Source organism: Aliihoeflea sp. (assembly GCF_052435475.1).
GTDB lineage: Bacteria > Pseudomonadota > Alphaproteobacteria > Rhizobiales > Rhizobiaceae > Aliihoeflea.
The window spans coordinates 55,159-110,591 of record NZ_JBQVMV010000009.1 but is presented as its reverse complement, the minus strand read 5'-3'; the positions used below and the strand labels follow the sequence as shown (position 1 = coordinate 110,591).

General features: G+C 64.7%; 56 protein-coding genes and 1 riboswitch (2 of these 57 only partly in view). Of the genes, 14 read left to right on the top strand and 42 right to left on the bottom strand.

The genetic code is table 11. The features are described 5' to 3' along the window. From paaD to paaA, 4 genes are all read right to left on the bottom strand, one after another. Positions 1 to 62, bottom strand: the 5' end (the start) of a protein-coding gene (gene paaD, locus ACT6QU_RS12175; RefSeq protein WP_444564713.1) for a 1,2-phenylacetyl-CoA epoxidase subunit PaaD. 463 nt of this gene lie to the left of the window's left edge; the window shows 62 of its 525 coding nt (coding positions 1-62); its start codon is at positions 60 to 62; the stop codon falls past the left edge of the window. A 119-nt stretch (positions 63 to 181) separates the two neighbouring features. Then, the gene (gene paaC / locus ACT6QU_RS12170) at positions 182 to 937 is read right to left on the bottom strand and encodes a 1,2-phenylacetyl-CoA epoxidase subunit PaaC (protein WP_444564712.1); all 756 of its coding nucleotides are present in this window, start codon (positions 935 to 937) and stop codon (positions 182 to 184) included. After that, complete coding sequence (paaB, locus tag ACT6QU_RS12165; RefSeq protein WP_024588744.1) at positions 937 to 1,224, bottom strand: 1,2-phenylacetyl-CoA epoxidase subunit PaaB; 288 nt, start codon at positions 1,222 to 1,224, stop codon at positions 937 to 939. The genes paaC and paaB overlap by 1 nt, the downstream gene beginning before the upstream one ends. 5 nt (positions 1,225 to 1,229) lie before the next feature. Continuing rightward, a complete protein-coding gene (paaA, locus tag ACT6QU_RS12160; protein WP_444564711.1) occupies positions 1,230 to 2,225 on the bottom strand; it encodes a 1,2-phenylacetyl-CoA epoxidase subunit PaaA in 996 nt (331 codons plus the stop codon). A 97-nt stretch (positions 2,226 to 2,322) separates the two neighbouring features. Between paaA and ACT6QU_RS12155 the strand changes: the two genes are divergently transcribed. Then, complete coding sequence (locus ACT6QU_RS12155) at positions 2,323 to 2,742, top strand: PaaI family thioesterase (protein WP_444564710.1); 420 nt, start codon at positions 2,323 to 2,325, stop codon at positions 2,740 to 2,742. On the opposite strand, the gene ACT6QU_RS12150 is transcribed toward ACT6QU_RS12155, so the two are convergent. The 7 genes from ACT6QU_RS12150 to paaI all read right to left on the bottom strand — a co-directional run bounded on the left by ACT6QU_RS12150 (position 2,739) and on the right by paaI (position 8,881). Then, on the bottom strand, positions 2,739 to 3,917 hold the full coding sequence (locus ACT6QU_RS12150; protein ID WP_444836879.1) for a PqqD family peptide modification chaperone: 1,179 nt from the start codon (positions 3,915 to 3,917) through the stop codon (positions 2,739 to 2,741). The two genes, ACT6QU_RS12155 and ACT6QU_RS12150, sit on opposite strands and share 4 nt — an antisense overlap. A 43-nt stretch (positions 3,918 to 3,960) precedes the next feature. Beyond that, positions 3,961 to 4,173 (bottom strand): hypothetical protein, encoded by a 213-nt coding sequence (locus ACT6QU_RS12145; protein WP_444564708.1) that lies wholly within the window; start codon positions 4,171 to 4,173, stop codon positions 3,961 to 3,963. Between the two features lie 85 nt (positions 4,174 to 4,258). Next, positions 4,259 to 5,539, bottom strand: coding sequence for a S8 family serine peptidase (locus ACT6QU_RS12140; protein ID WP_444564707.1), 1,281 nt, complete (start codon positions 5,537 to 5,539; stop codon positions 4,259 to 4,261). Between the two features lie 58 nt (positions 5,540 to 5,597). Next, positions 5,598 to 6,500, bottom strand: coding sequence for a PaaX family transcriptional regulator (locus ACT6QU_RS12135; RefSeq protein ID WP_444564706.1), 903 nt, complete (start codon positions 6,498 to 6,500; stop codon positions 5,598 to 5,600). Between the two features lie 40 nt (positions 6,501 to 6,540). Next, entirely contained in the window at positions 6,541 to 7,134 is a 594-nt protein-coding gene (locus ACT6QU_RS12130) for a TetR/AcrR family transcriptional regulator (RefSeq protein WP_444564705.1), read from the bottom strand. After that, complete coding sequence (gene paaK, locus ACT6QU_RS12125; protein ID WP_444564704.1) at positions 7,134 to 8,444, bottom strand: phenylacetate--CoA ligase PaaK; 1,311 nt, start codon at positions 8,442 to 8,444, stop codon at positions 7,134 to 7,136. The genes ACT6QU_RS12130 and paaK overlap by 1 nt, the downstream gene beginning before the upstream one ends. Continuing rightward, a complete protein-coding gene (gene paaI, locus ACT6QU_RS12120; protein ID WP_444564703.1) occupies positions 8,441 to 8,881 on the bottom strand; it encodes a hydroxyphenylacetyl-CoA thioesterase PaaI in 441 nt (146 codons plus the stop codon). Before paaI ends, paaK begins: the two co-directional genes overlap by 4 nt. A 104-nt stretch (positions 8,882 to 8,985) precedes the next feature. Here paaI and ACT6QU_RS12115 point away from each other — a divergent pair, with 104 nt between their 5' ends. After that, the gene (locus ACT6QU_RS12115; protein ID WP_444564702.1) at positions 8,986 to 10,254 is read left to right on the top strand and encodes a cytochrome P450; all 1,269 of its coding nucleotides are present in this window, start codon (positions 8,986 to 8,988) and stop codon (positions 10,252 to 10,254) included. 188 nt (positions 10,255 to 10,442) lie between these two features. Next, positions 10,443 to 12,470, top strand: coding sequence for a phenylacetic acid degradation bifunctional protein PaaZ (gene paaZ / locus ACT6QU_RS12110; RefSeq protein WP_444564614.1), 2,028 nt, complete (start codon positions 10,443 to 10,445; stop codon positions 12,468 to 12,470). A 4-nt stretch (positions 12,471 to 12,474) separates the two neighbouring features. Here paaZ and ACT6QU_RS12105 read toward each other — a convergent pair whose 3' ends face one another. The 8 genes from ACT6QU_RS12105 to pobA are packed head-to-tail and all read right to left on the bottom strand — an operon-like array spanning position 12,475 to position 18,209. After that, positions 12,475 to 13,650 carry a Bcr/CflA family efflux MFS transporter gene (locus ACT6QU_RS12105; RefSeq protein ID WP_444564615.1) on the bottom strand — a complete coding sequence of 392 codons (1,176 nt, stop codon included), beginning with the start codon at positions 13,648 to 13,650 and terminating at the stop codon, positions 12,475 to 12,477. Next, on the bottom strand, positions 13,647 to 14,714 hold the full coding sequence (locus ACT6QU_RS12100; RefSeq protein ID WP_444564616.1) for a 3-carboxy-cis,cis-muconate cycloisomerase: 1,068 nt from the start codon (positions 14,712 to 14,714) through the stop codon (positions 13,647 to 13,649). The genes ACT6QU_RS12105 and ACT6QU_RS12100 overlap by 4 nt, the downstream gene beginning before the upstream one ends. An 8-nt stretch (positions 14,715 to 14,722) precedes the next feature. Next, positions 14,723 to 15,337: a protocatechuate 3,4-dioxygenase subunit alpha gene (gene pcaG / locus ACT6QU_RS12095; protein ID WP_444564617.1), complete on the bottom strand. Its 615-nt coding sequence runs from the start codon at positions 15,335 to 15,337 to the stop codon at positions 14,723 to 14,725. Between the two features lie 10 nt (positions 15,338 to 15,347). Beyond that, positions 15,348 to 15,614, bottom strand: coding sequence for a type II toxin-antitoxin system RelE family toxin (locus ACT6QU_RS12090; RefSeq protein ID WP_444564618.1), 267 nt, complete (start codon positions 15,612 to 15,614; stop codon positions 15,348 to 15,350). Next, positions 15,598 to 15,825, bottom strand: a complete 228-nt coding sequence (gene relB, locus ACT6QU_RS12085; RefSeq protein ID WP_024588760.1) for a type II toxin-antitoxin system RelB family antitoxin — start codon at positions 15,823 to 15,825, stop codon at positions 15,598 to 15,600. The genes ACT6QU_RS12090 and relB overlap by 17 nt, the downstream gene beginning before the upstream one ends. Before the next feature lie 57 nt (positions 15,826 to 15,882). After that, the gene (gene pcaH / locus ACT6QU_RS12080; RefSeq protein WP_444564619.1) at positions 15,883 to 16,638 is read right to left on the bottom strand and encodes a protocatechuate 3,4-dioxygenase subunit beta; all 756 of its coding nucleotides are present in this window, start codon (positions 16,636 to 16,638) and stop codon (positions 15,883 to 15,885) included. Next, on the bottom strand, positions 16,635 to 17,030 hold the full coding sequence (gene pcaC / locus ACT6QU_RS12075; protein WP_444564620.1) for a 4-carboxymuconolactone decarboxylase: 396 nt from the start codon (positions 17,028 to 17,030) through the stop codon (positions 16,635 to 16,637). The genes pcaH and pcaC overlap by 4 nt, the downstream gene beginning before the upstream one ends. Positions 17,031 to 17,039: 9 nt before the next feature. Beyond that, on the bottom strand, positions 17,040 to 18,209 hold the full coding sequence (pobA, locus tag ACT6QU_RS12070) for a 4-hydroxybenzoate 3-monooxygenase (protein WP_444564621.1): 1,170 nt from the start codon (positions 18,207 to 18,209) through the stop codon (positions 17,040 to 17,042). A gap of 38 nt (positions 18,210 to 18,247) precedes the next feature. On the opposite strand from pobA, the gene ACT6QU_RS12065 reads away from it, so the two are divergent. Continuing rightward, positions 18,248 to 19,189 (top strand): helix-turn-helix domain-containing protein, encoded by a 942-nt coding sequence (locus tag ACT6QU_RS12065; RefSeq protein ID WP_444564622.1) that lies wholly within the window; start codon positions 18,248 to 18,250, stop codon positions 19,187 to 19,189. Here ACT6QU_RS12065 and ACT6QU_RS12060 read toward each other — a convergent pair whose 3' ends face one another. From ACT6QU_RS12060 to ACT6QU_RS12035, 6 genes are all read right to left on the bottom strand, one after another. After that, a complete protein-coding gene (locus ACT6QU_RS12060) occupies positions 19,190 to 19,579 on the bottom strand; it encodes a type II toxin-antitoxin system VapC family toxin (RefSeq protein WP_444836704.1) in 390 nt (129 codons plus the stop codon). A gap of 11 nt (positions 19,580 to 19,590) precedes the next feature. Further along, positions 19,591 to 19,845, bottom strand: a complete 255-nt coding sequence (locus ACT6QU_RS12055; RefSeq protein WP_444564624.1) for an antitoxin — start codon at positions 19,843 to 19,845, stop codon at positions 19,591 to 19,593. Positions 19,846 to 19,954: 109 nt separating this feature from the next. Further along, positions 19,955 to 20,950, bottom strand: a complete 996-nt coding sequence (locus ACT6QU_RS12050) for an ABC transporter substrate-binding protein (protein ID WP_444564625.1) — start codon at positions 20,948 to 20,950, stop codon at positions 19,955 to 19,957. Between the two features lie 22 nt (positions 20,951 to 20,972). Further along, positions 20,973 to 21,836 carry an ABC transporter permease gene (locus ACT6QU_RS12045; protein ID WP_444564626.1) on the bottom strand — a complete coding sequence of 288 codons (864 nt, stop codon included), beginning with the start codon at positions 21,834 to 21,836 and terminating at the stop codon, positions 20,973 to 20,975. Next, on the bottom strand, positions 21,833 to 22,759 hold the full coding sequence (locus ACT6QU_RS12040; protein WP_444564627.1) for an ABC transporter permease: 927 nt from the start codon (positions 22,757 to 22,759) through the stop codon (positions 21,833 to 21,835). The genes ACT6QU_RS12045 and ACT6QU_RS12040 overlap by 4 nt, the downstream gene beginning before the upstream one ends. A 174-nt stretch (positions 22,760 to 22,933) precedes the next feature. Then, on the bottom strand, positions 22,934 to 23,722 hold the full coding sequence (locus ACT6QU_RS12035; RefSeq protein ID WP_024588768.1) for an ABC transporter ATP-binding protein: 789 nt from the start codon (positions 23,720 to 23,722) through the stop codon (positions 22,934 to 22,936). A 118-nt stretch (positions 23,723 to 23,840) separates the two neighbouring features. Here ACT6QU_RS12035 and ACT6QU_RS12030 point away from each other — a divergent pair, with 118 nt between their 5' ends. Further along, a complete protein-coding gene (locus tag ACT6QU_RS12030) occupies positions 23,841 to 24,251 on the top strand; it encodes a cupin domain-containing protein (protein ID WP_444564628.1) in 411 nt (136 codons plus the stop codon). Between the two features lie 54 nt (positions 24,252 to 24,305). Here the strand turns inward: ACT6QU_RS12030 and hydA are convergent, their stop codons facing one another. From hydA to ACT6QU_RS12010, 4 genes are all read right to left on the bottom strand, one after another. Continuing rightward, positions 24,306 to 25,757: a dihydropyrimidinase gene (gene hydA / locus ACT6QU_RS12025; RefSeq protein ID WP_444564629.1), complete on the bottom strand. Its 1,452-nt coding sequence runs from the start codon at positions 25,755 to 25,757 to the stop codon at positions 24,306 to 24,308. Between the two features lie 70 nt (positions 25,758 to 25,827). Then, on the bottom strand, positions 25,828 to 27,078 hold the full coding sequence (locus tag ACT6QU_RS12020; protein ID WP_444564630.1) for a Zn-dependent hydrolase: 1,251 nt from the start codon (positions 27,076 to 27,078) through the stop codon (positions 25,828 to 25,830). A gap of 9 nt (positions 27,079 to 27,087) precedes the next feature. Continuing rightward, positions 27,088 to 27,378 carry a cupin domain-containing protein gene (locus ACT6QU_RS12015; protein ID WP_444564631.1) on the bottom strand — a complete coding sequence of 97 codons (291 nt, stop codon included), beginning with the start codon at positions 27,376 to 27,378 and terminating at the stop codon, positions 27,088 to 27,090. 2 nt (positions 27,379 to 27,380) lie between these two features. Continuing rightward, positions 27,381 to 28,709, bottom strand: coding sequence for an aspartate aminotransferase family protein (locus tag ACT6QU_RS12010; protein ID WP_444564632.1), 1,329 nt, complete (start codon positions 28,707 to 28,709; stop codon positions 27,381 to 27,383). Between the two features lie 208 nt (positions 28,710 to 28,917). Between ACT6QU_RS12010 and rutR the strand changes: the two genes are divergently transcribed. The 3 genes from rutR (at position 28,918) to ACT6QU_RS11995 (ending at position 30,211) form a co-directional block, all read left to right on the top strand. Beyond that, positions 28,918 to 29,556 carry an HTH-type transcriptional regulator RutR gene (gene rutR, locus ACT6QU_RS12005; protein ID WP_444564633.1) on the top strand — a complete coding sequence of 213 codons (639 nt, stop codon included), beginning with the start codon at positions 28,918 to 28,920 and terminating at the stop codon, positions 29,554 to 29,556. 65 nt (positions 29,557 to 29,621) lie between these two features. After that, the gene (locus ACT6QU_RS12000; protein WP_444564634.1) at positions 29,622 to 29,834 is read left to right on the top strand and encodes an AbrB/MazE/SpoVT family DNA-binding domain-containing protein; all 213 of its coding nucleotides are present in this window, start codon (positions 29,622 to 29,624) and stop codon (positions 29,832 to 29,834) included. After that, positions 29,834 to 30,211 carry a type II toxin-antitoxin system VapC family toxin gene (locus tag ACT6QU_RS11995; protein ID WP_444564635.1) on the top strand — a complete coding sequence of 126 codons (378 nt, stop codon included), beginning with the start codon at positions 29,834 to 29,836 and terminating at the stop codon, positions 30,209 to 30,211. The genes ACT6QU_RS12000 and ACT6QU_RS11995 overlap by 1 nt, the downstream gene beginning before the upstream one ends. Here the strand turns inward: ACT6QU_RS11995 and ACT6QU_RS11990 are convergent. From ACT6QU_RS11990 to ACT6QU_RS11980, 3 genes are all read right to left on the bottom strand, one after another. After that, on the bottom strand, positions 30,208 to 31,128 hold the full coding sequence (locus tag ACT6QU_RS11990; RefSeq protein ID WP_444564636.1) for a DMT family transporter: 921 nt from the start codon (positions 31,126 to 31,128) through the stop codon (positions 30,208 to 30,210). The genes ACT6QU_RS11995 and ACT6QU_RS11990 overlap by 4 nt on opposite strands. Positions 31,129 to 31,213: 85 nt before the next feature. Continuing rightward, a complete protein-coding gene (gene preA / locus ACT6QU_RS11985) occupies positions 31,214 to 32,527 on the bottom strand; it encodes an NAD-dependent dihydropyrimidine dehydrogenase subunit PreA (RefSeq protein ID WP_444564637.1) in 1,314 nt (437 codons plus the stop codon). Between the two features lie 2 nt (positions 32,528 to 32,529). Beyond that, complete coding sequence (locus tag ACT6QU_RS11980) at positions 32,530 to 33,894, bottom strand: NAD(P)-dependent oxidoreductase (RefSeq protein ID WP_444564638.1); 1,365 nt, start codon at positions 33,892 to 33,894, stop codon at positions 32,530 to 32,532. A gap of 161 nt (positions 33,895 to 34,055) precedes the next feature. Between ACT6QU_RS11980 and ACT6QU_RS11975 the strand changes: the two genes are divergently transcribed. Further along, complete coding sequence (locus ACT6QU_RS11975) at positions 34,056 to 34,751, top strand: fumarylacetoacetate hydrolase family protein (RefSeq protein ID WP_444564700.1); 696 nt, start codon at positions 34,056 to 34,058, stop codon at positions 34,749 to 34,751. Between the two features lie 47 nt (positions 34,752 to 34,798). Here ACT6QU_RS11975 and ACT6QU_RS11970 read toward each other — a convergent pair whose 3' ends face one another. Then, complete coding sequence (locus tag ACT6QU_RS11970) at positions 34,799 to 35,338, bottom strand: hypothetical protein (protein ID WP_444564639.1); 540 nt, start codon at positions 35,336 to 35,338, stop codon at positions 34,799 to 34,801. A gap of 270 nt (positions 35,339 to 35,608) precedes the next feature. On the opposite strand from ACT6QU_RS11970, the gene ACT6QU_RS11965 reads away from it, so the two are divergent. Then, positions 35,609 to 35,803 carry a hypothetical protein gene (locus ACT6QU_RS11965; protein ID WP_444564640.1) on the top strand — a complete coding sequence of 65 codons (195 nt, stop codon included), beginning with the start codon at positions 35,609 to 35,611 and terminating at the stop codon, positions 35,801 to 35,803. A 7-nt stretch (positions 35,804 to 35,810) separates the two neighbouring features. Here ACT6QU_RS11965 and ACT6QU_RS11960 read toward each other — a convergent pair whose 3' ends face one another. The 6 genes from ACT6QU_RS11960 to ACT6QU_RS11935 form a co-directional block, all read right to left on the bottom strand. Further along, a complete protein-coding gene (locus ACT6QU_RS11960) occupies positions 35,811 to 38,417 on the bottom strand; it encodes a GcvT family protein (RefSeq protein ID WP_444564641.1) in 2,607 nt (868 codons plus the stop codon). Positions 38,418 to 38,653: 236 nt separating this feature from the next. Next, on the bottom strand, positions 38,654 to 40,192 hold the full coding sequence (locus ACT6QU_RS11955; RefSeq protein ID WP_444564642.1) for a trimethylamine methyltransferase family protein: 1,539 nt from the start codon (positions 40,190 to 40,192) through the stop codon (positions 38,654 to 38,656). Positions 40,193 to 40,344: 152 nt separating this feature from the next. Beyond that, positions 40,345 to 42,810: a dipeptide ABC transporter ATP-binding protein gene (locus tag ACT6QU_RS11950; RefSeq protein ID WP_444564643.1), complete on the bottom strand. Its 2,466-nt coding sequence runs from the start codon at positions 42,808 to 42,810 to the stop codon at positions 40,345 to 40,347. Between the two features lie 4 nt (positions 42,811 to 42,814). Further along, entirely contained in the window at positions 42,815 to 43,972 is a 1,158-nt protein-coding gene (locus ACT6QU_RS11945; protein WP_024588785.1) for an ABC transporter permease, read from the bottom strand. 9 nt (positions 43,973 to 43,981) lie between these two features. Continuing rightward, a complete protein-coding gene (locus ACT6QU_RS11940; RefSeq protein ID WP_444564644.1) occupies positions 43,982 to 45,016 on the bottom strand; it encodes an ABC transporter permease in 1,035 nt (344 codons plus the stop codon). A gap of 101 nt (positions 45,017 to 45,117) precedes the next feature. After that, positions 45,118 to 46,782, bottom strand: coding sequence for an ABC transporter substrate-binding protein (locus ACT6QU_RS11935; protein WP_444564645.1), 1,665 nt, complete (start codon positions 46,780 to 46,782; stop codon positions 45,118 to 45,120). 278 nt (positions 46,783 to 47,060) lie between these two features. Beyond that, a riboswitch (cobalamin riboswitch) is annotated at positions 47,061 to 47,260 on the top strand. A 148-nt stretch (positions 47,261 to 47,408) separates the two neighbouring features. Between ACT6QU_RS11935 and ACT6QU_RS11930 the strand changes: the two genes are divergently transcribed. From ACT6QU_RS11930 to ACT6QU_RS11915, 4 genes are all read left to right on the top strand, one after another. After that, positions 47,409 to 49,295, top strand: a complete 1,887-nt coding sequence (locus ACT6QU_RS11930; RefSeq protein WP_444564646.1) for a TonB-dependent receptor plug domain-containing protein — start codon at positions 47,409 to 47,411, stop codon at positions 49,293 to 49,295. A gap of 185 nt (positions 49,296 to 49,480) precedes the next feature. Further along, complete coding sequence (locus tag ACT6QU_RS11925; protein ID WP_444564647.1) at positions 49,481 to 50,284, top strand: ABC transporter substrate-binding protein; 804 nt, start codon at positions 49,481 to 49,483, stop codon at positions 50,282 to 50,284. A gap of 8 nt (positions 50,285 to 50,292) precedes the next feature. Further along, positions 50,293 to 51,270: a FecCD family ABC transporter permease gene (locus ACT6QU_RS11920; protein WP_444564648.1), complete on the top strand. Its 978-nt coding sequence runs from the start codon at positions 50,293 to 50,295 to the stop codon at positions 51,268 to 51,270. Further along, complete coding sequence (locus tag ACT6QU_RS11915) at positions 51,270 to 52,052, top strand: ABC transporter ATP-binding protein (protein WP_444564649.1); 783 nt, start codon at positions 51,270 to 51,272, stop codon at positions 52,050 to 52,052. Before ACT6QU_RS11920 ends, ACT6QU_RS11915 begins: the two co-directional genes overlap by 1 nt. Positions 52,053 to 52,254: 202 nt before the next feature. Here ACT6QU_RS11915 and glpK read toward each other — a convergent pair whose 3' ends face one another. From glpK to ACT6QU_RS11900, 3 genes are all read right to left on the bottom strand, one after another. After that, entirely contained in the window at positions 52,255 to 53,742 is a 1,488-nt protein-coding gene (gene glpK, locus ACT6QU_RS11910) for a glycerol kinase GlpK (RefSeq protein WP_444564650.1), read from the bottom strand. Between the two features lie 24 nt (positions 53,743 to 53,766). Next, positions 53,767 to 55,272, bottom strand: a complete 1,506-nt coding sequence (gene glpD, locus ACT6QU_RS11905; RefSeq protein ID WP_444564651.1) for a glycerol-3-phosphate dehydrogenase — start codon at positions 55,270 to 55,272, stop codon at positions 53,767 to 53,769. Positions 55,273 to 55,360: 88 nt separating this feature from the next. Then, positions 55,361 to 55,433, bottom strand: the 3' portion of a protein-coding gene (locus ACT6QU_RS11900; RefSeq protein ID WP_444564652.1) for a DeoR/GlpR family DNA-binding transcription regulator. The gene runs 692 nt beyond the window's last position; only the last 73 of its 765 coding nucleotides appear in the window; its start codon lies off the right edge, out of view; it ends in the stop codon at positions 55,361 to 55,363.

Sequence of the window (55,433 nt, the reverse complement as noted above, 5' to 3'; positions counted from 1 at the left end):
CGGCGCTGGTCATCCGGCGAAGGGTGGCTCTCTATGTTGCCCCCCTCTGGGCTGCCGCCCACCTCCCCCGCGAGGGGGGAGATTAGTCTCGTCGCCGACGCCGGGTGATCTCCCCCCTCGCGGGGGAGGTGGGCGGCAGCCCAGAGGGGGGCGCTGTCCCGCAGTTCTGGCCGGCTATAGTTCACCACACCGCCCCTGGAAACGTCCGCTGCATGTACTGCAGATCCGCCAGCAAGAACCCCATCGCCTCCCCATGCCGCCCGTCACGCCCGCCGCGCTGAGCAAACGGCGCGCTCGGCATGTCGAGAAACGCTTCGGAAAAAATCGTCGCCATCGTCCGGTCGAAGGATTGGCGCAAAACTGCCGGGTCTGGCGCGATGCCCGCTTCCACCATCGCCCGCGTCACCTCGTCGGCATCGAACAGCTCGTCGACATAGGGCGCGAGATCCTCGACGGCCTGCTTCATCCGGGCCGAGCTTTCCTCGGTGCCGTCGCCAAGCCGGATCACCCATTCCCCCGTATGGCGGATATGGTAGGCGACTTCCTTGACGGCCTTGGCGGCGATGCCGGCCAGCGTCTCGTCCTTCGACGCGGCCATGGCGCGCCACATCGGCTCCATGAAGGCGGCGAAATAGAGCTGGCGTAGCATGGTGTGCGCGAAGTCGCCGTTCGGCCGCTCGACCATCAGGCAGTTGGTGTATTCGCGCTCGCGCCGCAGATAGGCGAAATCGTCTTCCGTGCGACCCTTGCCCTCGAGCTCGGCGGCGTATTGGTAGAGAGCCCGCGCCTGGCCGATGAGGTCCAGCGCCATGTTGGGCATGGCGAGGTCTTCCTCCAGCATCGGCGCGTGGCCGCACCATTCCGAGAGGCGGTGGCCGAGGATCAGATGGTCGTCGGCGAGCCGCAAGACGAAGGCGAGAAGCGCGTCCGTTGCCATCACATATGCCCCACTTCGTCGGGGATCTTGTAGAAGGTCGGGTGGCGATAGACCTTGGAGGCCGCCGGCTCGAAATTTTCGTCCTTGTGCTCGGGGTCGGACGCGGTGATCGCCGCCGACGGCACGACCCAGATCGAGACGCCCTCGCCGCGCCGGGTATAGACGTCGCGCGCCGCGTTCAGCGCCATCACCTCGTCGGCCGCATGGACCGAGCCGCAATGCTTGTGCGACAGGCCGTTGCGCGGCCGGATGAAGACTTCCCAAAGCGGAATCTCGTTCTTCGCCATCTCTCTCACTCCGCTGCAATCTTCGCCGCCGCGCGGCGGGCCTTGCGTTTTTCGGCATGGGCGAGCGCGGCTTCGCGAACCCAAACCCCGTCTTCCCAGGCCTTCTTCCGCGCCGCGATGCGCTCCTTGTTCATCGGCCCGCCGCCCTTGACCACGCGCCAGAACTCGTCCCAGTCGATCGCGCCGAAATCGTAGTGCCCGCGCTCTTCGTTCCATTTCAGGTCCGGATCGGGCAGCGTCAGGCCGATGAATTCGGCCTGGGGCACGGTCGAATCGACGAATTGCTGGCGCAACTCGTCATTGGTGAAGCGCTTGATCTTCCAGGCCATCGACTGGTCGCCATGCTGGCTGTCGCCATCATGCGGGCCGAACATCATCAGCGACGGCCACCACCAGCGGTTCAGCGCGTCCTGCGCCAGTTCCTTCTGCTCGGGCGTGCCCTGCGCGAGCGTCATCATGATCTCGTAGCCCTGGCGCTGGTGGAAGCTTTCTTCCTTGCAAACGCGGATCATCGCGCGCGCATAGGGGCCGTAGGAGCAGCGACAAAGCGGGATCTGGTTCATGATCGCCGCGCCGTCGACCAGCCAGCCGATCGCGCCGATATCGGCCCAGGTCAGCGTCGGATAGTTGAAGATGGAAGAATATTTCGCCTTGCCCGAGATCAGTTCCTCGGTCATCTGCTCGCGCGAAACGCCTAGCGTCTCGGCAGCGGAATAGAGATAGAGGCCATGGCCGCCCTCGTCCTGCACCTTGGCGAGCAGCGCCGCCTTGCGCTTCAGCGACGGCGCGCGGGTGATCCAGTTGCCTTCCGGCAGCATGCCGACGATCTCCGAATGCGCGTGCTGGCCGATTTGGCGGATCAGCGTGCGGCGATAGCCTTCCGGCATCGGATCGTTGGGTTCGATCTTTTCCTCGGCATCGATGCGCGCCTGGAAGGCGGCGAGGAACGCTTCGTCCTCGGTCGTCTCGGTTTTCGCGCCGATCAGGCCCTGGCTGTACATGGCAAATCCTCCGTGATCGGATACGATCCGATTTCCGATATGTAACAAAAAATCGGCGTGACGACAAGTTTTCGTAACGCATTTCTCAGGAGAGGCCATGAAAGCGTTCGGCATCGAAGAAGCGGAGCATCTGATGCGCACGATGTTCGCGCCATGGGTCGGCGAGTTGAACCTGAAGGCCGTCGCCTTCGATGCGACGGGTGGCGACTTCGTGCTGCCGGCCAATCCTCGCCTCGTTCATGGCGGCGGCGTCGTATGCGGCCAGGCGACCGCTTCGGCTGCCGATACGGTTGCGGTGATGACCCTGTCCGCGCTGAACGGCAGGTTCCGCCTATGCACCACCGTCGACCTGACGACACACTTCATTCGGCCCCTACAGCCCGGCGACGTCGATATCCGCGTGGATGTGCTCTCGAACGGAAAACGCATGGCCTATGTCCGCATCGAGATGCGGGCGAGCGGCGACAGCCGCGTCGCGGTCAGCGCCACCGGCGCCTTCGCCTATATGGCGGACTAAGCGGCAGCTTCGATGAAGCCGGCCTGGTTCATCTCGGCGAACAGCGCGCGCGTGTCGCACGATATGCGCGCGGCCGGCTCGTCGGGAAATGCCTGGCACAAGATCGCTTCGGCTTCGCGCGCCGAGATCGGCTCTGCCAGCAGGTTCCAGATGCAGGTGCCGATCGCGTTGAGATGGTAGATGCCGGTGCCGTTCGCATCGGCCAGGAAAAGATCGCCCTCGACCTGACGAAGTTCGATGCCGGGTGCCTGCCGGAACGGACGGTCGGCATCAAAGCCATCCAGAACCGGGGCTTGTGGAGCCACCATGGAGACGTCCGTGCCCGCGGGAAGATCGTCCGTCGTAATCGGCCAGCGCCGGAACCGGTTCTCCAGAAGCGATACGGCATCCTCGAGATCGCTGTAGGTGAGCTTGAGGCAGGGCAGGCGCGCGACGAGCGCGTGCAGCCGCTCGAGTTGTCGCGCCGCCTTATCGTCGCCGGTAAAGTTCTGGCGGATCAGCGTCTGAAGGGTTTCGCTGCTGCCGGCGCGCGAAAAGCGCGCAGGCGTCTCTTCCCTGCGGTCGAGAAGTACGACGGCGCCGATTTCGCGCGACGTGCCGCGCGGAGCCAGAGCGCCGCAATCGGCATCGAGATAGAGATACCGACCGTCGGAAGCGGCGGTATTCTCAGTGACGAAGCGGTTGAACGCGGCGCTTGCAGCCGAGGGTAGCGGAAGACGCAGGCGCGGCGCTATGCCGAGCGCGACGCCCTGCCGATCGTCTTCGCTCAAGGGCAGAATGTCGTCGCCGAGCACGGTATGGCCCCCGGCGGCCAGCCGCGCGGTCAACGTACTCTTGCCGGCATGCGACTGGCTTGGAAAGACGACCAGCCTTCCGCCGAACTCGACAGCGCCGCAGTGCAGCCAAAGTCGCGCCGGCGCCTCCGCGATGACGGCGTCCGCGACATCGACGATCAGGCCGCAGACGGCCTCGACGGCGCTTGCCGCGACGGGTTCGCGACCCGGCGATTCCAGAACGTAGCGTCCATCGGCCGGAACGACGCGGCTGACCGGCACGCCGGACGCCACCTCGCTCACCGGCCAGTCGAAGGCAGCGGACCGCAGCGCATTTTGGAACTCTGCGGCCGCCGGAACTTCGACGATGACCCCGGTTTCTTCGAAGCGGATAAGCATCATGTCCCCGAAAGACGGGCCGGCATCGCACCGGCCCAGCTATGCGTCATCGGCTGAAGGACCGACGCGAGAAGCTGCGCCGCGAAAAACTGCGGCGGTCGCCGCGGATCGGACGTCGCGGACGCCCGCGGCCGCTGAAGCTCGAAGCTTTCGCCTCGCTGATCTGGAGCAGTGCCGGCGCCGCGTAGATCGCGCCGGCGGCAAGACCGAGCTTTGCCAGCATGGCCCGCCGTGAAACCTTGGTTTTCGTATCGGTCATGACGATTTCCTCTCGTATTTTCGTCCCTTTGACGAGAGGGTAACGGCACGCCTATCGATCTATTCCATAAAATATTCGTCAGAAACTAGCCGCCGGCGGGGATGAGCCGCGCCGCGCCTTCGGCATTGCAGATGGCGGGCGCCTGGACGAGGCCCCAGCCGAAGGTCGCGTCACGACCCGGCTCACCAAGATCCACCACGCCTTGGGCGAGCGCATCGATGAGGTCGGCCGAATTCGCGTCCGGCGACGATGCGCGTGCGGCTGCCAATGCGGCCGAAACGAAGGGCGCGGCATAGGAGGTGCCGGAGCGATAACGCCCGCCGCTGACGGAAGCGGCCGTCCAGAGCTGGACGCCGGGCGCTGCGAAATCGACATGGTCGCCGACATTGGCGCGGCGATAGACGCGGCTCTGGCTGTCGACCGCCGTCACCGCGACGACGCCCTCATAGGCGGCGGGGAAGAGCGGATCGGCGTTCGGCCCGGCATTGCCGGCCGCTGCTACGAGGATCATGTCCTTGGCGAGCGCCGCATCGACGATGGTCTTCAGAACCGCATTGTCCGGCCCGGTGAAGCTCAGATTGACGACGCTTATGTCGCGCGTGACCATCTCGTCGAGCGCGCGCACGACGTCGAACGTGTCGGCCGCGTCATTGCCGCTCGCATCCTTGTGGAACGCTTCCGCCGCGATGATCCGCGCGCCCGAAAGCAGTCCCGGCGTGCGCGTATCGGCCCGGCCCGCCATCAGGATGGCGACCGCCGTGCCGTGAACCGCACCGCCCGGCAGCCGGCCTTCCGCGATGACCGGAAAAGTCTCGACCGGCACGTCGGCCAGCGCCGCGTGGTCACCATTGACGGTGGTGTCGATCATGCCGATCACCGTGTCGGCCGGACAGCCATGGGCCGCGCTCTTCCAGCCGATCAGGTCGAAGGCGGCGCAGCTATCGTCTCCGCACGGCATCTCTTCGGGGCGGTAGATCGCGTTGATGTCGAAGATCGCGGCGGGCACGAGGCCGTTGATCTGCACCCGCGCCTCGTCGATCGTCAGGTTCGCCGGAACGACGAAGCGCGCGAGTTCGGAGACCGTGGCCGCGATGCTCGCGCGCGAAAGGAGTTCGTAGCCCTCCGCGCTGATCGCATCGATCGCGGCGGCATCGGGCGCGCTGACGACGATTTCTGGTCGCGGCGGAGGTGGCGGCGCGGCGCGCTGCACGGGTCTTGCCCGGCGTACAGGTGCGCTGAACGATACGGACGACGCACGGGCGGTGCCGAGCGACATCAGCACGGGCGCCGAATAGACCGCACCCGCTGCAAGGCCAAGCCGCATCAGCATCCGCCGCCGAGCCGGGTCGAATTCATTGTCAGACATATTCGCGCTCCCGATGTTCACGGCCCGCAAACGGATATAGCGCAGCTTTATTCCCTCGTCAGGACACGAGGTCTTGAGGCACCGGCGACGTCGCGAGCTCGGAAAAGCGCTGCGGAGCGTGCGGCGACGGCAGGCCGGCATGGTCGAGCCAGTCTTCGCTCGCCTCATGGAGCGCGCTATAGAGGTGCCGCACAAGGCTTCGCGCATCCTCGCCCGGCCAGTCGGCAGGCAGGAGATCGATCGGCAGGCCCGGATCGCGCAGCACGATGCGTCGCCAGTTGTGGATCAGGAGAATGCGCGCCGCCATCGCGTCGAGCCCGGAAAGCCGCGCCCCGGCCTGAAGCGCCGATTGCAGCGGCGTCAGCGTTGCGATCAGCGCGCGATACGCCTCCGCGATGTCGCGCGACGGCCAAAGCTCGTGAAACGCCTCGGGATGCTCGGCGCTTTCGCCATGGACGATCAGCGCACCGGCGAGCGCGTCATCGAGCCGGATCGCGCCTTCGGTCTCGGGCCGCAGGTAAACACCGCCATTGATCCGCACGAAGCCGAGACCGGTCGCGTCCGCGAGAATGTCGCTGTCGCCATTGGGCGGCGCGATCGCCACCGTCCAGGCCCCGGTCCAGGCCGGCGGGCCTTCGGAATAGATGCGCCGCGTCGCAAGGTCGAAGGCGTGGCGGCCCTCTTCCGCAAGGCGGTAGTTCGAATTGCGCCCTTCCCGTTCGCGAATGACCCAATGGTCGGAGGCAAGGCGCGACATCGCCGTGCGCAGCGCCCCGGCCTCGATCCTGAGGCGGCCCATCACGTCCTGCAGGACGCCCAGCGGCACCTGCCCGCCGCGCGGCACGACCGCGTCGCCGAACATGGTGATGACGAGCGACCAGACGCGAATGCGCCCCTTGGCATGAAGCCGGTCGATCAGGCCGTCGAGCGCCTTTTGCGCGGGATTGTGATGCAGGGCCATTTTTCCGAATTCGCACGGCAAGGCGCCGTCCGCAAGGACTTCAGAGCGACTTCACGCCGCCGACGAGAATTTGCGTGGCAAGCCGCGCATAGTCCGCTCGACTGACCGGTCCGCCCTCGCGGAACCACATATAGAACCAGTTCAGCATGCCGAAGAGGCTCATCGTCACCGGCTTGATCAGCTTCTTGTCGGCGAAGACCGTCGGATGAAGCGCACGGATCGCCTCGGCGAAGAGCGCGACGAGTTCGCGCTCGAGCGCCTTCAGCTTCTCCTGGTCCTCTGGCGGCAAAAGCCTCAGCCCGGCGATCTGCACCTTGTGCTCGGCATCGGCGTCGCGATAGGCCTCCAAAAGTGCAGCGACCAGCGCCTCCAGCCGCTCCTCGGGCGCAAGGCCGGCATCGTCAGCCTCGCCGACGGCGGCGACAAGATCCTGCAGATGGCTCTCGATGATGTCGAAGAGCAGCGCCTCCTTGGAGGCGTAGTAGTGGTAAAGCAACGCCTTCGACACCCCGCATTCGGTGGCGAGTTGCGCCATCGACGCGCGGTCGTAGCCGTCGCGCGCAAACACGATCGCCGCCCGGTGCAGCATCGCCTCGCGCTTGTCGTCGTAATCCTTGGCGCGGGTGCGGGCCATCAGCTCTTCGGCCGGTTGTCGACGATACGCAGCGCCTTGCCCTGGCTGCGCGCGATCGTCTCCGGCGCGCCGACATCGATGCGAACCGTCACGCCGACGATGTCCTTGATGAGGTCGCACAGGCGCGAGGCGCTGGCCTTGCGCGCCTCGTCCGAGGCTTCCCCAGCCGTCGCCTCGACATGGACGACCATCTCGTCCATCCGCCCTTCGCGCGTCAGCTCGACCTGGAAATGCGGGCTGAGACCCGGCACCTTCAGGATCTGCTCCTCGATCTGCGTCGGAAACACGTTGACGCCGCGCAGGATCATCATGTCGTCGGAGCGGCCGGTAATCTTCTCCATCCGCCGCATCGAGCGCGCCGTGCCTGGCAAAAGACGCGTCAGGTCGCGCGTGCGGTAGCGGATGATCGGAAAGGCTTCCTTGGTCAGCGAGGTGAAGACCAGTTCGCCCTTTTCGCCGTCGGCGACCGGCTGTCCGGTCTCGGGGTTGATGATCTCGGGATAGAAATGGTCCTCCCAGATGTGCAGCCCGTCCTTGGTTTCCACGCACTCGTTGGCGACGCCCGGCCCCATCACCTCCGACAGGCCGTAGATGTCGACCGCGTGCATGTCGAACGCCTCCTCGATCTCCGAGCGCATCGCGTTCGTCCACGGCTCGGCGCCGAAGATGCCGACCTGCAACGGGCTCTCGCGCGGGTCGAGCCCCTGCGCACGGTATTCGTCGAGGATCGAGAGCATGTAGGACGGCGTGACCATGATCGTCGAGGCACGAAAGTCCTCGATCAGCGTCACCTGCCGCGCGGTCATGCCGCCGGACACCGGAACCACCGTGCAGCCGAGCCGCTCGGCGCCGTAATGCGCGCCGAGCCCGCCGGTGAAGAGCCCGTAGCCATAGGCGATGTGGACGATGTCGCCCGGACGCGTGCCCGACGCCCGCATCGACCGCGCGACGCACTCGGCCCAGACCTCGATGTCGTTCTTCGTATAGCCGACAACCGTCGGCTTGCCGGTCGTGCCCGACGAAGCGTGGATGCGCGCCACCTTCTCGCGCGGCACGGCGAACATGCCGAACGGGTAGTTCGCGCGCAGATCGGACTTCACCGTGAAGGGAAAGCGCGCGAGGTCCGAAAGGTCGTTCAGATCATACGGATGCACGCCGGCGGCATCGAAACTCGCCTTGTAGAACGGCACATTGTCATAGGCGTGCTTCAACGACCATTTCAGCCGATTGAGCTGCAAGGCGCCAATCTCGTCGCGCGAGGCGATCTCGATCGGGTCGAGATCCTCGCGGCGTGGCGTCAAATCCTTCATTGTCCGTCCTCCTCGAAATGCCGGCCTTCGATGGCACGCGAGGCGCCGCGGAACTCGGCGATCACCTTCCCCGCCTCGTCGGTCACGCGAACGTCGTAAAGGCCGCTGCGCCCCGACCGCGTCACCTCGCTCGCCTCAGCCGTTAGCCGCGCGCCGAGCTTGCCTGGCCGCAGGAAGCTGATCGTATTGTGCTGCGCGACGACGAGCTGGTTGTAGGAATTGCAGGCGAAGGCAAAGGCGCTGTCGGCCAGCGTGAAGATGTAGCCGCCATGGCAGATGTCATGGCCGTTGGTGTGGTGCTTCTCGACCGTGAAGGAGGTCGTCGCCGTCCCCGGCCCCACCGCATCGAGGCTCATGCCGAGCCATTTCGAGGCGTCGTCGCGCGCCCACATCGCCTCCGCGCTCTTCTGCGCGATTTCCTCAGCGCTCAGTGTCATCGTTCCTCCCGGCCTCTCCCGCAGCCTGGACGAAAGCTTGCATAGACCGGCCGGACGGTCAATAATACATCTGTCGATGCGGGAGGCGTCGCGAGGAGGATCGAATGACGGACGACAATTCGCAAGCGCTTGCGCGCGAATCTGACCAAGCGCTCGCGCGCGAATCTGACCAAGCGCTCGCGCGCGATTTCGAAATCGGCGCGGTGACGAAGGCCTTCGCCGAAGACCCCTTCCCCACCTATCGCGCGCTTCTGGAGCACGCGCCCGTCAAGCGCTTCGCAGATGGCTCAGTGATGCTCTCGCGCTATGCCGATCTCGACCGTGTCTACCGCGACACGAAGGCGTTCTCGTCGGACAAGAAGGTCGAGTTCCTGCCGAAATTCGGCGATACGCCGCTTTACGAGCATCATACGACGAGCCTCGTCTTCAATGACCCGCCGCTGCACACGCGCGTGCGCAAGATCATGATGGGCGCGCTGACGCCGCGCGCCATCGCCGCGATGGAGCCGGGCCTGATCGCGCTCGTCGACGGACTGCTCGACAAGATGGCGGACAAGGGATCGGTCGACCTGGTCGAGGATTTCGCCTCGGCCATTCCCGTCGAGGTGATCGGCAATCTTTTCGTCATGCCGCACGACGAGCGTGGCCCGCTGCGCGACTGGTCGCTCGCGATCCTCGGCGCGCTCGAGCCGACGCTGACGCAGGACCAGAAGGACTGGGGCAACCGCTCCGTTACCGAGTTCAAAGCCTATCTCGCCGACCTCGCCGCCCGCCGCCGCGCCAACCCCGGCGACCCGGCAACCGACGTTCTGACACGGCTGATCGCAGGAAACGAAGGCGAGCAGCTGTCCGATACGGAGCTCCTTCAGAATTGCATCTTCATCCTCAATGCCGGCCACGAAACGACGACGAATCTGATCGGCAACGCTCTCTTCGAACTCCTTGAATGGCCTCAGGAAAAGGCACGTCTCGATGCCGACCCATCGATGATCGACACCGCCATCGACGAGTTCCTGCGCTTCCAGTCGCCCAACCAGCTCGGCAATCGCGCGGCGGTCGAGGACGTCACCTTCGACGGCGAAGCGATCGCTGCCGGCACACGCATTCACCTCTGCATCGGCGCCGCCAACCGCGACCCGCGCCAATATGACCGACCCGACACGCTCGACCTCGCCCGCAAACCCAACCGCCACCTCGCCTTCGCCCAAGGCCCGCATCTGTGCGCCGGCTTCTCGCTCGCCCGCATGGAAGGGCGAATTGCCATCTCGCGCTTCTTCAAGCGGTTTCCGGAGTATCGACTGGATGGCGAGGCCAGGCGAACGGGACGTGTCAGGTTCCGCGGCTTCTCGACGCTGCCGGCGCGGGTGATGTGAATGCCGGTGTTTGAAATTTCAGCGCTCTACGTTGCCCCCCTCTGTCCTGCCGGACATCTCCCCCGCATGGGGGGAGATCATGCTCGCCATCGACACAGAGTGATCTCCCCCCTCGCGGGGGAGATGTCCGGCAGGACAGAGGGGGGCGCGACAGATCGCGATGGTCTCAAGAATATGGAGTCTCTCCCATGACCCTCTCCCTCCAATCCTTCGCCGCCGGCCGGTGGATCGCCCCCTCCGGCAAGATCGCGCACTTGAAAAGCGCCGTCACCGGCGAGACGATCGCCCAACTCGGCTCCGGCAATCTCGACTTCGCCGCCATGGCCCACCACGCCCGCACAATCGGCGGACCCGCCTTGCGCGCCCTCACCTTCCACCAGCGCGCCCACCTCCTGAAAGCCGTCGCGCAATATCTCAACGAGCGCCGCGACGCGCTTTACGAACTCTCCTACGACACCGGCGCGACGAAATCGGACTCGATGATCGACATCGACGGCGGTATCGCGACGATGTTCGTCTACGCCTCGAAAGGCCGGCGCGAACTCCCGGACGACACGATCTATATCGACGGCAATCTGGAACAGCTTTCGCGCGGCGATAATTTCGTCGGCCAGCACGTCGCGACCTCGCTGCAGGGCGTGGCACTGCACATCAACGCCTTCAACTTTCCCGTCTGGGGGATGTTGGAAAAGTTGGCACCGACGCTGCTCGCCGGCGTACCCGCCATCGTCAAGCCCGCCTCGTCCACGGCATGGCTCGCCGAGGCCGCCTTCCGCATGATCGTGGAGTCCGGCATCCTGCCGGACGGCGCGGTGCAGTTCATCGCCGGCTCGACGGGCGACCTGATCGACCGGCTGACCTGCCAGGACGTCGTCTCCTTCACCGGTTCGGCCGCCACGGCCTCAATGCTGCGCGCCAATCCGAACCTGATGAAGAACTCCGTCCGCTTCGTCGCGGAGCAGGATTCGCTCAACGCCTCCATCCTCGGCCCGGACGCTGCGCCCGGCACGCCCGAATTCGACGCCTTCATCAAGGAAGCTCACCGCGAGATGACGGCCAAGGCGGGCCAGAAATGCACCGCCATCCGCCGCATCATCGTGCCCGACAACCGGCGAGCGGCCGTCATCGACGCGCTGTCCGAACGGCTCGCCAAGACGACCATCGGCAACCCGCGCGATGAGGCCACGCGCATGGGCGCGCTCGCCAGCCTCGCCCAGCGCGACGACGTACGCGAAAAAGCCGGCATGTTGGCGAAGGATGCGCGGCTCGTCTTCGGCGCGCTCGACCATGTCGAGGTCGCCAATGCGGACGCGAAGGCCGGCGCGTTCCTGTCGCCATTGCTCTTCGAGTGCGCCGATCCGGATGGCGCGAAAACCGTCCACGAAGTCGAAGCCTTCGGCCCCGTCTCGACCGTCATGGGCTACCGCGACCTAGCCCACGCGCTCGCCATCGCCAATCGCGGCGCTGGCTCGCTCGTGGCCTCCGTCTTCACCAATGACGGCGTCGTCGCGCGCAAGGTCGTCGAGACCGCGGGCGCATTCCATGGCCGGCTCTATTTCGCCAATCGCGACACCGGCAAGGAGGCGACCGGCCACGGCTCGCCCTTGCCTCACATGGTCCATGGCGGGCCCGGCCGCGCCGGCGGCGGCGAGGAAATGGGCGGCATTCGCGGCGTCATGCACTACATGCAGCGCACTGCGATCCAGGCGAACCCGGACCTGATGACCGCCATCACGAAGAACTGGACCGCCGGCTCGAAGACCATCGAGAAGGACACGCATCCTTTCCGCATGTCATTCGGCAACCTCGACATCGGCCACACGATCTGGACCGACCCGCGCACCGTCTCGCTTGCCGACATCGAGCACTTCGCCGAATTCACCGGCGACACTTTCTACGCCCATATGGACGAGGAAGCGGCCAAGGCGAACCCCTTCTTCCCCGGCCGCGTCGCCCACGGTTATCTGATCCTCAGCTTCGCCGCCGGCCTCTTCGTCGAGCCAGCGCCGGGACCGGTCCTCGCCAATTACGGCCTCGACAATCTGCGCTTCATGAAGCCGGTCTCGCCCGGCGACAGCCTCAAGGTACGCCTCACGGCCAAGCAGAAGGCCCGCCGCAACGATGAATATGGCGAAGTGCGCTGGGATGTCGGTGTCTACAACCAGGACGGCGACCAGGTCGCGGCGTACGAACTCCTGACCATGAACGCGATGTGAGCGCTCAGGCGGCGCCCCGGCGGTGCCAGTCGTACACCATGATCGCCGAGGTGCCGCAGATTGCCAAGAGCGCTAGGCCAAAGGCGACGAGGCTGTCGCCGACAAGTACCACGGTGACCAGTGTGATGGCCGCGCCGCCGATCTGGCTGACGAAGCCGTACAGCGAGGCAGCGAAACCGGCAATATCGCCATGCGGGTCGAGGACCATCGCAGCGCCATTTGAGAAAACGACGAGATAGCTCGTCGCGAAAAGGATCATGATCGCCGTCAGAACAGGTGCCGAGGCGAACCCGGCAATCGTCACGGCCAGGACGAGCAGGGCAGCGACGATCAGCACCGTGTTGGCAAGCAGCATCGCCCGCACCATGCCAAGCACCGGAATGATCCGGCGGTTGAGAACCTGCCCGATGACGATGCCGACGCCGTGGAGCGCGAAGAACATCGCAAAGGCTGGGCCCGTAACCGCGAAATTGGCCTCGTAGAGGCGTGGCAGCGCGGAGAGAATCATCAGCATGGACGACATGATGACCGACGAGATGATCAGGAATCGCCGCGACTGGGGATGGCGGAAAAGCCGTCTGAGCCGCTGCGCGAGGACGGCGGGGCGCGTCGCTTCGGGCACCTTCTGATCGATCGTCTCCGGCATCCGCCAGAGCGCCACGATCAGGCCGATGCCGAAGACGGCGAGAAATCCATAGATGGCCCGCCAGCCGAACGGCGTCGCGATCGCCGCACCGACGAGCGGCGCGAGAATGGGTCCGACGGCAAATATCGCACTGGCAAGCGCAAGATTGCGGCCGAGTTCCTGTCCGGAAAAGAGATCGCGCAGGATCGTTCGCGCAAGCACGATCGCCGCTGCCGCGCCGAGTCCCTGAAGGGCGCGGGCAGCGAGCAGCAGTTCGATCGTCGGCGCAAGCGCGCCGAGGAGGCAGCCCGCCAGATAGACAGCAAGACCGCAGGCCAGCGTGACGCGCCTGCCGTACCGATCCGACGCGGGCCCCCATACGAGCTGCGCGACACCGGCCGCAAGCATGTAGACCGCGATGGTCCACTGGACGAGCGCATAGCGCGTGTCGAGTTCTGCGACGATGTCGGGAAAGGACGGCAGCGTGATGTCGACCGTGAAGGACGAAATCGACATCAGCACGCCGCAATAGACGACGATCGCGCGAGGCGTCACGTGGCGCCTTGAGTCCGGAACCCAAGCCCATCCAGAAGCACCCTCGCCGCCCGCAACGATGCTCCGGCCGCCACCGCCATCTGCGGCAGCAGCATCCATTCGAGCGTCCAGGCCGCGCCCGAGCGTTCGTTTTCGTGGACCATGGATTGGTGCATGCCGGCCAGCAGCGTCGCGTTGAACCGCGCGAGGGTGACCAGCACCTCCGCGCCGACGGGATTCTGCTTGTGTGGCATCGCCGACGACGCGCCGCCGCCGGCCAGCTTCACCTCGCCGACCTCATTCTGCGCCATCAGCGCGATATCCTGGCCCATCTTCCCCAGGCTGCCGGTCACGAGCGACAGCCAGTTGGCAAGCGCCGCCTGTCCATCGCGCTCCGAGTGACGCGGATTGTCGATGTCGCGAAGGCCGAGCGCGTCAGCCAGCCGCGCGCGCACAGCCGGTCCCTTCTCGCCAAGCTTTTCCAGCGTTCCGGCCGCGCCGCCGAAAGTGAGCACCAGCACGTCATGGCGCACCGCTTCGAGCCGTTCGATGTGGCGTTCGAGCGGCAGCCGCCAGCTCGCGATCTTGCGCGCCGCCGTGACGGGGATCGCGGCCTGCATCCGCGTATGCGCCATCACCTCGAACCCGCCTTGAGCGGTTTCGAGGTTTTGCAGCGCCGCGACGACACCGCGCAGCCGATCTTCCAGAACCGCCAGCACGTCGCTCAGGCGCAGCACAAGGCTCGTATCGATCGCATCCTGGCTGGTCGCGCCAAAATGAACCTTATCACCATGCGGTGTGCCCACGGCCTGACGCATCGCTTTGACCAGAGCCGGGATCACCACGCCATCCCGCGCAACACCGTCACGCAGGACGGCGAGATCGGGCTGGAAATTGGCGAGACCGCGCGCAACGCCGTCAGCGGCCTCCGCGCCGATCACCCCCTCATTCGCCTCCGCCCGCGCAAGCGCGATTTCGAACTGCACCATCGCAGCGATGTCGGCTTCGGCGTTGAAATGCGCGGAAATGTCCGCATCGCCCAGAAGACCGGAGAGAAACGGGTGATCGAAGGGCAAAGCGGACAAGGCAGGCCTCAGATGTCGAAGAAGATCGTTTCCTTCTCCCCCTGGAGATGGATGTCGAACCTGTAGGTCGAACCCTCGCGCGGCGCAATCAGCGTCGCGACGCGCACGCGGTGCTCGACGCGCGCGAGCACCGGATCTTCCCCGTTGGCCTTCTCCTCGTCGCCGAAATACATGCGCGTGTGGAGGCCGATATTGATGCCGCGCGCGACCACCCAGAACGTGATGTGCGGCGCCTGCTTGCGTCCGTCCTTGAAGGGAACGCGGCCCGGCTTGATTGTCTCGAACCGGAATTCGCCAGTGTCCATATTGGTCGGGCAGCGACCCCAGCCGATGAAATTCGCGTCGGCCGAGCCGCGCATCTCGGACGGCGAATTGTGCAGCCCGTCCGCATCCGCCTGCCAGATTTCGATCAGCGCATCCCTCAAGGGCGTTCCCGTACCGTCGAGCACGCGCCCGACGATCGTGATGCGCTCGCCCTTGGTCTTGTCGTTGACCATCGACGTGCCGAGGTCTTCCGAATAGACGCCGCCGATTTCGGCGAAGTTCGGCGTCAGGCCGATATGCACGTAAGGCCCCGCCGTCTGCGACGCGCTTTCCTTGAGCTGGTTCAGTGGCTGGACCATGATGTTCCTCCTAGCGGTAAATTTCCCGGCGATGGCCGATCTCGATGACGACAACGATCAAGCGATCGTCCTGAAATTCGCAGATGAGACGATAGTTGCCGACGCGGTAGCTCCAACGCTCGTGAAGGACGCCTTGCAGTGGCTTGCCGAGGTGACGCGGATCGTCGAGCACGCTCAGCCGGTGATCGATGAACTTCGCGATCCGGCGTGCCGCCTCGCGGTCGAGCTTCCGCAGGGATTTTTCAGCGGAAGTCGAGAATTCAATCGTCCAGGCCAAGGTCGCGCCTTACGTCGGCCCATGGCCGCGTCGTCTCCTCGCCGCGCCGAATACGTTCGGATATCTCCGCTGCGCGGTAGTAATCCTCCAGGTCGTCGATCCCGTCCTCGATCATCTGCCTCAGATAAAACGCCTTCGTCCGGCCCGTTCGGGCGGCAAGCGCGTCGAGACGCGCCTCGATTTCAGGTTCAAGTCGAACGGAAGTCGGCACGGTCGCCTCCTATTGAATACGCGTAGTCAGTGTATTCAATGAACCTCGAAACGCAAATCAATTCCCGTCCATGCGGTTCTCGAACAGCGTCGAACGCCTGCCGCGCAGCACCATGTCGAACTTGTAAGCGCGCGAATCCATCGGGATCGTCGCGTTCATGTCGAGCGCCGCCGTCAGCCCGTCAATGGCCGCCTTGTCGTTGATCGTCTTCACGATCGGGCATTTCCAGATCAGCGGATCGCCCTCGAAATACATCTGCGTAATCAACCGTTGCGCAAAGCCGGGGCCGAAGAGCGAGAAATGGATATGAGCCGGGCGCCAGTCGTTGACGCCGTTTGGCCAGGGATAGGGTCCCGGCTGGATGGTGCGAAAGGAGTAGTTCCCGTCCTCGTCGGTGATGGTGCGCCCACAGCCGCCAAAATTCGGGTCGAGCGGTGCGACATAGCCCTCCTTGCGGTGGCGGTAGCGCCCGCCGGCATTGGCCTGCCAGAATTCGAGCAGCGCGCCCGGTACGCCCTTGCCGCGCTCGTCGAGCACGCGTCCGTAGACGATGATGCGCGGGCCGATGGCCATCTCGCCCGGCTTCGCGAAATTGGTGATCAGGTCGTTGTCGAGCTCGCCGAGAATGTTGTGACCGAACACCGGTCCGGTGATTTCCGACAGCGTGCCGTCGAGCGACAGCAGTGCCTTCTGCGGCGAGCGCAGGACGGACGTCTTGTACCACGGCGTAAAGGCCTGCGGATGCCACTCGCGGTCGCGCTGGAAGAACGCGCCGGTCTCCGGCTTGCGGTTGGAAATGTGGCTGTCGCTCACGGCTTTTGCCCTCCGTCCATCTCGTCGAGTACCTGCTTGACGACCTTGATCGCATGATTGGCGCGCGGCACGCCGGCATAGATGGCGACGTGCAGCATCGCCTCCATGATGTCGTCGCGCGAAGCGCCCGTATTGGCGGTGGCGCGCGTGTGCAGCGCCAGTTCCTCGAAATTGCCGAGCCCTGCGAGCAGCGCCAGCGTCATCATCGACCGCTCGCGCTTGGTGATCGTGTCGCGCGACCACACATGGCCCCACGCGGCTTCCGTGATCAGCGTCTGGAACGGCTCGTCATAGGTGCTCGACTTCTTGGTGGCGGCGTTGACATAGGATGCGCCCAGCACCGAGCGGCGCGTGGCCATGCCCTGGTCGTAACGTTTGGATTTCTCGCTCATTTCACCTCCTCAATATGGCAGGCCGACATAGTTCTCCGCCAGCGACGCCGAGGCCGCCTGCGAGTGAACCAGATAGTCGAGTTCCGCCTCCTGGATACGCTGTCCGAACGGACCCGTATCGTCAAAGCGGTGCATGGTCGAGGTCATCCAGGCCGAAAACCGCTCCGCCTTCCAGACCCGCGACAGGGCTTTTTGCGAATAGGCGTCGATGCCGGCATCCGACTTTTCGGCGTAATGCTCGCGTAGCCCGTCGAAGAGATAGCGCACGTCGCTCGCTGCAAGATTGAGCCCCTTGGCGCCCGTAGGCGGCACGATATGCGCTGCGTCACCGACGAGAAACAGCCGGCCGAAGCGCATCGGCTCGGCGACGAACGAACGCAGCGGCGCGATCGACTTCTCGATGGACGGGCCGGTCGTCATCTTCTCCGCCGTTTCCTGCGGCAGGCGCCGGCGCAATTCGTCCCAGAAGCGATCGTCCGACCATTCCTCGACCTTGTCGTCGAGCGTGCACTGGACATAGTAGCGGCTGCGCGTCGGCGAACGCATCGAGCAGAGCGCGAAGCCGCGTGGATGGTTGGCGTAGATGAGTTCGTGATGCACTGGCGGCACGTCGGCGACGATGCCGAGCCAGCCGAACGGATAGACCCGCTCGAAAGTCTCAAGGCCCTTGCCCTCCACCGCCTTGCGCGAAGCACCGTGAAACCCGTCGCAGCCGGCGATGAAATCGCAGTCGAGCCGATGCGTTAGGCCGTCCTTCTCATAGGTGACATAAGGGCCAGCGCCGTCGAAGTCGTGCGGCTCGACGCTATCCGCCTCGTAGATCGTGACGCCGCCGGTCGAAAGCCGCTTGTCCATCAAGTCGCGCGTGACTTCGGTCTGGCCATAGACCATCACGCGCTTGCCCGTCAGTTCATGAAGGTCAATGTTGTGTCGGCGACCGTTAAACGTCAGGTCAAACCCGTCATGCGGCAGCCCCTGCCGGCGCATTCGCTCGCCCGCGCCCGCCTCGTCGAGCATGTGCGTCGTGCCCTCTTCGAGCACGCCCGCCCGGATGCGGCCCAGCACGTAGTCGCGCGTCTGGCGCTCGAGAATGACGTTGTCGATGCCCGCATTGGTCAGGAGTTGGCCGAGAAGCAACCCCGACGGGCCAGAGCCGATGATGGCGACCTGCGTGCGCAAACGAAATCCTCCCTTGTCCTCGCCACGAGCAATGGCGCATGGCGAAAGGCAGCTCAATGGACATTTGCCGCATCGGATTGCACAATCCGAACATGACGACCGCGCGCACCAAGATTCCCTCCTACCGCCTTTTCGGCGAGCATCAGGACGATCCGGCCGATTTCTGGCTCCATTGCGAGCCGATCCCGGAACGTACGCACCTGCACAATTGGGAGATCGCACTGCATCGGCACGAGCAGTTTTTCCAGCTCTTCCTGTTGCCGCAGGGCTCGGGCGAGATCGTCTCGCAGGACGGCATCCTGGCGTTCACGGCCCCCGTCATCCTGTACATCCCGCCCGATGCCGGCCACGGATTCCGCTTCACCCGCGACATCGACGGGCTCGTGGTGACAGCCTTGGCCGACCGCCTGCGCAGCCTGACGGCGGCCGACCGCGAGATCGCGCGCTTCGCCGAAAAGCTGCGCATCGTCGCCGTCGCGGGCGAGGACGGTACCCGTTCCGCCGAGGCGATCGAGCGGATCGACGCCGAACTCTCCGGCCGATCCATCGGCCGCTCGCTGCTGCTCGAACCCTTGATGACAGAAGCGCTCGTCGCCCTGACCCGGGCCTCGCGCCCCGGCAACGGCCAGCAGGAACAGGATCGCGATCTCGCCCGCATCGAGGCGTTGCTGACGATCGTCGACACGCATTTCCGCGAGCGCCATCCGGTCGGCTTCTATGCGGATCGACTCGGCGTCTCCGCCGCGCATTTGAACCGCATCACCCGCAACGCATCCGGCCTTTCGATCCAGAACCTGATCGACCGGCGCACGCTGGAAACCGCCCGGCGCGACCTGATCTTCACCCCGACGCCGATCAGCAAGATCGCCTATTCGCTCGGCTTTTCCGACCCGGCCTATTTCAACCGCTTCTTCCGCAAGCAGACCGGCCTCACCCCCGGCGCCTTCCGCGACCGCGAGCGGCGGCGGCTGGCGGATTGATCATTGGGCGGTCCAGTCCTCGATCCGCAAATCGGCCACTTGCAAAAAAGCCCGGTCGTTGGTCACGAGAACGCAGTCCGCCTGAAGCGCGTGGGCGGCGATCAGCATGTCGAGCGAACCGAGCGACTTGCCTTCGCTTTCAAGTCCCGCGCGCGTCCGGCCATATGTTGCGGCCGTATCGCTGTCCCAGGGCTTGATCGTCACACGCATCAGGAATTCGCGAACGATCCGATGCAGCCGCACAGCGTCGGGTCGACGCTCGAGGCCGAACAGCAACTCGCCTTCGGTGATGGCGGAGACGCAAATCTCGTGAAGCGGCAATGCCGTCATCCGAACGATGGCAGCGGGGTGCCCGCGCACGATCTGGCTCACCATGTTGGTGTCCAGCATGTACTTCGCGGTCACTCGGTCCAGCCCGCGAATGGATCGCGTTGCGCATCGTCCTGCCGACGCTCTTCAGGCGACAGGAAATCGCCGACCTTTTCCTTGCCGAGCGCCGCGAGAAACCCGTTCCAGTCGTTCGGCTTTTCCGACAGGACGACGTCGCCGCTCTCGTTGCGGCTGACATAGACCTCGGTCCCGTTGAAGCGGAACTCCGCAGGCAGACGGACCGCTTGGCTGCGTCCATTGATGAAGACCTTGGCAATGCGCGTCATGGCATACGTCCTTGATAGATACCAAGATATATATCATCCGCCCGCCTGCGCCACAACGCAGAAAAGGGGCGGTCGCCCGCCCCTTCCCGGATACCAAATCTGCCCGCGCCTACTTGAGCTGGTCGGTGACGACCGCCGAGAACGCGCCTTCCGGCTCCTTGGTGATCGCCGGGTTGTCGGGGGAGACGGCAGAAAGCAGCGTCTGTACGGTCTGTTCGTAGGAAGCCGGATCGAGCGCCGCGCTTTCGCCGACGAGGCCGGCGGCGACTTCCACCTGCCAGACCTGGCTTTCCTCGGTCAGTGCGCCCGAGAGATCGTTCTCGAGAACGATGCCGGCAGCTTCGTCGACATTCTCTTTGGCGTATTCCCAGCCGCGCATGGAGGCGCGCACGAAGCGGACCATCTGGTCGACGAATTCCGGGTCGTCGAGCTTGTCTTCCATGACGTAGAGCCCGTCTTCCAGCATGCCGACGCCCTCGTCCGCATAGTTGAAGACCTTGAGGCTGTCTTCAGGAACGCCTGCATCAAGGAGCTGCTTGAACTCATTGTATTTCATCGTCGAAATGCAGTCGGCCTGGTTCTGCAAAAGCGGGTCGACGTTGAAGGCTTGGCGCAGGACTTCGACGCCCTCTTCGCCGCCTTCGGTCGGCAGGTCGAGCTTGGCCATCCAGGCGTAGAACGGATATTCGTTGCCGAAGAACCAGACGCCGAGCTTCTTGCCCTTGAAGTCGTCGGTCGACTGAACGCCGCTCTGCTCGGAGCAGACGAGCTGCAGCGCCTGGCTGGCGAAGGGCTGGGCGATGTTGACCAGAGGCACGCCGCGTTCGCGCGCGGCAAGGCCGGCCGCCATCCAGGTAGTGATCACGTCGGCGCCGCCGCCGGCGATCACCTGCTCGGGCGCGATGTCCGGCCCGCCCGGATTGATCGTGACGTCAAGCCCTTCCTCCTCGTAGAAGCCCTTGTCCTTGGCGACGAGATAGCCGGCGAACTGGCCCTGGTTGACCCATTTCAACTGGAAGGTGATCGGGTCGAGATCCTGCGCCATGGCCGGCAGCGCGGCCATTGCGACGGATGAGGCGAGCGCACCCATGATGAGCTTTTTCATGTCAGTTCCCCTTTTTTATAGTTCACGTCTTTCCACCACGGATCGACGGATGCCAGAAGGTCACGCCGCGCTCGACGAGCGCGATGAGACCGTAGAAGATCGAGCCGGCAAGAGCGGCCACCGCGATTTCAGCCCAGACCATGTCGACGTTCAAGCGCCCGATGGCGGACGAGATGCGGAATCCCATCCCGACGACCGGCGTGCCGAAGAATTCGGCGACGATCGCGCCGATCAGCGCCAGGGTCGAATTGATCTTGAGCGCGTTGAAGATGAACGGCCAGGCGGCGGGCAGGCGCAGCTTGAAAAGCGTCGCCCAGTGGCCGGCCGCATAGGTGCGCATCAGGTCGCGCTCCATTTGGTTCGACGCGTTGAGGCCAGCGACCGCATTCACCAGCATCGGAAAGAACGTCATGACCACGACGACGGCGGCCTTGGACTGCCAGTCGAAGCCGAACCACATGACCATGATCGGCGCGATGCCGACGAGCGGCAGCGCCGAAACGAAGTTGCCGACCGGCAGCAGCCCGCGCTTCAGGAAGGGCGAGCGGTCGATCAGGATCGCGACGACCAGCCCGGCAAGGCAGCCGATCGCATAGCCGGGCAGCACCGAGCGGACGAAGGTTTGGTAGAAATCGGCCCAGAGCGTCGGCACCGAGGAGGCGATCCGCGCCCAGATTGCGCTCGGCGGCGGCAGGAGCACGGACGGCACGCTGAAGCCGCGAACCAGGCCTTCCCAAAGCACCAGAAGCGCCGCGCCGAAGAGAAGCGGCACGACGAAATTGATCGCCCGCGCCGCCGTCCCGCGCGCCTTGAGGCGGACCAGCCATTCGTTGATTGCCCACGCGACGAGCCAGAAGGCGATGGCTCCCAAGACCAGCGCGTTCATGGCCGTGCTCCGGTGCGCGCAAGCACGATCCGCTGGACGATGCCGATGGCGAGAATGAGCATGGCCGACAATCCCGCCGCCATCAAAAGCGCGGACCAAATCTGCACCGTCTGCCCGTAATAGGAGCCGGCGAGAAGTCGCGAGCCGAGCCCGCCCGCCGCACCCGTCGGCAGTTCGCCAACGATAGCGCCGACGAGGCTCGCCGCGACGCCCACCTTCATCGAGGTGAAGAGGTAAGGCAGCGCCGATGGAAAGCGCAGCTTCCAGAATGTCTGGCCCTGGCTCGCGTGATAGGTGCGCATCAGGTCGAGCTGGATCGTGTCGGGGCTGCGGAAGCCCTTCACCATACCGACGACGACCGGGAAGAACGACAGATAAGTCGAGATCAGCGCCTTCGGCACCAGCCCGGTCATGCCGATGGAGGCGAGCACGACCACGACCATCGGCGCGATGGCGAGGATGGGGATCGTCTGCGAGGCGATGATCCACGGCATCAGCGAGCGGTCCATCGCGCGGTTGTGGACGATCAGCACGGCGAGCAGGATGCCCAGCACCGTGCCCATGACGAAGCCGAGCAACGTCGCCGAAAGCGTGATCCAGGCATGGTAGACGAGGCTGCGCCGCGAGGTGACGTTCTGCCCGACGACAGAATTCCAGAGCTCCACCGCGACCTGATGCGGCGCCGGCAGAAGCGGGCGGTCCTGGCTCATCGTACCGGCGAGGAAATCGACCCACGTCCAGTCGCCCTCGCCGCGCGCGAAGATTTGGAGTTGCCAGGGTGCATTCAGCCAGACCGCAGCCAGATACCAGACGGCAAGGATCGCGATAACTACGATCAGCACCGGCACGGTGGTGCCCTGGCTCACGCGGCTCCAGATACCGGAACGGCCGATCGCACCCCCGGGAACGGCAATCGCGCTCATAGGTCCCGACCCCCCTCTGCCCTGCCGGGCATCTCGCCCTCAAGGGGGGAGATCAAGCGCGTCACCGGGTCCGCCAACATCGTCTCCGTATGGATGGGGCGACGAAGAAAGTGATCTCCCCCCTTGAGGGGGAGATGGGCGGCAGCCCAGAGGGGGGTGAGAACTGAGCCTACATCACTCATAGCTATGCCCCGCCCGCAGCCCCTCGCGCACCCTTGCCGCAATCGCCAGGAACTCCGGCGTCTCGCGAATGTCGAGCGGGCGCTCGGCCGGCAGCGTGCTTTCGATCACATCGGTCACGCGCCCCGGCCGCGGCGACATCACCACGATCTTGGTCGACAGGTAGACCGCCTCCGGGATCGAATGGGTGACGAAGCAGATCGTCTTGTTCGTGCGCGCCCAAAGCTGCAGCAACTGCTCGTTCAGATGATCGCGCACGATTTCGTCGAGCGCGCCGAACGGCTCGTCCATCAGGAGAAGGTCCGCGTCGAAGGCGAGCGCGCGAGCGATCGAGGCGCGCTGCTGCATGCCGCCCGACAATTGCCACGGATACTTCTTCTCGAACCCGGCCAGGTTGACGAGGTCGAGCGTGCGCGCGATGCGCGCCTTCCGCTCCTCGCGCGAATAGCCCATGATCTCCAGCGGCAGCGCGACATTGCGCTCGATCGTGCGCCACGGATAGAGCGCGGCCGCCTGAAAGACATAGCCGTAGGCGCGGCTGCGACGGGCTTCCTCGGGCGTCATGCCATTGACCGAGATCGTGCCTGCCGTCGGCTGTTCGAGATCGGCGATGACGCGCAGGAACGTCGTCTTGCCGCAGCCCGACGGCCCGATGAACGACACGAATTCGCCCTTGCGGATATCGAGGTCGACGTCCGACAGCGCATGCACCGGCCCGTCATTGGTCTCGAAGGTGAGCCCGAGCCCGCTGGCGGAAATCACGGTGTCGGAAATGGGTTTCATGAGCATGGATGACCGCTCTGGCGCGCGGCCGCCAGCCATTGACGGCGCGCGTTCTGGAAGGAATTGATGTGACGTTCGCATAGGCCATACGACGTGCCAAGAACAGCGAGGAGGAAGGATGTCCCCATCATCTGCCAAGGCCTGCCGGCTGGTGCGCGCGAAAACGAATTTCGACGGGCGTCAGGGGTTGACCTATGCCGAGGGCATCACGGCCCAGAGCGTCGGTGCGACTGGCCTGTCGATGCACCTCGTCACCATCCCGCCCGGCGCGCGCGCCAAGGCGCATCTGCATGAGAGCCACGAGACGGCGATCTTCGTGACGGCGGGAACGGCGCGCACCTGGTATGGCGAGCGGCTGGAGCACCATGTCGACATGGGCGCCGGCGACATGCTCTACATCCCCGCCGGCCTTCCGCATTTGCCGGTCAATATCGGCGGCGAGCCCTGCACGGCAGTCATTGCGCGCACCGATGCCAACGAGCAGGAGGCCGTCAGGCTCCTGCCCGAACTCGACGCACTCGTGCCCTGAGGTCCGATGCCGGAAACGCCCGGCACCGCAGATGGTCCGAGCCGATCCCATGGATCAAACCCCGCTGGCCGGAATGCCCGAACGCTCGATCTTGCGCGGCGCGACGACTTGCTTCCAGGTCGAAAGCGCCTGGCTGACCGAAGTCTTCGCCTCGCGCGCCACGAACTTGCCGTGACCGGGCCTGGCTTTCACCTCGCCATCTTCGATCGCGACCTCGCCCCGCGTGAAGACGGTTCTCGGCAGGCCCTTCACCTTAATGCCCTCGAACACGTTGTAGTCGATCACCGACTGCTGGCTCGCGGCCGAGATCGTTTTCGTCTTCTCCGGGTCCCAGATGACGATGTCGGCATCCGCGCCTTCGACGATTGCACCCTTCTTCGGGTACATGCCGAAGATCTTCGCCGTGTTGGTCGAGGTCGCGGCGACGAACTCGTTCGGCGTCAGGCGGCCGGTGTTGACGCCGAAGGTCCACAGGACCGGCATCCGGTCTTCGAGCCCGCCGGTGCCGTTCGGAATCTTGGTGAAATCGCCGATGCCGGTGCGCTTCTGATCGGTCGTGAAGGCGCAGTGATCGGTGGCGACGACCTGCAGCGAGCCGGCCGATAGCCCTGCCCATAGCGAATCCTGATGCTGCTTGGAGCGGAAGGGCGGGCTCATCACGCGCCGTGCGGCATGGTCCCAGTCCTTGTCGAAATATTCGGTCTCGTCGAGGACGAGATGCTGCACCAGCGGCTCGCCATAAACGCGCATGCCCTTCTGGCGCGCGCGGCGGATCGCTTCATGGCTCTGCTCGCAGGAAACATGGACAACATAAAGCGGAACGCCCGCCATGTCGGCGATCATGATCGCACGGTTGGTCGCCTCGCCCTCCACTTCCGGCGGGCGCGAATAGCTGTGCGCTTCCGGGCCGTTATTGCCGGCTGCGAGCAGCTTTTGCTGCAGTTGCGCGACGACGTCGCCGTTCTCGGCATGAACCATCGGCAGCGCGCCGAGTTCGGCGCAGCGCTGGAACGACGAATACATCTCGTCATCGTCCACCATCAGCGCGCCCTTATAGGCCATGAAGTGCTTGAACGAGGTGATGCCCTTCTCGACCACGGCCGGCATCTCGTCGAACACCTTCTCGCCCCACCAGGTGATCGCCATGTGGAAGGAATAGTCGCACGCCGCCTTGGTCGACTTGTTGTCCCACATCTGCAGCGCTTCCATCAGCGACTGCTCCGGGCTTGGCAGGCAGAAATCGACCACCATCGTCGTGCCGCCGGCCAGCGCCGCGCGGGTGCCGCTCTCGAAATCGTCGGCCGAATAGGTGCCCATGAAGGGCATTTCCAGATGCGTGTGCGGGTCGATGCCACCGGGCATGACATAACACCCGGTCGCGTCGAATTCCTCGTCGCCGGCCAAGTTCGGCCCGATGGCGGAGATCGTCTCGCCGTCGATCAGGATATCCGCCTTCCACGTCCGGTCAGCGGTGACGATGGTTCCGTTCTTGATGACTTTCGTCATTCTCGTTCCCCTTTTTGATGAGCCGCTTCTTTGGCGAGCGGCTTCAAGGATTTCATTCAAGCGATTACGATTACTCCACGATCTCCGCCGTCTCGACGACCGCATGGAAGAGTACGTCCGCTCCCGCGCGCGCCCAGTCCTTGGTGATCTCCTCCGCCTCGTTGTGGCTGAGCCCGTCGACGCAGGGACACATGACCATCGCGGTCGGCGCGACGCGGTTGATCCAGCAAGCGTCGTGGCCCGCGCCCGAAACAATGTTCCGATGCGAATAACCGAGACGCTCGGCCGCGTCGCGAATGGCACTCACGCAGCCTTCGTCGAAAGCGACGGGATCGAAATGCCCGACCGCCTCGACGTCGCAGGCGATGTCGAGCGCCTCGCAGATCGTCGCCGCTCCATCCTCGATCCGCTCGCGCATCTGCGTCAGCGTGTCGAGGTCTGGCGAGCGGATGTCGACCGTGAAGACGACCTTGCCGGGAATGACGTTGCGTGAGTTCGGGTAGACCTCGACATGGCCGATGGCGCCGACGGCGTCCGGCTGGAAGTCCATCGCGACTTCATGGACGAGTTCGGTGATCCGCGCCATGCCGAGGCCGGCGTTGCGGCGCTTGGGCATCGGCGTCGAGCCGGTGTGCGAATCCTTGCCGGTCAGCGTGAATTGCAGCCACCAGAGCCCCTGCCCGTGCGTGACGACGCCGATGTCGATCCCTTCGTCCTCGAGAATCGGCCCCTGCTCGATGTGAAGCTCGAAGAACGCCTTCATCTTGCGCTGGCCGACTTCCTCGTCGCCCTTCCAGCCGATGCGCTCCAACTCGTCGCCGAAGCGCTTGCCCTTGGCGTCCGTCCGGTCATAGGCCCAGTCGAGGTCGATCTCGCCGGCAAATACGCCCGAGGCGATCATCGCCGGCGCAAAGCGCGTGCCTTCCTCGTTCGTCCAGTTGGTCACGACGATCGGATGCTTGGTCTTGATGCCGAGATCGTTCATCGAGCGGATCACCTCGAGCCCGCCGAGAACGCCGAGAACGCCGTCGAACTTGCCGCCGGTCGGCTGCGTGTCGAGATGGCTGCCGACATAGACCGGCAGCGCGTCCGGGTCCGTGCCTTCGCGGCGCGCGAACATCGCGCCCATCTGGTCGACGGCGACGCTCATGCCCGCATCTTCGCACCAGCGCTTGAAGAGATGCCGGCCTTCGCCGTCCTCGTCGGTCAGCGTCTGGCGGTTGTTGCCCCCGGCAACGCCCGGGCCGATCTTCGCCATCTCCATCAGCGAATCCCACAAACGGTCTGGATTGATTCGCAGATTTTCGCCCGGCGCTGCCATGCTTGTCCCTTATGCTTTCAGTTCGATTTCGACGAAGGACATCGGCGCATCGCCATCATTGATGACGTTATGCTCGACGCCCTCGCTGCGGCGATAGGCGTCCCCCGCCTTGAATTCGACCCGGCGGTTGGTGCCGCCGGGCTCTTCCAGAAGCATCGCGCATGGCGTGATCGTTGTGATCACATAGTCCATGCCGTGCCGGTGCCAGCCCGTCTCCGCGCCCGGCGCGAAGTCCCACCGCGTGACGCGTACCTGGTCGTCATCGACCAGAACCGCGTGCGTCGCCTGCGGGCGGGCCATTCTCAGGCTACCTCGTTCAGCACCGTGCGGACGCAATCGACGATCTCGTCGATCTGGCCCTTCTCGATGATCAGCGGCGGCGAGAGCGCAATGATGTCGCCGGTCGTGCGGATGAGAACGCCCTTCTCGAACGCCTTGACGAAGGCCGAAAACGCCCGCTTGGTCGGCTCGCCGGCGATCGGCTGCAGTTCGATCGCGCCGACAAGGCCGATATTGCGGATGTCGATGACGTTCGGCGCATCCTTCAGCGAGTGGAGCGCATCTTCCCAATAGGGCGCAAGCTCCGCGCCACGGGTCAGCAGCCCCTCTTCCTTGTAGGTGTCGAGCGTGGCGATCGCCGCGGCCGACGCGATCGGATTGCCCGAATAGGTGTAGCCGTGGAAGAACTCGATCATGTGCTCGGGGCCGGTCATGAACGCGTCGTGGATTTCCGACGTCACGAACACCGCGCCCATCGGGATGACGCCGTTGGTCACGCCCTTCGCCGTGGTGATGATGTCGGGCATCACGCCGAAATAGTCGGCCGCAAACGGCGTGCCGAGACGGCCGAAGCCCGTGATGACCTCGTCGAAGATCAACAGGATGCCGTGCTTGGTGCAGATGTCCCGCAGGCGCTTCAGATAGCCCTGCGGCGGGATCAGGACGCCCGTGGAGCCGGCGACCGGTTCGACGATGACGGCCGCGACGGTCGAGGCGTCATGCAGCGTGACGATGCGCTCCAACTCGTCGGCAAGGTCCCCGCCATGCTCCGGCACGCCGCGCGTGAACGCGTTCTTTGCCGGCAGGTGCGTGTGCGGCATGTGGTCGACGCCGGTGAGCAACGTGCCGAACATCTTGCGGTTGGTGACGATGCCGCCGACCGAGATGCCGCCGAAATTGACGCCGTGATAGCCGCGCTCGCGGCCGATCAGGCGTGTGCGCGCGCCCTGCCCCTTCACGCGCTGGTAGGCAAGCGCGATCTTGAGCGCGGTCTCGACCGATTCCGAGCCGGAATTGGTGAAGAAGACGTGGTTCATTCCCTCGGGCGCGACGTCGACCAGCCGGTTGGCGAGTTCGAAGACGATCGGATGGCCCATCTGGAAGGCCGGCGCATAGTCGAGTTCGGCGACCTGGCGCTGCACGGCCTCGGTGATCTTCGGCCGGCAATGCCCGGCATTGACGCACCACAGGCCCGCCGTCCCGTCGAGGATCTCGCGGCCGTCGGTCGTGCGGTAATGCATGTCCTTGGCAGAAGTCAGCATGCGCGGCGCCTGCTTGAACTGCCTGTTGGAGGTGAACGGCATCCAGAATGCGGAAAGATCGTTCGGCGCGACGTTGAGCCGGTTCGACATGACCAAGCTTCCCCTTTTTCGTGTTCCCTTTTCGGCCAACGCTTGGTGTGTCGGACGCAGTCGTGCTACGCATTTTTGACCGATTGGACAAACGTTAGCACCGCCACCATGGCGGTCAAGGACATAGTAGGGGAAATGGCGCAGCATCCTCGCGCTCCACACGCGATGAGCAGCTGGTCCAGTCAATTGGTCCAGTCGGGGTGCAGCCATGGACGCTGAAACGCCCGTCCGCCGTCGCCGCACGCGCATCCAGACCGAGAAGCGCGAACTGATCCTCGATGCCGCGCTCGACGTCTTTTCGCAGCACGGGTTTCGCGGCGCGACCATCGACCAGATCGCCGAGGCGGCCGGCATGTCGAAGCCGAACCTCCTCTATTATTTCCGCTCCAAGGAGGCGATGTTCACGACGCTGATCGAGCGCCTGCTGCAGACATGGCTTGCCCCTTTGCGCGCACTCGACGACATCGGCGATCCGATCGGCGAACTGCGCTCCTATATCCGCCGCAAGCTCGAAATGGCACGCGACTACCCGCGTGAAAGCCGCCTTTTTGCCAACGAGATCCTGCAGGGCGCGCCCCGCATCCAGCACCTGATCGAAGGCGAACTGAAGCCCCTCGTCGACGAAAAGGCCGCGCTCATCAAGGGCTGGATGAAGGCCGGCAAGATCGCCCGAACCGACCCCTGGCACCTGATCTTCTCGATCTGGGCGACGACCCAGCATTACGCCGACTTCGACATCCAGGTCCGCACGGTCCTTGGGCCGGACAGAGGCGGCGACGGCCGGTTCGAGGATGCTGCGCGTTATCTTGAGCAGTTGTTCCTGGAGGGGCTGCGGCCGAAGGGGTGAGCCTTGCGCCTTTGCCTCGATCGACCTATCTTACATTTCGGCCATCGTTAGGCATGAGGTAAGAAATGGGCGATGCAACGACGCTTTCTTCCAAGTTCCAGATATCGATCCCCAAGGCCGTTCGGGATAAGCACAATTGGAAGCCGGGGCAAAAATTTGCCTTCATCCCGAAAGACGGGGGCCTAATGTTGGTGCCCGTGCCGGAGCTTGAGGACCTTCTCGGCATCGCCGAAGGCGCCGACCCAACTGGCTATCGCGACAGAAACGATCGCTATTGATGCGTGTCGTTGACAGTTCCGCCTGGATCGAGTGGCTCGGTCGTGGACGCCTTATCGAGCGTCTTCGACCGATGATGCCGGGGTGGGGATCGCGCGTTGTCCCTACTGTTGTTCAACTCGAGGTCGCCAAATGGCTTAAGCGAGAAGTATCCGAGCGAAGCGCGGACGCTTTCATTGGGCATTCGCAGATGTGTATCGTCGCACCTTTGACGACTGAGATCGCAGTGCGCGCAGCAGAGCTGTGCATCTCGCACAAACTCGCAACCGCTGACGCCATCATCTACGCCACCGCCCTGCACATGGACGCCGATCTCCTGACCTGCGACGCCCATTTCAAGGACCTGCCCGGCGTCGTCTTCCTCGACAAGGGCGGCTAACGATCCGGCGCCATTGCCAGCACCACCAGCGCAGCCATCGTCACCAGCGCACCGGCCGCCACTGCCCCGCTCGCCCAGCCATGGCCGAGCAGCCCTTCATAGAGGATGATGAAGGACGGCGTGAGATAGGTGTAGGCCATCACCTTGGCAGCAGGCAGGCGCATTGCGCCGAACTGGACGAGGAACGTCGTGCCGGCAGTGGTGAAGACGGCAAGATAGGCGACGGCAATCCAGACGATCGCCGGCATTGTCGCCCAGTCTGTCTCGAAAAGTTCCGGCACGGAGTAGAGCGCGATCCAGATGCCGGTGCCGAACAGCGTCCACAACGTGAAGACCGGCAGCGCCTCTCCCCGATTGAGCCGGCGCACCAGCGGCGCATAGGCCGCGTGGCAGGCGACGCCGATGAGGAAGATCAGTTCGCCGAGCCCCAGATCGAAGGCGAGCAACGCGCCCGCATCGCCGCGAAAGATGACCCAGACTGCCCCGCAAGCCGCGACGACGAGGCCGACGAGCACGATTGCGCGCGGCTTTTCGCCGAGGAAGAGCAGCCCGAACCCCGCCGCCATCAGTGGCATCAGCGTGAACACCGCGCCCGTCGCCACCGGCGTCGTCAGGCGCAGCGCAATGAACATGGTGATGAAGAAGACCGCCATCAGGAAGCCGAGCACCGCGTAGCGCCAGACCTCGCGCGGGGCGGGAATGCGCCCCTTGTTCAAGAGCGCGACCGCACTCGCCATCACGCAGATGCCGAAGACGAAGCGCACGGTGTTGATCGCGCCCGGCCCGATATGCGAGGCGGCCATCGCTCCGATCGAATAGGAGCCGGAGACGAGCGCGGCGAAGCCGAGCATCGCCAGATGGCCGACGAGCTTGTCGCGGCCTTGGGCATGGGAGCGCTTCACCGCGATGTCGGCCAATTTGCAATCGTCCTCTTTCACGAAAAATCGGGCGCGGTTTCCCGCGCCCGATGCAATTCACATGAGAAGTTTTGCCCGCGCAAGCCTACTCGGCCGCAACCTTTGCGGCAGGATTGTTCGGATGCGTGGTCCAGTTGGCATAGACGGGCGACACCGTCTTGTCGGTGCGCTGGTCGAGCGCGCCGGCGGCCAGCGCATCCATGGTGATGCAGCTTTCGACCGGACAGACATTGACGCACAGATTGCAGCCGACGCACTCCGCCTCGATCACCTCGAAGTGGCGCTTGCCGTCCACCATGTTGGTGATCGCCTGGTGCGAGGTGTCCTCGCAGGCGATGTGGCAGCGGCCGCACTTGATGCACAGATCCTGGTCGATACGCGCCTTGGTGACGTAGTTGAGGTTGAGATACTGCCAGTCGGTCACGTTCGGCGTTGCGCGGCCGATGATATCGTCGAGGTCGCGATGACCCTTCTCATCCATCCATTCCGAAAGCCCAGTGATCATCTCCTCGACGATCTTGAAGCCATAGGTCATCGCGGCGGTGCACACCTGCGCGTTACCGGCCCCAAGTGCCAGGAATTCGGCCGCGTCGCGCCACGTGGTGATGCCGCCGATCGCCGAAATCGGCAGGCCGCGCGTTTCGGGATCGCGCGCGATCTCGGCCACCATGTTCATGGCGATCGGCTTGACCGCCGGGCCGCAATAGCCGCCATGCGTGCCCTTGCCGTCGATGGTGGGCTCCGGCGCGAAGCTGTCGAGATTGACGCCCGTGATCGAGTTGATCGTGTTGATCAGCGAGACGGCGTCGGTCCCGCCGGCATGGGCGGCCCGCGCGGGCTTGCGGATGTCGGTGATGTTGGGCGTCAGCTTGGTGATGACCGGCATGCGGGTGTATTGCTTGCACCAGCGCACGACCATTTCGATATATTCAGGCACCTGGCCGACCGCCGCGCCCATGCCGCGCTCGCTCATGCCGTGCGGACAGCCGAAATTGAGCTCGATGCCGTCCGCCCCGGTCTCCTCCACCAGCGGCAGAATCGAGCGCCACGCGTTTTCCTCGCACGGAACCATGATCGAGACGACCATCGCCCGGTCCGGCCAGTCGCGCTTGACCTGCTTGATCTCGCGCAAATTGGTTTGCAGGTCGCGGTCGGTGATCAGCTCGATATTGTTCAAGCCCAGCAGCCGCCGGTCCGCACCCCAGATCGCGCCATAACGCGGGCCGTTGACGTTGACGACGGGCGGCCCCTCCTCGCCAAGCGTCTTCCACACCACACCGCCCCAGCCCGCCTTGAACGCGCGCACGACGTTGTACGCCTTGTCGGTTGGCGGCGCGGAGGCCAGCCAGAACGGATTGGGCGACTTGATGCCGACGAAGTTCGAACGAATGTCTGCCATGCTCATGCCCTCCCGTTGGAGCTGAGTGTCCGGTGAATGCTCTCCGCCGCGTCGCGGCCTTGGGCGACGGCGGAGACCGTCAGATCGTCGCCGCCGAAGATGCAGTCGCCGCCGGCCCAGATCTTCGGCGCAGAGGTGCGGCCTTCGTCGTCGACCTTGATGCGCCCGGCCTCCATCGCGATGGCGGAACCGGAGCCATTTAGGGGCATCGCATCGAAGGTCTGGCCGATCGCCTTGAACACCTGATCGGCGTCGATCCGCACAACCTCGCCGGTGCCGGCAACGCGACCGTCGCGGATTTCGGTGTATTCGAGCTCGATGCCGGACACCTTGCCGCCATCCGCCAAAATGCGAACCGGCTTCAGCCAGTGACGGATGGTGACGCCCTTGGACGCCGCCAGATCCTGCTCGAACTCCGAGGCGTTCATGCTTTCCTTGCCACGGCGATAGGCGATGGTCACCTGTTCCGCGCCGAGGAGCTTGGACTGGACCGCGGCATCAACCGCCGTCATGCCGCCGCCGATGACGACGACGCGCCGGCCGACCTGCAATTGCGACAAGTCAGGGGCCTGGCGCAGCGCAGCGATAAAGTCGACTGCGTTTTCCACGCCCTCGAAATCCTCGCCGTCCGCCTGCAGCGCATTGACGCCCGTCAGGCCGGCGCCGACGAACACCGCGTCATAAGTGGCGGCAAGTTCGGAGAGTGCAAAGTCACGGCCCATCATCTGGCCGTTTCGGACCTCGATATTGCCGATCGACAGAACATAGTCGACCTCCGCCTGCGCGAATCCCTCGGGCGCCTTGTAGGCCGCGATGCCGTATTCGTTGAGCCCGCCAGGCTTCGGCCGGGCCTCGTAGATGGTGACATGGTGGCCGTGGGTGGCCAGCCGATGCGCACAGGCGAGCCCCGCCGGCCCGGCGCCAATCACCGCGATCGTGCGTCCAGTCGATGGAGCCGGCTCGTAGAACTGCACGTCCCGCGCCATCGCCGTGTCGGTCGCGTAGCGCTGCAGCCGGCCGATCTGCACTGGCTTACCCTCGGCGACCTCGCGCACGCACACTTCTTCGCACAGCGTCTCGGTCGGGCAGACACGGGCGCACATGCCGCCGAGGATGTTCTGGTCGAAAATCGTCTTGGCCGATCCGAGCGGATTGCCCGTCGAAATCTGCCGGATGAACAGCGGAATGTCGATCGAGGTCGGGCAGGCCTGCATGCAGGGCGCGTCATAGCAGAAATAGCACCGGTCGGATTCTACCAGCGCCTCGTGCCGGTCGAGCGGTGGATGCAAATCCGCGAAATTCTTCGGATACTGGTCCGGGGCCAGCCGCTGCGCGGCAATCCCCTCCTTATAGAGGCCTTCAGCCATTCGGTTCCCCATTATTGGTTTTCCCGAAAGGCTAGCACGGATTCTTTTTTTATCAATCGGTCAAAAATTGGCGCAACGCACACAAACCGCTGATTAATATGAATATTTTTGTCCAGTTATTGCGACTTGGCGAACCGCCCTTATCGCGTTAATCAATGTGCATGACAGAGTTCGCCTTCGCCGCCCCCGCCCAGCCCTCTCTCGCCATTGCCGGCAGCCATCAGCGCTTCCCCATTTGCCGCATCTTCTGCGTAGGACGCAACTATGCGGCGCATGTGCGCGAGATGGGAAATGACGAGCGCGACCCGCCCTTCTTCTTCATGAAGCCGGCCGACGCAGCCTTCGATGCGGCCGGCGACATCCCCTATCCGCCCTTGACGACGAACCTTCATCACGAGGTCGAACTCGTGGTCGCGATCGGCAAGGGAGGCCGGGACATCTCGCCGGATGACGCGCTCGAACATGTCTGGGGCTATGGCGTCGGCATCGACCTGACCCGCCGCGATCTTCAGGAAGAAGCGAAGAAGGCCGCGCGTCCCTGGGAATGGGCGAAGGCCTTCGATCATTCCGCGCCGATTTCGCCGCTGGCGCCTTCGGACGGCATCGGTCATCCGGCATCGGGCCGGGTCTGGCTGTCGGTGAATGGTGCCGCCCGGCAGGAGGGCGATCTGGCGGAACAAATCTGGCCCGTCCCGGACATCATCGCCATCGCCAGCCGCTCCGTCGAATTGAAGCCCGGGGATCTGATCATGACCGGCACGCCGGCGGGCGTCGGCGCCCTTGTCCCCGGCGATAGCATCGAAGCTGGGATCGAAGGCATCGGCGCCATCAGCGTGACGATCACCGGTTATCCCTGACTTGGAATACCGACCTGCAGCAAACGCCGCAGGTCGTTCACACCCTTTCAGGCGTTGTCGCCACCGACGACGTCCCGCATCTTCTGCGCCTTGATGATCGAGCGAGCGTACTGTTCCCAGGACGAACGCAGGTGAAGCATGGTCGTCGTCAGGTTTTCGGCGACCGCCTCGAGTTCCTCGAGCGCCTTGAGATTCTTGGAAAACTGCCCGGCGAGGTCTTCGGAAATGTCGCCCGCCTTGGTGGTCGCGATCATCGCCTTCAGCGCCTTGCCGGTGTCCTGCGCCTGCGGAACGATCTTGGCCAGCGTCTCGTAGGCGGCGTCATACTGGATTTCAGCCGCTTCGAGCTGCGGGCGCTGCTGGTCGAGAACGCGCAGCATGTTGCGCCAGTCGCGCATGCGCCGGTCGAGGTCTTCGCTCAAGCCGGCAAAGCCGCCGGCGATTCGGCGCGGCGCGCGGGTCGTGTCGCCGAGGCCCGGCAGGTTCATCTCGCGGCGCGGACGCGCCGGCTCTGCAGTCTTGGCGGCATCGGCCCTGAGCGCTTCGGTCAATCCCGCGTCCAGTGTCTTGATTGTGCTCTGTTCCACGGCAAACTCCACTTGAATTAGAACTTGTCAACTCTCGCCGGGAAACTGCCTCCGAAAGTTCAAACGCGCAACCGTAACGTTAAAATCTGGTTAACATCCTGATTTGATGTCGCTTGTCGGGTTAAGTAAACACCCACCTCTTCTTGGATGCGTGGCACGTCCTCATCACGATTTTTTTGCCTCTTTTCCCCATCTTTATTCGCATTGGCAGGCGACATCGGCCAAGACCTTCGATAGCTTTCGTTAACCATTCGGGGGAACGGGGTCGTCGTGAAGCCATACGCACATAACGTATTGAATTCGCTTGCCGATTTGCAGGATCAGGAAGCCGCGACCTGGGGCCGTCGCGCCAGCGACGCCGCACGCTGGGGCCTCGGCGACGATCACGCAGAAGCGCGCCGACGCGCGCAGTTGCACCGGGTGGAAGCGCTCGCCCTTCGAGCCGGTATCGACGCCGGCGCCTGAGCCGCGCTCAGCCGCGCATTCGGGTGAACACCGGATCGAACAGGACGGTGTCGAGCATCCTTGCCCGGTGCCGGCGCCCGAGAAATTCGATCTCGAACCCCTCCCGTTCGCCGGCGACTTCCTTCGGCACATAGCCCAGCGCGACCGACGTGCCGGCGTGGTGCGCGTAGCCGCCCGACGTCACCCAGCCCTTGACCTCGCCGCAATGCCAGATCGGCTCGTCGCCGATCACGTCGGCATCAACCGCCTCGACCGCGAAGCTGCGCAGCCGAAGCTTGCCGCCATGTGACCTTTCCGCCGATGCCGCGCTTTTCCCGATGAAATCGGCCACCTTGTCATAGGCGACGAAACGATCGAGCCCGGCCTCAAACGGCCCATAGATCGGCCGGTACTCGCGCGCCCACGAGCCGTAGCCCTTTTCCAGCCGCATCGAATTGAGCGCCCGCGCGCCGAAGAGCCCGATGCCGAACTCCGCGCCAGCGCCGAGCAGCGCATCGAGCACGTGCCGCTGATATTCCGGCGCCATCCAGAGTTCGTAGCCAAGATCGCCCGTATAGCTCACCCGCCCAACGAGGCACGGCGCCATCGCGACATCCATCCGGCGGATCGCCATGAACGGAAAGGCAGCGTTCGAGACATCGGCACGCGTGATCTTCTCCAGAACCCGCCGCGCCTCCGGCCCCGCGACCGACAGCCCGACCAGCGAAAGCCCCAGCGCCTCCACCCGCACCGAGCCGTCCACGGGGAGATGCCGCTCGAACCAGCGCATGTGGAACTGCTCGGCGATGCCGGAGCCGAAGACGAGGTATTCCTGATCGTCGAAGCCCGGCATACCCCCACCCCGCACCCCTCCCCACAAGGGGGAGGGAGACGTGATCTTCTCGGCCTTGGCGTCATCGTTTCCGCCAGGCTTAGACGGAGTAGGCGTTAGCGCCGCGCTGGCGCCCCCCTCCTCCTTGTGGGGAGGGGTATGGGGTGGGGGTGCCTCGCGCTTCCCTCTCAGATTGGCGACCGTAAAATCCCCGATCAGCCTCCCATCTTCCTTCAACATCGGCGCCAGCGTCATCCGCCCCGGCTTCGGCAACCGGCACGCCAGCACCCGGTCGAGCCACGCTTCCGCCCCCGCGCCCGTGACGCGATACTTCGCGAAGCTCGAAATCTCCGACAGCCCGACGCGCTCGCGCACCGTCGCGACTTCACGCCCGACATGCTCGAAATCGGTCGAGCGTCGCCACGAAAAATCGTCCTTCACGCTTTCCGGCGCATACCAGAGCGGCATTTCGAGCCCGTAGGCCACGCCCCATTGCGCGCCCTTTTCCGAAAGGCGGTCGTAGACCGGCGTCGTGCGCAGCGGCCGGCCGGCCGGCAGTTCCTCGTTCGGGAACCGGATCGAGAAGCGCCGCGAGTAGTTCTCGCGCACCTTGGCGTTGGTGTAGGCCATCGACGCCCAGTCGCCGTAGCGCGCGACGTCCATCGCCCAGATGTCGGCGCCAGGGTCGCCCTCGATCATCCAGTTGGCGATGGCAAGCCCGACGCCGCCACCCTGGCTGAACCCGGCCATGACGCCACACGCGACCCAGAAGCCCGGCAGCCCGCGCACCGGCCCGACGAGCGGATTGCCGTCCGGCGCGAACGTGAACGGCCCGTTGATGATCTGCTTGATGCCGGTCTTCTGGAAGGCCGGGAAATGGCGAAACCCGACTTCGAGCGAGGGCGCGATGCGGTCGAGGTCGGGCTCCAGCAACTCGTGCCCGAAGCTCCACGGCGTCTCGACCTCCGACCACGGCTTGCCGGCCTTCTCGTAGGTACCCATCAGCATGCCGCCGCGTTCCTGGCGGAGATAAAGCTCGCCGTCGAAATCGATCGCGTGGATGATTTCAGTGCTGGTCTTGGCGTTCCACGCGGCGACCTCCGGCATGTCCTCGGTAATCAGGTACATGTGCTCCATGGCGAGCACCGGCAGTTCGAGCCCGACCATGCGCCCGACCTCGCGCGCCCACAGCCCGCCGGCATTGACGACATGTTCGGCAACGATCTCACCCTTGTTCGTCGAGACCTGCCACAGCCTGTCCGGGCGCCGCGCGATCCCCTCGACCTTGGTGAACCGCTCGACCGATGCGCCAAGCTTGCGCGCGGCCTTGGCATAGGCGTGCGTCACGCCCGACGGATCGAGATGGCCGTCAACCACCGTGCGCACCGCGCCGACGAACTCGCCCGGATCGAGAAGCGGCATCAGTTCGCCGGCTTCCGTTGCCGAAATCTCCTCCAGTTCGATGCCGAGATAGCGCCCCTTGGCGACGAGGTTGCGCAGCCAGTCCATCCGCGCCGTGGTCGCCGCCAGCATCACGCCGCCGGTCAAATGGACGCCAGTCGCCTGGCCGGAAAGCTCCTCGATCTCCTTGTAGAGGCTGATCGTATATTTCTGTAGCTTGGCGACGTTCGGGTCGCCATTGACCGTGTGCATGCCCCCGGCCGCATGCCACGTCGACCCGGACGTCAGTTCGTCGCGCTCCAGAAGCACCACATCCGTCCACCCCGCGCGTGCGAGATGATAGAGCACAGAGCACCCCACCACCCCGCCCCCGATGACCACGACACGTGCATGCGATTTCATGGAAATTCCTGTGAAGTCAGATGGTTGGATTGGTTGGTGGAATCGGGGTGGAAGGACGTTCCAGTCGCCAGCGCGTGCGCTCCTTCGCGCCCCCCTCTGTCCTGCCGGACATCTCCCCCGCGAGGGGGTGATCAGTCTCGTCGCCGACACCGCGTAATCTCCCCCCATGCGAGGGAGATGTCCGGCAGGACAGAGGGGGGCGCCGTAGAGCGCCGACTTCAAGCGATCAGCGAAAATCACGGCTCCCCGCCCCCGATCTCCTCGCGCCGCCGCGCCACATAATCATCGAGCGCCTCGCGAACCCCCGCATCCATCGCCGGCTCCACATACTCCTCCAGCGCCTTCTTCCAGACCGCCGTCGCGCGGTGCGTCGCGTCCAACCCGCCCGCCTCCTCCCAACTTTCATAGTTCTGCCAGTTCGACAGGATCGGCTGGTAGAACGCCGTGGAGTAGCGCTCCAGCGTGTGGGCATCGCCGAAGAAGTGCCCGCCCGTCGGCACGCGGCCGAGCGCGTCGAGTGCCAGTTCCCCCTCATCGACGGCGATGGGCTGCAGAAACTCCATCATGTGCTGGATCATCTCGACGTCGATGACGAACTTCTCGAAGCTCGCCGTCAGCCCGCCCTCCTGCCAGCCGGCGGCGTGGTAGACGAGGTTGCCGTGGCCGAGGATCGCGCCCCACAGCGCCATCATGGTTTCGTAGGCGCCTTGCGCATCGGCGGCATTGGAGGCCGAGCCCGGCGTCGTGCGGTAGGGCAGGCCATAGCGCCGCGCGAGCTGCCCCGAGGCGATGTTCGCCTTCGTGTTCTCCGGCGTGCCGAAGGCCGGCGCGCCGGACTTCATGTCGACATTCGAGGTGAACGCGCCATAGATCGCCGGCGCGCCCGGCCGCACGAGCTGCGTCAACGCGATGCCGGCCAGCGCCTCGGCATTCTGCTGCGCCAGCGCGCCCGCCAGCGTCACCGGACTCATCGCCCCCATCAGCGTGAACGGCGTCACGCAGACCGACTGGCCGTGCTCCGACATCGCGATCATGCCGTCCAGCATGTCGCCGTCGAACCGGCGCGGCGAGTTCACGGAGATAATCGTCGTCACCGCTGGGTCATCGCGCATCTCATCGAGCGTCAGCCCCCGCGCGATCGCCGCCATCTTCACACCGTCCAGCGCCCGCCCCGCGCCGATGGCGGAGACGTGAAACGCCTTGTCGGTCAGCTTGAGATTGGCGCGATAGGTGTCGAGATGGCGCGAACTGGCGGGCAGTTCGATCGGCGCGCAGACCTGGTTGCCAAGCATGTGGATGCAGTTGAAATGCTGCGCCAGCCGCACGAGGTCGCAATAATCCGCATAGTTTCCCGACCGCCGCCCGCGCTCCATGTCGTGGACGTTGGGCGGGCCGGCGACGAGGGTGAAATTGATCGCATCGCCGCCGATCGTCAGCCGGTTCGCCAAATTGCGCGGCGTCAGGTGAAACCACGACGGCGCCTTGGCAACCGCTTCCAGCACGAGCCCCCGGTCGAGCCGGACGAGCCCGCTCGCATGATCGACGTCCGCCCCCGCCGCCGCGAAGATCGAACGCGCCCGCGCACTCATGATCTCGACGCCGAAATTCTCTAGGATGTGCATCGAGGCGTCGTGGATCGCCTCGATCTGGTCGGCTGAGAGCAGCGCCATCGGCGGATAGGGATTGCGCACCGCGCGGCGCGGCAATTGCGCGATTCCCGCATCTTCGGATCGGCGGGCACGGTCGGCGGAACGGCGGCGGCGCTGCTGTGTCATGCCGCCAATGTGCAAAGCGGCCGCAGGCTTCGCTAGAAGAAATACGACACCGCGTTACGATGATTGCGCCAGTTCACGCCGGCATCGATAGAACGATACAACAAGAGCGACATAACATGCCGCTCCTTTTAAATCGCAGTAGGCTTCTCGCTTCAGCCCTTGTCCGAACCGTTCACCGGCCGGGCACCGATCGCGCGGCGCGCTTCCTCGGGCGAAGCCGCCACGTCGATGGGCCGGCTCGGCTTCGCCATCGACCCCGCCGCCTCGGCTTCTTCCTTCGCGGTGGCGGCAAGGCCAGGTTTCACCTCGGCGCTCGCGGCAGACCGCCCCTCGCCCGCTTCCGTCAGCGATTTTTCCGGCGCGGAATCACCCGGCACCGCCGTCGCCGCCTTCGACGCCACGACCGGCGGCTCGCCGCCCGGCACGCCATCGTCCACCGGATGTTCTGCGGCGTCCTGCACATGGCCGCGCGGCGCATCCGCAGTCGGCGGCAGGCTGGCAGCGTCAATGGGCTTGTCGCCATCGAAGCTGATCACCGGCTCCATCTTCGCCAGTTCGCCATCGTCGAGCCAGCAAAGGCTCTTGTGCCCGCCGCCAAGCTCGCGCAGCGGTGGCAGCTCGCTCTCGCATTTGTTGCCGGGCACCAGATGCTTGTAGTTGCAGCGCGTCTGGAACGGGCAGCCCGAAGGCGGGTTCATGGCCGAGGGAATGTCGCCTTCGAGCACGATGTGCTTCTTGACCACCGACGTGTCGGCGATCGGAATCGCTGACAAAAGGGCCTCGGTATAGGGGTGGTAGGGCGGCGCGAAGATCTGGTCGGTCGTCCCCTGCTCCACGATGTGGCCGAGATACATGACGACCACGCGGTCGGCGAGATAGCGCACGACCGACAGGTCGTGGCTGATGAACAGCATCGTCGTCTTGTTCTTGCGCTGGATGTCCATCAGAAGTTCGGTCACCGCCGCCTGCACCGAGACGTCGAGCGCCGACACCGGCTCGTCGGCCACCACCACCCGCGCATTGCCGGCAAAGGCGCGCGCGACGCCGATGCGCTGCTTCTGCCCGCCCGAAAGCTGGCGCGGCATGCGCGTGGCAAACGCGCGCGGCAGCTTCACGAGATCGAGCAGTTCGAACATGCGCTGTTTGCGTGCGGCGGTGTTGCTGCCGACCTTGAACTTTTCCAGCGTGCGGATGATCTGCGCGCCGACCGAATGGCTGGGATTGAGCGTGTCGAACGGGTTCTGGAATACCATCTGGATCGACGAGATCGTCTCCGTGTCACGGCCCTCGATGGGCGTACCGCCGATCGACTTGTTGTCGAGCGTCACCGTCCCGTCGGTCGCCGTCTCCAGTCCCAGCAGCACCTTCGCCAGCGTCGACTTCCCGCAGCCGCTCTCGCCGACGATCGCAACCGTCTCGCTTTCGCGCGCCTCGAAGCTGATCTGCTCGTTGGCCTTGACGGTGCGCGTGTCGCCGCCGCCGAAGATCGCATTGGCCGCGACCTCGTAGTGCTTCTTCAACTTCTCGATCTTGAGCACCGGCGCGCCCGGCTTCACCGCTTCCTTCTGCGTCTTCGCGCCTTCCGGCAGCGCCGCCCAGTCGATCTGGTCGAACCGCACGCAGCGGCTCAAATGCCCTTCATGCCCTTCGACCACCACCATCGGAATTTCGGCGGCGTTGCACACGCCCTCCACGAAATGGTGGCAGCGAGGGCCGAAATTGCAGCCCTTCGGCCGTTCGTGCGGCAGTGGCAACTGGCCGGGAATGGCGATCAGCGGCCGCGAGTTCTTGTCGGCGCCCGGCAGCGGGATCGAGCGGAAAAGCCCCTGCGTATAGGGATGGCGCATATGGTCGAAGACATCGCGGATCGAGCCCGTCTCCACCGCCTCGCCCGAATACATCACCGTTATCCGGTCGCAGGTCTCGAGGATCAGGCCGAGATTGTGCGACACGAAGATCATCGACGTGCCGAAGCGCTTGCCGAGATCCTTGACGAGCTGGACGATGCCGGCCTCCACCGTTACGTCGAGCGCCGTCGTCGGCTCGTCGAGAAGCAGCAGCGCGGGCTTCGACAGAAGCGCCATGGCGATGACGATGCGCTGCTGCTGGCCGCCCGAAAGCTGGTGCGGATAGGAATCCATGATGCGCGCGGGGTCCGGCAGCCGCACGGCCGTCAGCATGTCGAGCGCGCGGTCATAGGCTTCCTTCTTGGAAACCTTCTCGTGGATGATCGGCACTTCCATCAACTGCTTGCCGACCTTCATGGCCGGGTTCAGGCTCGCCATCGGCTCCTGGTAGATCATCGCGATCTTGTTGCCGCGAATGGCGCGAAGTTCGTCATCCGACATGTCGCCCATGTCGCGGCCCTGGAACTTGATCCGCCCGCCGACGATCTTCCCGACATTGGAGAGATCGCGCATGATGCCGAGCGACACGGTCGACTTCCCGCACCCGGACTCCCCCACGATCCCCATTGCCTCGCCCGGCATGACCGAGCAGGAAAAATCCATCACCGCCGGGATTTCCCCGCGCTTGGTGAAGAAGGAGATGGACAGGTTCTCGATCTCCAGGATCGGCGCGGCGCCCTCGACGGTGGAGGATTTGACGGTCTCGTTCATGGCATCAATCCTTCAACGATTGCTCGCGCAGCGCATCCGCCAGCAGATTGAGACCCAGAACGAAACTCATCAGCGCAATGACCGGCGGAAGCGCGGGATGCACATAGGCGCGCAAAAGGCGGCTCGCATCCTTGATCGCCGTTCCCCAATCGGGACTTTCGGGCGACAGGCCGAGGCCGAAATAGCCGAGCGTGCCGAGCAGGATCGTCGTGTAGCCAATGCGCAGGCACGCATCGACGATCAGCGGCCCGCGCGCATTGGGCAGCACTTCCCACAGCATGATGTACCAGGGCGTCTCGCCCCGCGTCTGCGCCGCCGCCACGTAGTCGCGCGTCTTGATGTCCATCACCAGCCCTCGCACGATGCGGAAGACGCCGGGGCTCGATGCGAACACCACCGCGACGAAGATGTTGAGCTCGTTCGGCGAAATACGGATGAGACGAAGCGGGTCGGCGTCGAACACCAGCCCCGCATAGATCCAGCCGCCGATCAGAAATGTCAGCCCGAGCTGGATCGCGAGCAGGCCCGGCCGGTGCTTGTTGCGGGTATAGAAGAGCGTGGCGAAGAAAATGATCGGGAACAGGAAGAACAGCCCCGCCATCGCATAGGGGATCGGCGTTTCCATGATGCCGGGGGTGACCAGCAGATAGAAGAGCAGGATCACCGGGAAAGCTAGGACGAGATTGGCGAGGAATGACAGGAACGAGTCGATCCGCCCGCCATAATAGCCAGCCGGCAGCCCCAGCGTCGTGCCCACCATGAGCGCGAATCCCGTCGCCGCCGGCGCAATCAGGAGCACGATCTGGCTGCCATAGATGGTGCGCGAGAAGATGTCTCGCGCCAGCCGGTCACCGCCGAACAGATAGGCCTGGCCGGATTCCGTCTCGATCGCACCGGGCAGCGCGTCCTTCATCATCAGCATCTGGCCGAGCGGATCGAACGGCGCGATGGTGCCGGCAAAGATCGCCGTGAACAGCCAGAAATAGCAGATCGTCACGCCGACCACGCCGACCGGATTGCCGAAGAGTTCGCCGTAAAGACCAAGCCGTTTGCGGAACGCGAAGCTCGCGCCGAGGACGATGGCAAGCGCGATCCAGACCGGCCAGAACCTGGCGAGGACGCCGGTCAGAATGCCGAATGCGCTCAAATATTCGTGCTCCATGCCCGCCCCCTACTGAACGCGAATGCGCGGATTGAGATAGGCATAGCCGACGTCGGAGATGAGCTGCGTGAACAAGACCACGAAGACCGAGACGAGCGAACAGCCGAGAAGCATGTCGATGTCGTTATTGCCGGCCGCCTCCACCAGCGTGAAGCCGAACCCCTGGTAGCGGAACATCACCTCGACGATGACGACGCCGGTCAAGAGCCATGGAAACTGCAGCATGATGACCGTGAACGGCGCGATCAGCGCGTTGCGCAGCGCGTGCTTGATGACGACGGTCGAAAAGCCGAGACCCTTCAGCCGCGCCGTGCGGATATATTGCTGCGTCATCACCTCGACCATCGAGGCGCGCGTCATGCGGGCGATGTAGCCGATGCCGTAGATCGCCATGGTCATCACCGGCAAGGTGAAATTATTGAAGGTGATGCCCTGATTAGTCGCGCTCGCGGCCGAGCCGTTGAGCCAGCCGAGCCATGAAGCGAAGATCACCGTGAAGATGACGCCCGAGACGTATTCGGGCGTGGCTGTCGTGGTGATCGCGGCAACCGACAAGGTGCGGTCCGTCCGCGTGCCCTCCCGCATCCCCGCGAGGATACCCATCAAAAGCGCGATGGGGACCATCGTCACCATCACCCAGAACATCAGCTTGCCCGTCGCCGCCAGCGCCGGGAACAGCCTGTCCTCGACCGACGTACGGAACTTGGTCGAACAGCCCCAGTCGCCCTGGATGATGCCCGAATAGCCCGGCTCCATCGGGCCGGAGCAGTAGCTGAACCGCGGTTGCGGCTCGCCTGCGGCATTGGTCGCCGGATGCTTGGGCACCACGCCGAGCCACTGGCCGTAGCGAACGAAGAACGGCTCGCGATACCCGTTATTGACCAGCCATTGCTCGATCTGCGCGTCCGAGGACCGCATGTCGATCTGGCTGATCGACAGGCGCCGCAAATTCGGCTCCAGATTGACGAGGAAGAACACCACCAGCGTCAGGCAGACCATGGTGAGTGCCATGACGCCGAGACGCCGTAGGATGAATGACAGCATGTGCCCCCTGCCGTTCTGGTTGGGGTTTTATTGTTATGTTCCCGAAGCAGTCTAGCGGAGGCCGGGTCGCGGCCTCCGCATTTCGCGTCGCAAGCGCGTGATCAGGCGCCTTCGGCCAGCCACACCTTGCCGAGATCGATCTCGAAGGTCGGGTGCATGCCGTGATTCTTCACTGCCTCGACCGAGTGGTTGTAGAGCGTGCGCCAGTAGGGCTGGATGATGATGCCCGAGTCCTGGATGATCGTCTCGATCTTGCCCATCACTTCCTTGCGCTCTTCCGAATCCCCGATCGCCAGGCCCTGGGCGATCAGCCCGTCGAGCTCTTCGTTCGCAAAAGCCGTCTCGTTCCAGCTTCCGCCGGACTTGTAGGCGAGCGCGATGACCTGGATGCCGAGCGGGCGCATGTTCCAGTTCGTGGCGGAGAAGGGATACTTCGTCCAGTCGTTCCAGAAGGTCGAGCCCGGCAGCACCGTCCGCTTCACCTTGAAGCCGGCATCGCGAAGCTGCGCGGCGACGGCATCGCACGAATTGCGGTGCCAGGTTTCGTCGACCGAGATGATTTCGTGCTCGAAATCCATCTGGCCGGCTTCTTCCATCAATTGCTTGGCGCGCTCGACATCGCGCTCATGCGTGGCAATCTCGACGTGGTCCGGCTGGATCGGCGCGACGTGGTAGTTGTCGGCCTTCTCGCCGGCATTGTCGATGCCGAGCTGGAGAATGACGTTGTTGTCGACGCCATACTGCACGGCCTTGCGCACGTTCTGGTCGTCATAGGGCGCATTGTCGACGTTCATGCGGATGCACAGCGTCGTGCCCGTCATGACTTCCGACCGCACGAGCCCGATGCCGTCCATGATGTCGAGATAGTCCGACGTCGTCTCGTAATTGGTGTGGACCTCGCCGGATTCGAAGGCCGAAACCATCGCCGCCGGATCGGTGCCATAGTCGATGAACTCGATGCCGTCGAGATAGGCCTCGCCGTCCCACCACGCGCCATTGGTGCGGCGCTGGAAGACGATGCGGTCACCGACCGAATAGGACACGAGTTCGAACGGCCCGGTGCCGATCGGGTTCGCCACCCAGTCCGCGCCGGTCTCGTCGAAGGTCGGATGGACGATCAGCGCCGGATAGTCGGCGAAGCCGGGAATGATGGACACGTCCGGCTCGGGCAGCGTCAGCTTGATCGTGTAATCGTCGACGCGCTCGATCGCGCCTTCGCGCAGCTTCTTGGTCTCCGGATCGATCATCGATGAGACGCGCGTCGCCATCGAGTTGCCTTCGGCTTCCTGGTCGGCCCAGCGCGTCAGATTGTAGATGACGTCGTCCGCATTGAATTCGTCGCCATTCGTCCAGGTCACGCCCTGGCGCACGTTGAGGATGTATTCGGTCGCGTCCTCGTTGACTTCCCAGCTTTCCAGCAGCCGGCCTTCGAAGGTGAAGTCACGGGTATACTTGACCAGCGGCTCGAGCGACTGGCGCATGCCGTTGGCGATTTCGGACCAGTCGGCCGTGCGCGGGTCCTTGTTGGCCTTGACGAACATGGCGACGCGCAGCGTGCCACCGGTGACGGGCTCGCCTGCGTCCTGCGCAAGCGCCTTGCCCGGCATCGCCATGCCAAGCATCGAGTAGGCAAGCGCCGTTGTCGCGCCGAAGGTGCTGGCCAGCGCCAGGAATTCGCGACGGTCCAGATCGCCGGCCTTGGCCTCTTCCGCCATCTTTTCGATATGCGCGGGAACGCGATCGCCTTCGCTCTTGAAGAACCTCATGACTGTCATCTCCCATTATTTTTGCCTGAACCCCTAGCATCCCGTATCGGCCCGTCATTGTCAAAAACGATGCCGGATCAGGATGTTCGGCGCTGAATGTGCCCCGCAACGCCTGCCGCTAACCGCGCAAATGCGACATGGATGGCGCTTTTTCGCCACTGATGCGACAAAAATTGACGTTACGTCGCCTGCCACCCAAGTGGCGGCCGGGCCACAGAAGCATGCAGTGATAACAAGTTGGTGACAGCGCCGATTGACGCGGGCTTTCTCGCCCTGCTACCCATCCGACAGCTTGAGGTGCCTAGCGTCGTCGGACGCTGGCTAAGAGGGAATACGGAAGGACGAAGCTTCGTCCGAGCCGTGGCTGCCCCCGCAACTGTAAGCGCCGAGGACATTCGACAACCCACTGGGCTCGCCCGGGAAGGGGAATGATCCGCCGAAGCGCGAGCCAGGAAACCTGCCTCGAGTGTCACCTTTTGCCGGATGCGGGGCGTGTCCGGGGCTGTGTTTCGCAGTGGTGACTTCTGTCATCGCTGGCGATATCGGGGCTGCAACGGTTCCTTTTCCCAGCATCGTTGAGAAGCTTGAGCTGCCGCCCGCGACACGTGGCCGGCACGGGGGATCGAATGCATATTTCCAATTTCGGCACGGCCTGCGCCGTCTCCGCCATCGCCATTCTGGCAAGCCTGCCGGCACACGCCCAGTTCACCGAACTGCCGCAGATCGTCGTCACGCCCAACCGCGCGCCGACCGACGCGACCAAGACCGGCTCGCGCGTCGAGACCGTCTCCCGCGAGGAGATCGAGGAAAAGTCGCAGCCGCTCGTCATCGACTATCTCGACCGCCTGCCCGGCATTTCCATCTCCACCCCCGGCGGCCCCGGCGGCGAAGGCTCGCTCTCGGTGCGCGGCGCACCACGCCGCTACGTCAAGACACTCTATAACGGCATCGACATTTCGGACCCGACCAGCCCGCAGGTCCAGACCTCCTACCAGTATCTCCTCTCGTCCGGCATCGACACGATCGAGGTGCTGAAGGGCTCGCAATCGACCCTCTACGGCTCCGACGCCATCGCCGGCGTCATCGGCCTGTCGACGCTCGGCGACATCGAGCCGGGCGTGACGCATCTCCTGCACGGCGAAGGCGGCTCCTTCGGCACCGCCCGCGGCTCCTACGGCCTGCGCGCCGCCAACGAAGACGCCAAAGCCGCCATCAACATCGCCGGCTTCCGCACCGACGGCATCTCGGCGGCGGCGGCTGGAAGCGAGCGCGACGGCTACGAGAACGTCACCTTCGACGCCGCGGGCGAGTACCGCGTGAACGAGGCCGTGTCGGTGTTCGGGTCATTGCTCTACATCGATGCGAAGGCCGAGTATGATGAGGATTTCGCTTCTCCACCGGCCGACGATCCGCTGGGGATTAATCGCAATCTCAGCAGGCAAGTGGCTGGACGCGCCGGCTTCAACGTCGATCTGTTGGACGGGCGTCTCCGAAACCAGTTCTCCGTGCAGGCTTTCAACATCGATCGCCGCATCCGCTCGGCATCGGCGTTCGGTCCATTCGATGCTGACTATGGCGGCCGTCGCACAAAGTTCGACTATCAGGGCGCGTTCGATGCGAACGACTGGCTGACGCTGCAGTACGGCGCCGACCACGAGCAGCAGGATGCCCGAATCACCGACAATTTCGGCACGGACACGGACAATGATTTCTCTCTGACAGGCGTATGGGGCCAGATCGTCGCCGAACCGGTGGCCGGCTTCGTGTTCACCGGGGGTCTTCGCCACGACAGCCATTCCGAGTTCGGTAGCTACACGACCTATCGAGCTACCGGTTCCTACGAGTTCGACACTGGCACACGCATCCACTCGTCGCTCGGAACCGGATTCAGGGCTCCAAGCCTCTACGAACTGTTCGCCCCGCCCTCGTTTACGGGAGGACCATCCGTCGGCGACCCAACCCTTCAGCCCGAAACCAGCGTTTCCTTCGACGTCGGAGTGGAGCAGCGCTTGCTCGATGATCGTGCGGTTCTCGACGTCACGTTCTTCTACCTCGATATCGACGACCTGATCGTCAACAACGTTGGCACAGGTTTCACGTACGAGCAGACGGATGGTACGTCGAAGCAGCGCGGCGTCGAAGCTTCCGTCATCTACGACGTCAACGAGTGGCTGGCTCTCGGCGCAGCCTACACCTACACCTCCACCCGCGACGCCAACGGCAATCGCACCGTCCGCGTCCCCCGCCACGAGATCGGCCTGTCGGCAGCCTACCGCCCGGCGGAAAAGTGGACGATCTCCGCCGACGCCAAGATCGCGGTCGACACGGTGGATGCCGGTGCCTTCGAACTCGACGACTACGTACTCGTCAACGCCAAGGTGGCCTACCAGGCAACCGAAAGCACCGAGTTCTACGTCCGCGCCGAAAACCTGCTCGACCAGGACTACCAGACCGTCCGCGGCTACAACACGCCCGGCTTCGGCGCCTTCGCCGGCTTCAAGTCGAGGTTCTGATGCAAAACGGTTCGGCAGATCGTGAAGGTGGGTGCTTTGTCACTACCCCCCTCTGGCCTGCCGGCCATCTCCCCCTCAAGGGGGGAGATCAAGCGCTTCGGCGACGAGCATGTTCTCCCCCCTTGAGGGGGAGATGGCCGGCAGGCCAGAGGGGGGTGCTTCTCGCATGCTTTGCCACTATTGGCATGAGCTCTGCCCACGCCGCCGACCTCCCCCGCATCATGTCGATGAACGTGTGCACCGACCAACTCGTCCTCCTCCTCGCCGAGCCCGAACAGATCGCCTCGCTCTCCGACCTCTCCCTCGACCCCTCCCTCTCCTTCCTCCACACTGACGCCGCGCCCTATCCCAAGAACAGCGGCCGTGCCGAAGAAGTATTCCTCTCCAAACCCGATCTCGTCGTCACCGGCACCTTCTCGCTCCACAACACGACAGCCCTCCTCGAAACACTGGACTTCGCCGTCGAGGAATTCGCCTATAACCAGTCCGTCGACACCATCCCCGGCGAAATCCGCCGCATGGGCTCCCTCGTCGGGCAGGACGCGAAGGCTGAAACCATCGCATCGGCCTACGAGCGCGACCTCGCCGCCCTGCGCGCCCGCCAATGCCCCATGAAACCGACCGCCATCGCCTACGAGCAGAACGGCGTCGTCCTTGGCGAAGGCACGCTCGCCGACAGCGTCATCGACGCCGCAGGCCTGACCAATCTGGCGACCGAACTCGGCTATTCCGCCATGACGCCGCTGCCGCTGGAAGAACTCGTCTCCCAGCAGCCCGACATCGTCATCGTCTCCGAGCCGATGGCGGACGCCCCTGCCCTCGCTGACCAGATCGCGCACCATCCGGCCCTGCGCGCGCTCGAAACGTCGCGCATCGGCGCGTTCGTTCCGCGCGGTGCCTGGGCCTGCGGCGGGCCGTTCGTCATCGACGCCGTCCGCGCCTTGACCGAGTTGCGCGAAGAGATCGCTTCCTGCGATCCGGCGCGGTAGAAGGCGCGATGCTGAACGCCATCCTCGGCCTTGCCTGCCTTGTCCTGACCGCCGCCTCGCTGCTCGTCGGCCCGGCCGATCTCGATCTGCGATCGAGCGTCGACGGCCTCTTCGCCGGCGGCGACGCGGCCGCCATGATCATCATGCAGGAAATCCGCCTACCGCGCGCGCTCCTCGCGCTCACCATCGGCGTCAGCCTCGGCCTCGCCGGCGCAGTGCTGCAGGGCCTCTTGCGCAATCCACTCGCCGAGCCCGGCCTCATCGGCGTCACCTCATCCGCATCCTTCGGCGCGGTGGCGATCTTCTACACCGGGCTTGCCGGCGCCTCACTCTATGCGCTGCCGGCCGGCGCGCTCGCGGGTGCAGCCCTGTCCGTCGTGCTCCTCCTCGCCATCGCCGCGCGCAACGGCGCGACGCTCACGCTCATCCTCGCCGGCGTCGCGCTCACCAGCCTCACCGGCGCGCTGACCTCGCTCATCCTGAACCTGTCGCCCAACCCGTTCGCCTCCTATGAGATCATCTTCTGGCTGCTCGGCTCCCTGCGCGACCGCTCAATGAGCCATGTCTGGCTGGCGCTGCCGCTGATGGCGCTCGGCTGGCTCCTGCTCGCCGCCTCCGCCCGCGCGCTCGACGCGCTGTCGCTCGGCGAGGAAGCCGCCTCCAGCCTCGGCATCCGCCTCTCGGGGACCCGGCTCCTGGTCGTGCTCGGCACCGCGCTCGCCGTCGGCGCGGGCACGGCGGTCGCCGGCGCCATCGGCTTCATCGGCCTCGTCGTCCCGCACCTCGTTCGCCCCTTCACCGACCGCCTGCCCTCGAGCCTTCTCGTCCCGAGCGCGCTCGGCGGCGGCGCGCTGCTTCTGGGCGCCGACATCGCCGCCCGCCTCGTCGTGCCGACGCGCGAACTCAATGTCGGCGTGCTGACGGCGCTGATCGGCGCGCCCTTCTTCCTGTGGCTGGTCGTGCGCGCCCGGCGGGAGCTGTTCTGATGCTCACCGCCCGCAACCTCTCCGTCAGCCTGTCCGGCCGCGCCATCCTCCACGATGTCGCGCTGTCGCTTCAGCCCGGCGAAGTCGTCGGCCTCCTCGGCCCCAATGGCGCCGGCAAGTCGACGCTGATGCGCGCTTTGTCCGGCCTGCTGCCCTTCTCGGGCACTGTCGAACTCGACGACCAGAACCTCGCCGCCATGAGCGACCGCGCCCGCGCGCGCGAAATCGCATTCCTCCCGCAAGCCCGCGCCATCGCGTGGCCGCTATCTGTCGAAAACGTCGTCCGCCTCGGTCGCTCTCCCTGGCGCGGCTTGGGCGCGCTGTCGCCAAACGACCTCGCCATCGTTAGCGACGCGATGGAGGCCATGGATATCGCCGCGCTCGCGGACCGCCCCGTCACCGAACTCTCCGGCGGCGAACAGGCCCGCGTCCTCGCCGCCCGCGCCATGGCACAGACGACGCCGATTCTCCTCGCCGACGAACCCGTCTCCGGCCTCGACCCCGCCCATCAGATGATCATGATGGCCGCCTTCCGCCGCCTCGCCGGCGAGCGCCGCGCCATCCTGGTCTCGCTCCACGACCTGACCCTCGCCGCCCGCTGGTGCGACTGGTTGATCGTGATGGCCGAAGGCCGCATCGTCGCCGAAGGCAGGCCCGCCGACATCATGACCGGCGAGCGCCTGCGCCAAGTCTTCGGCATCACCGCCCACATCGCCCACGACGAATGCGGCATGATCTTCGCGCCGACAGGTCTGGCGATGCTCGAGGGTCCGAAGGTTTAAGCGGCTCGGGCCGTGGAGTTCGGTCGAAGGAGACCCCCACCCTTTATCCCTCCCCACAAGGGGAGGAAGGCATCCACGTGGAGCCCAATCCTTCAAACTGGATGACTCATCAATAAGTCAGGCGCGACGCTGACGCCCTCCTTCCCCTTGTGGAGAGGGATAAAGGGTGGGGGTCAATTCACAAAGAACTTCGGCGCTGACCTCAACTCAACGTCCGCCGCACGGCATCCCGCCACCCCGCCAGCTTCGTCTCCCGAAGCCGGTCCCCCATCTCTGGCTCGAACCGACGATCGAGCTTCCACGCCTTGGAGAAATCATCGATCCCCGGCCACACACCCGCACGCGAACCGGCCAGCCATGCAGCGCCCAGCGCCGTCGTCTCCAGGATCGTCGGCCGGTCGACGGGCGCGTCGAGGATGTCGGCGAGCCGCTGCATCGTCCAGTCGGAGGCGACCATGCCGCCATCGACGCGAAGCACCGTCTGCCCGCTCGCATCAGCCCAGTCCTTCTTCATCGCGTCGAGCAAATCGCGCGTCTGGAACGCGACGGATTCGAGCGCGGCGCGGGCGAATTCCGCCGGGCCGGTGCTGCGCGTCAGGCCGAAGATCGCGCCGCGCGCATCCGCGTCCCAGTGCGGCGCGCCGAGCCCGACGAAGGCCGGCACGAGATGGACTTGCTGGGTCTCGTCGGCTTCGGCCGCCAGCCGCCCGCTTTCCTCCGCCTTGCCGATCACCTTGATCCCGTCGCGCAGCCACTGCACCGCCGCGCCGGCGACGAAGATCGACCCCTCCAGCGCATAGGTCGTGCGCCCGTCGAGGCGATAGGCGATGGTGGTGAGCAGCCGATTCTTCGAGCGCACCAGCGTCTCGCCGGTATTGAGCACCGCGAAGCATCCCGTCCCATAAGTGGATTTCATCATGCCGGGCGCAAAGCAGGCCTGGCCGATCGTCGCCGCCTGCTGGTCGCCGGCAACGCCGAGGATCGGGATCGCCGCGCCGAACAGCGCCGCCTCCGTCACGCCGAAATCCGCTGCGCTGTCCTTCACGTCAGGCAGCATGGACAACGGCACGTCGAGCAACTTGCCGAGTTCGGCGTCCCACGCATTGGTCTCGATGTTGAACAGCAGCGTGCGCGAGGCATTGGTCGCGTCGGTGACGTGCGCGGCGCCGCCCGTCAGCTTCCAGATCAGGAACGAATCCATCGTGCCGGCAAGAAGTTCGCCCGCTTCGGCACGCGCCCGCGCGCCCTCCACATTATCGAGCAGCCAGCCGAGCTTGGTGCCCGAGAAATAAGGGTCGAGCAGAAGTCCCGTCTTCGCGGCGAAGACCTCTTCGAGCCCCTTCGCCTTCATCTCGTGGCACAGCGCCGCCGTGCGTCGGTCCTGCCAGACGATGGCGTTGTGGATCGGCCTGCCCGTCGCCTTGTCCCAGACGACGACGGTCTCGCGCTGGTTGGTGATGCCGATGGCGGCGACGTCCGCTGCCGAAATCCCCGCCTTTTCGAGCGCCGTCTTCACCACCGCGACGACGCTCTCCCAGATCTCGTCCGCATCGTGCTCGACCCAGCCGGACTGGGGAAAATGCTGCGTGAATTCCTGCTGGCCGACGCCGGCGATCTTCATGTCGCCGTCGAAGACGATCGCCCGGCTCGATGTCGTGCCCTGGTCGATCGCGAGAACGTACCCGCCCATGAAATCCTCCCCGATACTGGTCTGTCAGGCAGCCTTGGCGAGCCCGCACATGAAGGTCTGCAGCCGCGCGACATCTTCCTCGGACACGACCAGACCGCGCTTGGTGCGCCGCCATAGAACGTCCTCGGCGGTCATCGCCCACTCATGCGCCATCAGATAGCAGATCTCCGCCTCGTAAAGGTCGGCGCCGAAATGACGCCCCAGATCGTCGATCGTTGTCGCCGAGCCGAGGATGCTGCGCGCCCGCGTGCCGTAGAGCCTCGTCAAGCGCCGTGCATGATCATGATCCAAAAATGCGTAGTCGGCCTGCAGCCTGCGCACCGTCTCGTCGAACGTGCCGACCGCGAAATCGCCGCCCGGCAGCGTCGCCCGCTCCGTCCACGGCCGGCCCTTGGCCCCGATCAGACCCTCGATCCTGGCGAGCATGGATTCGGCCAGCCGCCGATAGGTGGTGATCTTGCCGCCGAAGATGTTGATCAGCGGCACGCCGTCCGTATCGGCTTTCAGCACGTAGTCGCGCGTTGCCTCCTGCGCCTTCGACGCGCCGTCGTCATAGAGAGGGCGCACGCCTGAGAAGGTCCAGACGATGTCCTCGCGGCGCACCGGCTCGGCGAAATATTCGCTCGCCGAGGCACACAGATAGTCGATCTCTGCCTCGCTGATCGCGACGTCCTTCGGATCGCCGTCATAATCCTGGTCGGTCGTCCCGATCATGGTGAAGTCGTCATGATAGGGAATGGCGAAGATGATCCGCCCGTCGGCATTCTGGAAGAAATAGGCGCGCGGATCGTCGAATTTTTTTCGAACGACGATGTGGCTGCCCTGGACGAGTCGCACATTTTGCACGTTCCCGCGGCCCACCGTCTCGGCCAGCACATGGTCGACCCACGGCCCGCCCGCATTGACGAGAAGCCGCGCGCGCACCGTCTCGCACGTTCCGCTCGCCTGATCCTCGATCCCGACCGACCAGACATCCGCCTCGCGTCTGGCCGAGACGACCTTGGTGCGGGTGCGGATCACCGCGCCCTTGTCGGCCGCGTCGCGCGCGTTGAGCACGACGAGCCGCGCGTCGTCGACGCCGCAATCCGAATACTCGAACGCCTTCGAGAAAAGCGGCTTCAACGGCCAGCCTGCCGGATCGGTCGTCATGTCGAGGACGCGCGTCTTCGGCAAGAGCTTGCGCCCGCCGATATGGTCGTAGAGAAAAAGGCCGAGCCGCAGGAGCCAGGCCGGGCGCAAGCCCTTATGGTGCGGCAGGACGAAACGCATCGGCCAGATGATGTGCGGTGCGTTCGCCCATAGAATTTCGCGCTCTTCCAGCGCCTCGCGCACGAGCCGGAACTCGTAGTGCTCCAGATAGCGCAGCCCGCCATGGATCAGCTTGGTCGACCAGGACGAGGTCCCGCTCGCAAGATCGTTCATCTCGGCCAGGAACACCGAATAGCCGCGCCCGGCTGCGTCCCGCGCGATACCACAGCCGTTGATGCCGCCACCGATGATGAAGATATCGTGGATCGTTTCGTCAGGCACGTCGATTATCCGATTTCGAAATCAAACGAAATCTAAATGAAACTTCATCGAAATCCAAGACGCTATCGCCGGTTTCCGCCACACGCACTCAGCGTGCGGTCTCTACCAATTGCACGCCCGCTTCTTTGCAAACCCGCCTGATCTCGCCGCTCGGGCACCGG

What these genes read in the sequence shown, in the direction of transcription:
- ACT6QU_RS11955 (WP_444564642.1), bottom strand. Translation starts at nt 40,192, where the DNA reads ATGACACAGCAGCGCCGCCGCCGTTCCGCCGACCGTGCCCGCCGATCC.
- ACT6QU_RS12045 (WP_444564626.1), bottom strand. Translation starts at nt 21,836, where the DNA reads ATGAACGCGCTGGTCTTGGGAGCCATCGCCTTCTGGCTCGTCGCGTGG.
- paaB (WP_024588744.1), bottom strand. Translation starts at nt 1,224, where the DNA reads ATGGCGAAGAACGAGATTCCGCTTTGGGAAGTCTTCATCCGGCCGCGC.
- paaI (WP_444564703.1), bottom strand. Translation starts at nt 8,881, where the DNA reads ATGACACTGAGCGCTGAGGAAATCGCGCAGAAGAGCGCGGAGGCGATG.
- ACT6QU_RS12055 (WP_444564624.1), bottom strand. Translation starts at nt 19,845, where the DNA reads ATGACGCGCATTGCCAAGGTCTTCATCAATGGACGCAGCCAAGCGGTC.
- ACT6QU_RS11980 (WP_444564638.1), bottom strand. Translation starts at nt 33,894, where the DNA reads ATGGCTGAAGGCCTCTATAAGGAGGGGATTGCCGCGCAGCGGCTGGCC.
- ACT6QU_RS11995 (WP_444564635.1), top strand. Translation starts at nt 29,834, where the DNA reads ATGCGTGTCGTTGACAGTTCCGCCTGGATCGAGTGGCTCGGTCGTGGA.
- paaC (WP_444564712.1), bottom strand. Translation starts at nt 937, where the DNA reads ATGGCAACGGACGCGCTTCTCGCCTTCGTCTTGCGGCTCGCCGACGAC.
- ACT6QU_RS11920 (WP_444564648.1), top strand. Translation starts at nt 50,293, where the DNA reads ATGCTGAACGCCATCCTCGGCCTTGCCTGCCTTGTCCTGACCGCCGCC.
- ACT6QU_RS12145 (WP_444564708.1), bottom strand. Translation starts at nt 4,173, where the DNA reads ATGACCGATACGAAAACCAAGGTTTCACGGCGGGCCATGCTGGCAAAG.
- ACT6QU_RS11975 (WP_444564700.1), top strand. Translation starts at nt 34,056, where the DNA reads ATGACAGAGTTCGCCTTCGCCGCCCCCGCCCAGCCCTCTCTCGCCATT.
- ACT6QU_RS12130 (WP_444564705.1), bottom strand. Translation starts at nt 7,134, where the DNA reads ATGGCCCGCACCCGCGCCAAGGATTACGACGACAAGCGCGAGGCGATG.
- ACT6QU_RS12015 (WP_444564631.1), bottom strand. Translation starts at nt 27,378, where the DNA reads ATGGCCCGCCCGCAGGCGACGCACGCGGTTCTGGTCGATGACGACCAG.
- ACT6QU_RS12060 (WP_444836704.1), bottom strand. Translation starts at nt 19,579, where the DNA reads ATGCTGGACACCAACATGGTGAGCCAGATCGTGCGCGGGCACCCCGCT.
- paaK (WP_444564704.1), bottom strand. Translation starts at nt 8,444, where the DNA reads ATGAAGGATTTGACGCCACGCCGCGAGGATCTCGACCCGATCGAGATC.
- ACT6QU_RS12155 (WP_444564710.1), top strand. Translation starts at nt 2,323, where the DNA reads ATGAAAGCGTTCGGCATCGAAGAAGCGGAGCATCTGATGCGCACGATG.
- ACT6QU_RS12115 (WP_444564702.1), top strand. Translation starts at nt 8,986, where the DNA reads ATGACGGACGACAATTCGCAAGCGCTTGCGCGCGAATCTGACCAAGCG.
- rutR (WP_444564633.1), top strand. Translation starts at nt 28,918, where the DNA reads ATGGACGCTGAAACGCCCGTCCGCCGTCGCCGCACGCGCATCCAGACC.
- preA (WP_444564637.1), bottom strand. Translation starts at nt 32,527, where the DNA reads ATGGCAGACATTCGTTCGAACTTCGTCGGCATCAAGTCGCCCAATCCG.
- ACT6QU_RS11945 (WP_024588785.1), bottom strand. Translation starts at nt 43,972, where the DNA reads ATGGAGCACGAATATTTGAGCGCATTCGGCATTCTGACCGGCGTCCTC.
- ACT6QU_RS12140 (WP_444564707.1), bottom strand. Translation starts at nt 5,539, where the DNA reads ATGTCTGACAATGAATTCGACCCGGCTCGGCGGCGGATGCTGATGCGG.
- ACT6QU_RS12035 (WP_024588768.1), bottom strand. Translation starts at nt 23,722, where the DNA reads ATGAAACCCATTTCCGACACCGTGATTTCCGCCAGCGGGCTCGGGCTC.
- pcaC (WP_444564620.1), bottom strand. Translation starts at nt 17,030, where the DNA reads ATGAGCGAGAAATCCAAACGTTACGACCAGGGCATGGCCACGCGCCGC.
- paaZ (WP_444564614.1), top strand. Translation starts at nt 10,443, where the DNA reads ATGACCCTCTCCCTCCAATCCTTCGCCGCCGGCCGGTGGATCGCCCCC.
- paaA (WP_444564711.1), bottom strand. Translation starts at nt 2,225, where the DNA reads ATGTACAGCCAGGGCCTGATCGGCGCGAAAACCGAGACGACCGAGGAC.
- ACT6QU_RS12040 (WP_444564627.1), bottom strand. Translation starts at nt 22,759, where the DNA reads ATGAGCGCGATTGCCGTTCCCGGGGGTGCGATCGGCCGTTCCGGTATC.
- ACT6QU_RS12020 (WP_444564630.1), bottom strand. Translation starts at nt 27,078, where the DNA reads ATGGCAGCGCCGGGCGAAAATCTGCGAATCAATCCAGACCGTTTGTGG.
- ACT6QU_RS11940 (WP_444564644.1), bottom strand. Translation starts at nt 45,016, where the DNA reads ATGCTGTCATTCATCCTACGGCGTCTCGGCGTCATGGCACTCACCATG.
- ACT6QU_RS12150 (WP_444836879.1), bottom strand. Translation starts at nt 3,917, where the DNA reads ATGATGCTTATCCGCTTCGAAGAAACCGGGGTCATCGTCGAAGTTCCG.
- ACT6QU_RS12065 (WP_444564622.1), top strand. Translation starts at nt 18,248, where the DNA reads ATGGCGAAAGGCAGCTCAATGGACATTTGCCGCATCGGATTGCACAAT.
- ACT6QU_RS11950 (WP_444564643.1), bottom strand. Translation starts at nt 42,810, where the DNA reads ATGAACGAGACCGTCAAATCCTCCACCGTCGAGGGCGCCGCGCCGATC.
- hydA (WP_444564629.1), bottom strand. Translation starts at nt 25,757, where the DNA reads ATGACGAAAGTCATCAAGAACGGAACCATCGTCACCGCTGACCGGACG.
- ACT6QU_RS12030 (WP_444564628.1), top strand. Translation starts at nt 23,841, where the DNA reads ATGTCCCCATCATCTGCCAAGGCCTGCCGGCTGGTGCGCGCGAAAACG.
- glpK (WP_444564650.1), bottom strand. Translation starts at nt 53,742, where the DNA reads ATGGGCGGGTACGTTCTCGCGATCGACCAGGGCACGACATCGAGCCGG.
- ACT6QU_RS11930 (WP_444564646.1), top strand. Translation starts at nt 47,409, where the DNA reads ATGCATATTTCCAATTTCGGCACGGCCTGCGCCGTCTCCGCCATCGCC.
- ACT6QU_RS11935 (WP_444564645.1), bottom strand. Translation starts at nt 46,782, where the DNA reads ATGAGGTTCTTCAAGAGCGAAGGCGATCGCGTTCCCGCGCATATCGAA.
- ACT6QU_RS11915 (WP_444564649.1), top strand. Translation starts at nt 51,270, where the DNA reads ATGCTCACCGCCCGCAACCTCTCCGTCAGCCTGTCCGGCCGCGCCATC.
- ACT6QU_RS12050 (WP_444564625.1), bottom strand. Translation starts at nt 20,950, where the DNA reads ATGAAAAAGCTCATCATGGGTGCGCTCGCCTCATCCGTCGCAATGGCC.
- ACT6QU_RS12135 (WP_444564706.1), bottom strand. Translation starts at nt 6,500, where the DNA reads ATGGCCCTGCATCACAATCCCGCGCAAAAGGCGCTCGACGGCCTGATC.
- ACT6QU_RS12000 (WP_444564634.1), top strand. Translation starts at nt 29,622, where the DNA reads ATGGGCGATGCAACGACGCTTTCTTCCAAGTTCCAGATATCGATCCCC.
- ACT6QU_RS12010 (WP_444564632.1), bottom strand. Translation starts at nt 28,709, where the DNA reads ATGTCGAACCGGCTCAACGTCGCGCCGAACGATCTTTCCGCATTCTGG.
- ACT6QU_RS11925 (WP_444564647.1), top strand. Translation starts at nt 49,481, where the DNA reads ATGAGCTCTGCCCACGCCGCCGACCTCCCCCGCATCATGTCGATGAAC.
- pcaG (WP_444564617.1), bottom strand. Translation starts at nt 15,337, where the DNA reads ATGGTCCAGCCACTGAACCAGCTCAAGGAAAGCGCGTCGCAGACGGCG.
- ACT6QU_RS11960 (WP_444564641.1), bottom strand. Translation starts at nt 38,417, where the DNA reads ATGAAATCGCATGCACGTGTCGTGGTCATCGGGGGCGGGGTGGTGGGG.